This is a genomic window from Chryseobacterium sp. SN22 (genome assembly GCF_008329705.1).
GTDB lineage: Bacteria > Bacteroidota > Bacteroidia > Flavobacteriales > Weeksellaceae > Chryseobacterium.
Genome location: NZ_VTSX01000002.1, coordinates 171,384 through 229,054 on the forward strand (window position 1 = coordinate 171,384; position 57,671 = coordinate 229,054).

Here is a 57,671-nt window from a genome sequence, read left to right on the forward strand (position 1 = left end):
TGCTACCGGTGAATTCTGCGCCTTTCTTGATCCTGATGATGCACTTTTCAGCTATGCTGTAGAATGTCTTCTTGATGAATTCCAGAAGAATAAAAAAATTATAGCAGCATACTCTAAATTGATTTTCTGTGATGAGCATCTTAAGCCAAGAGAAGTTTTTTCTAAAATAAAACAGATTCATAACGATAAATATTTTTTTAATATCCCTATTCAGATCCATGCCTTTTTTGTTTTTAAAAGAGCGGCTTACCTGAAAACCTCCGGAATCAACCCGAACCTGAAAAATGCTGTCGATCAGGATCTTTACCTGAAGCTTCTGGAAACCGGCGATGCAAAATTTGTAGATGAAGTTTTTTACAAATACAGGCTTCATTCCAACGGGATCTCTCAACAAAGCGCCAAACAAAGCGCAAAGGAATCTTTTGCCCGGGTAATCCACGAAACCATGCAGCGGAGAAAAATCACATCCATTAACGGAATTTCCGTGCCTGCCGTCTATACAAATGCTGAGGATATTTACAACCTCTTGAATTACCAGACCAAGATACCTTACCGGCTCATGAATAAAATAAGAACGGCATTACAATATTATTAATTATCTGATAAAAAAATAAAAGTTAAAATTAAAAGCAATTTCAACAATTTAATAAAAAAGGCGGCCTGATTAGGGCCGCCTTTTTTAAAGGTGTATATGGGTTGGAAAAAGTGCTTATCTTGCAGAATCCGTTCCGGTTCCTCCATTCGTCTGGGTACCATTTGTCCCATTGGTTTGATTCGTGGTAGTACTTCTTTGGTTATTCTGAGTGTTTCCCTGATTCATCGCACTGTCACCGGCAGTTCCTGTAGAATCCGCAGACATTGTTCCGGCTGCTGAAGAATCAGACATCGTTCCGGATGTAGCGGCAGAATCCGTCATTGTGGTGTTGTCATTTTGTGTTTCCTGTTTTTTGCAGCTTACTGCAAAAAGGCTGATTCCCAGCATTAATAGCATTACTTTTTTCATAATAATTTTTTGATGTTAATATGAAACCAAAATTATGCGTAAAAAAATAAGAATTCTATGAGCCAAGTCATAATGCAAGAAATATCAAAATAAATAGCCTCCCTTGCAGGAGGCCGTAAAAACACAAATGATGAAAAAAATCTATTCAGAGTGTACTGAACAGAGCTTGTTGCGGCAAATCCGCTATATTTTGGTTCTACAATATTTCTTCCAATGCGGATGATTATTGTAATATAAAAAACCGGATCGGCAGCTTCTTTTCTGAAGCAGATGAGCAAGCCCAAAGATAACCAGCATTGATGAGATGAGCAAAATAGTAAGCATTAAAATCAAAGAAAAATCAAAATTTTCCATAGTAAAGTAGTATTTCAGTTTTTAGCTATCTAAATTTAATACAATTTTGTAAATATGGTTAAGATAAATCTTTAAATATTGATATAATTTTAATTTTCAAGCAATTAAATTTAATTATGAAAATCGATTTCAATTTAAGATATAATCCGGGCAACCATATCATAAAAGATAGGTTTTGCACTCTGTTAAAAGAAATAACAGCTATATGTAATTCTATAGGAAATAACACAGATTCCAATCATTAACATGTAAATAATGATAAAAATCCCGCCATTTACGGCAGGACTTGTTATTTTTCTATTATTATGTTTTATTCTTCCCAGCTAACCGGAATATAGATCGTAACATAACCGTCTGCATCCACCTGAGCGTCCGATACCTCAGCAGTTACAGAACCGTATCCTGCCCATCCCCCTTGTCCCTGCATCGCCGTGAAAGTATAATTTCCGGCAGGAAGATTATCAAAATAAGCAGGCAGCGTCTGGAAACCGCCTCCGTAATAGGTATCATAACTTTGTCCGGTTACCGTATTAGTGGCGATAAAACTTCCTACATCATAACTTCCGGAAAGAGTCTTGCTTCCATTCTGCCCCAGAAGACCGTAACGGATTTTATACGTCTTCGCTTTTGCGGTATCCTTGGAAGGCTTTGCCATTTTCAAGGAATTGTGTTCATAAGTGGAAAAAGAACTTCCGATCATGATCATACCTGCAATAAACAGGATTTTTACAACTGGATTTTTCATATTAATATAATTTAGGTAAAGCAAAAATAATCAATTCATATTAATTCAACAGCCGGGGAAAATTAAGAAAAAGTTACATTTTTAAAATATAGTCAGCATTCAGATAAAAATCCTTTCGGCCAAATTTATGCTTAAGACCTATTCAAGCTGACAGAATATTAATACTTTTTGAATTTTTTTAACATTGCTTAACGAACTTTGGCGTCATAATTGAAAACAGTATAAGATCAAAGTCAGGTTGGCTTAACATCCTTACGTTATAAAATTTGAATTATGAGAAATATAGTGTTGACAGGATTAATGTCGGTTTTTTTACTGACGGCCTGTAAAAAAGATGAACAGATCGCTGAACAACAATCATTGGAACAACAGAAAATGGAGTTCCAGATGAGGCAGTTGGAAATAGAAAAACAGAAACTAGCCATTGAAAAAGAAAAAATGGCTTATGAAGCACAGAAAAAAGCGGATAGTATCGCTGAAATGCAGAAGGCTAAAACAGCTGCTGCAGCCAGTGCCAGACCCCAGGTAATCAGAGAAACACGTACTGTATACAGAGACCGATCAAGTTCAAGCTCGAATAGCGGGACTTATGCCAATAACGGAACCTCTTCCCAGACTACTGCAAAGAAAAAAGGAATGAGTGAAGCGGCTAAAGGTACCATTATCGGGGCTGTAGGCGGGGCTGCATTAGGAGCCATCGTTAACAAGAAAAGCCCTGGAGCCGGTGCTGCAATTGGTGGGGTAATCGGTGGTGCTACCGGTTATACTTTAGGTAGAGCACAGGATAGAAAAAGCGGAAGGGTTCAGCCAAGATAATATTTTTATTATAACATAGAAAGATTGCTTATTTTTAAGCAATCTTTTTTTATGCTGTTAACCCTCCTTTCCACTATTCTTCTGATTCCGGTTTTAATGGGGCTGGGAAATATTGTAAAATACTTTTCCGAAGAATCCATTCACGGGATCTCAGGTAAAATTTTATCGGGAATTTTAGGGACCAGCATACTGTGGATGATCCTATCCTTTTTTATCTCTTTAAATATATATGTTGAAATCCCTACGATCATATTGGGGCTTCTCTATTTTTTCAAGGATAAATCGTACAAAGTGTTTTTCCGGTTTTCAGGAAAAGAAATTTCACTAATTTGTTTTATTTCATTTATCGTTTTATTCTGCGGATCTTTTTATCCTTTTATACTGGATCATTTCGGGTATTATGTTCCCACCATAAAATGGCTAAGAGAATTTGGGCTGGTTAAAGGAATATCCAACTTGGATCTTACATTGGGACAAATGTCACTCTGGCATATTTTTCAGGCCGGGTTTTCTAATTTTTCCGATCCGTATTTCAGGATCAATACGATTTTATTGGTTGTTTATTCATTCTATATCGTAGAGAATAAAAGCTGGATCCAGCTGTGTTTTATTCCTGTCTTATTGTTGTTTTCCCAGTCTCCGAGTCCTGACCTGCCGGTTATTGTTTTTTCATTGATTATTCTAAATGAAATTCTGAAGACTAAAGGAAATACCCTATTTTTATTTACTTTTTCAGTATTTGTTTTTGCTATAAAGCCGACAATGATCTGGCTTCCGACGCTGAGTTTCCTCTACTCTGTCTTCATTATTAAATCCAGATTTACCGCTCTGATTCCAGGCTGCCTGCTGGTGCTGTTGTTTTTTATGAAAAACATCTGGACTTTTGGTTATCCGGTTTTCCCTATTGCTGTCGGCGATCTGAATACAGCCTGGAAACCCCACCAAGAAATCCTGAAAACTTCTTCACAGTTTGCCATTCAGAAAACCTATGATATGCAGTATTCCTATCAGGAGATCCAAAAGTTTTCACCGTTTGATTATATTAAAAACTGGCTTTTTCTGGAAGGTATCAAATCAAAAATAAATATCCTTTTTATTCTGAGCTTACTTGGTTTTATAATTTTCAGTCGGACTAAAAAAAATAAAACCGTCAACTTGATCTGCATTTCAATTTTGGTTAAAAGCATTCTGGTCCTGTTTTTTTCCGCCCAGTACCGGTTTTTTATTGATGTCTTTTTTGTAATCTTTTTTGTGATTTTCATGGATTATTTTAATCGGCGGAAATCCGTTGCCCTGTTTTCTGTTTTAAGTATTATTTTCATCGGGTGCCTTACATTACCGGATATTCTTCAGACATACCTGCCTAGTTTCAGGTCGGGGAATTTTATGGGTAAATTTGAAATAAAACAGCTGTACCGTCCGTCAGCCTATCACTATAAAAGCCATACTTCCCACCAACTGGGGAATCTAAAATTTAATGTTTCCAGAAAATATCCCTACAATTTCGAAACGGAGCTGCCGGCCATTTCTGAAAGCTACATTTTTGATGATGTGAAAGCCGGCATTTTCCCGCAGCTGATTGATCCTCAAAAGACGAGAAAAGGATTTATCTGGAAAAAATTAAATCCGGAAGAAGAAAAATCTGCCTATCACATGATCAATACAATCAAAGATTCCTATAAACAGAACTGAATTTTATAGCACTTTCATCTGAATAAAAAGCCTTAAATTTGTGTCATGTTAAATACTCTAGGTAATCTTCTCAGTCTTACAACATTCGGAGAAAGCCATGGTCTGGCTTACGGTGGCATCATCAATAATTTTCCGGCAGGGCTAACGGTTGATCTTGATAAGATCCAGTATGAACTGGACCGCAGGAAGCCGGGGCAGTCCGCCATTGTTACCCAAAGAAAAGAAAGCGATACGGTAAAATTCCTGTCAGGGATTTTTGACGGAAAAACCACGGGAACCCCGATTGGTTTTATCATTGAAAATGAAAATCAGAAATCGAAGGATTATGATCATATCGCCAATTCATATCGTCCCAGCCATGCCGATTTTACCTACGACCAGAAATTCGGAATCCGGGATTACCGCGGCGGCGGAAAATCTTCTGCCCGGGAAACGATCAACTGGGTGGTAGCCGGCGCTTTGGCTAAACAGCTGCTGTCCGGTATTGAAATCAATGCCTACGTTTCGTCGGTAGGAGATATTTTCTGCGAGAAACCTTATCAGGCTCTGGATTTTTCCAAAACGGAAAGCAATGAAGTACGTTGCCCGGATGCTGAAACGGCTGAAAAAATGATCGGGAGAATCAAAGAGATCAAAAAAGAAGGCAATACCATTGGCGGAACTATTACCTGTGTGATCAAAAATGTTCCGGTGGGAATCGGCGAACCGGTTTTCTCGAAACTTCAGGCGGAACTGGGGAAAGCGATGCTCAACATCAACGCCGCAAAAGGTTTTGAATACGGAAGCGGATTCTGCGGGGCAAAGATGACCGGAAAAGAGCACAACGATCTTTTCAACGAAGATTTCACCACAAAATCCAATCTTTCGGGAGGAATTCAGGGAGGAATCTCCAATGGGATGGATATTTATTTCCGGGTAGCCTTCAAACCTATAGCAACAATTTTAAGACCTCAGGAAAGCATTGACAAAGAAGGGAATCCTGTAATCGTGGAAGGTAAAGGACGTCATGATCCTTGCGTTCTACCCAGAGCAGTTCCGGTAGTGGAAAGTTTAGCCGCTTTTGTGCTGGCCGATTTATTTCTGATCAATAAAACAAGAAACATCAATAATTTTTAAATATAAATATTTTTAGTAATGGAAAATTACTGGGATAAAGCCATCTCTTTCGAAAACTATGTGCAGATCGGAAGACAAAGATTAGAAAATCCTGCCAACCAGCAGGAAATCGATTATAAACCTTATTACGAACTGGGGCTTCAGCGGATCGGCAGGACCCTGAAAAAATATAATGCTGATGAAGAGCAGCTGAAAGAACTCGCCTCTAAGAATTTCGACGGAAAAATCTTAATTATCTCTGAGGTTTGGTGTGGTGATGCAAGCTCCACCGTTCCGGCTTTGGTTAAATTTTTCGAAGGGAAAAATGAAGTGAGAATCTTTCTTAGAGAAAGTGATAAAAGCCTGATTAACCAGTTTCTTACCAACGGTACCGAATCGATTCCGAAAGTGGTGATCCTGAACAACGATTTCAGTATAAAAAATTCATGGGGCCCGCGTCCGCGATATGGAAGAGATCTGCTGGCAAAATTTAAAGCAGATCCTGAAAATTACACAAGAGACCAGTTTTACAATGACCTGCAGCTGTATTATGCTAAAAACAGAGGAAAAGATGCAGTTCAGGAAATCTTGGAATTGCTCTAATTGTAAATTTATTTTAAATTGATCTTCGGAAAGCCGGTACTGATAAACCGCTTTACTTTTAAAAATAATTTTTATCAAGCGTAAAAATGAAGAAAAACATCATTTACCTTATCCTGATTGCCCTGATTGCAGTTGTCGCTTTTGTGCCGGGAGTAAAAGAAAAACTTCAGGATGCCTTCTTCCCGATAGCAGCCATCGAAAATGCCGTTCATATTGATGATGCGGACTATGACATTGAACTGCAGGGAATCAATGTTCCGAGCACCAACCTTAAAACATTTAAGGGGAAAGCGGTATTCCTGAATTTCTGGGGAACCTGGTGCCCGCCGTGCCGTAAGGAATGGCCTTCCATCCAGAAACTGTATGATACCCGGAAAGACCATGTGAGTTTTGTACTGATTGCCATGAATGATCAGGAAGATGCGGTAAGGAAGTTTTTAAAGGAAAACAATTATAACGTTCCTGTCTATATTGCCCAAAGCCCCATCTCCGAAAAGATTCTTCCAAAAGTTTTCCCCACCACTTATCTGCTGGATAAGGACGGCAGGATCCTTATCAAGGAAGATGCTTCAAGAGACTGGAATACAGAATCTACACATCAGTTTATTGATAATATTATTAAATAACTTTAACTAAAATTCACAGTTTGTTGGTACAAAATTTGTGAAATATACAGGGATTAAAAAGTATTTAAAGCCAAACACAGAAATGAAGTATTCTAAATTGAACCTGGCGAAAGAAGCCATCCGCCATAAAGGTTTTGTACAGAAGATCCCTGATATTTTCAGAATGGTGAAGACATGGCGTAGAGGAGAATATCCAATGCGCTCGCTCGATATTATTCTGCCTCTGCTGGGAATGCTGTATGTGATCTCCCCCATTGATCTTCTGCCGGAAGTAGCGGTTCCGGTGATCGGCGTTCTGGATGATCTTGCGGTTTTATCGCTGGCCATCCCGAAACTGATCCGGGAAGTTGATAAATTCCTGCTTTGGGAAGCTGATCGGAAATACAATACGGCCGGTGCGAAAATCATCGACGCCGAAATTATTGAATAAGTAATGAACCATCTTTTAAGGGATGGTTTTTTCGTATACTTAATGAAAAACTTTGTCAAAGTTCCGAACTTTGACAAAGTTAAAATTCATAGAAATTGACTATTCACCTGCGGAGTAAAATTGACCATTGACCTTATTTCCCTTTTCATCTCAAATCCTTAAATTTGCAAACATCTAATAAAAAATAATGGAAAGTAAAAAAGAATTCTTTTTAGAATGCTACAAACTGGGCATCATCAAATTCGGAAGATTCACTTTAAAAAGCGGCATCGAAAGCCCTTTTTACGTAGACTTAAGACCTTTGGCTTCAGATCCCAAGATTTTAAAAAATCTTGCCAATTACCTGCTGGATATGCTTCCGCTGGATAATTTCGACCTGATCTGCGGGGTTCCTTATGCCGCGCTTCCGATGGCTACAGCGATGTCTTTAGAAAGCTACATTCCGTTAATTATTAAAAGAAAAGAAGCTAAAAACTACGGTACTAAAAAACTGATCGAAGGCATTTACCAGAAAGGGCAGAACTGCCTGTTGGTAGAAGACGTCATCACTTCCGGAAAATCTCTTATCGAAACGATTGCTGAGGTTGAGCAGGAGGACATCAAGGTGGCGGATATCATTGTGGTTCTCGACCGGGAACAGGGCGGGAAGGAACTTCTTGAAAGCAGGGGATACCGGGTGCATACCCTTTTCAATATTTCCGAAGTCTGCGAAATCCTAAAGGAAAATGGAGAACTGTCGGATGACGAAATAAAAAGAATCCAGGATTTTCTACAGGGCAATCACATTCAGTTTGAGGAAGAAATCAGGCTTTCTTATCAGGAAAAATTCGAACATGCCCAGCATTCCGTTTCAAAAAAACTTCTGGAAACAGCATTAGCCAAAGAATCCAACCTGATTGCTTCTGCCGATGTTACCACGACCCAGGAACTGCTGGATCTGGCTGAAAAAGTAGGTCCGCATGTGATTGCTTTAAAAACACATATCGATATTATTTCCGATTTTGAATATCAAAAAACAATTACTCCCTTAAAAGCACTGGCGGCAAAACACAATTTCCTTCTGATGGAAGACCGCAAATTTGCAGATATCGGGAATACGCAGGAACTTCAGTTTACCAGTGGCGTTTTTAAAGTTACCGATTGGGCCGATTTCGTTACCTCGCAGGTGATCGGAGGATTTGAATCGCTAGACTGCTTTAAAAATGTAGGAGTTGTTGCCATTATCGGCATGTCGTCCAAAGGCGCATTAACCACCAATGCTTACCGGGAAGAAGCTTTAAAAGTAGCCTCTTCACACCCTAACGTGATCGGAGGGGTTTCCCAGAACCTGCTTCCGGCCGAAATGCTTTTATTTACTCCGGGAGTAAACCTCGCCGATTCCGGGGATGGAAAAGGACAGCAGTACAATACGCCGGAGCATGTTTTCAAAACCCTTCACACCGATTTCATTATCGTCGGAAGAGGGATCTATCAGGCTGAAAACCCGGAAACGGCAGCCATGATTTACAAAAACGAAGGCTGGAACGCTTATTTAAACTCTCTGGAAAAAAAAGCAGTTCAGGATTAAAATCTTTACGGAATTAATGCAAAATAAGTTATATTTGATACTTTATCACAGTAATTGAAAAGAATCAGTATTTGTCTTATTTTGTTTTTGGGTGTTGCAGAAGTTTCTGCACAGAAGGATAGTATTTACATAGAAGCCAAACTGTCTCAGGACAGAAAGATGCTGGATGTGAACGAAGAAATCGTTTATTACAACCATTCTGCAAAAGACCTGGATTCCATTAAGCTTTTAAATTGGGTAGCAGCCTATGACAGGCGAGGTACGGCTTTGGTATACCGCAAACTGGAAGACCGGAATACCGATCTTCACTTTGCCAAACAGAATCAGCTCGGCAAGCTGTTGCAATTACAGGTTAAAAGTTCGGATCAGGATATTCCCGTAAGCAATACTTCTGAAGAAAACCTTTTTCTTCCGTTAAAAGAAATCTTAAAACCCGGAGAAAAGGTAAAACTGCAGCTGCAATACAAAATTCAGCTTCCCGACAGCCGGTTTACAGGCTACGGAGCCTCTGCTGCCAATACCGCCTTAAAATATTTCTTTATTGTTCCGGATCGTTTCGATCCGGACAATATTTCTCCCCGTAAATACCAGGATATCGAAGAATCGGTAAGCTTCAATACGTTCTGGACAGTAAACTTCGATCTTCCGGTTAATTATTTTGTAGAAAGCAATTTAAAGCAGACCCAGATCAACTCATTTAACGGATACCTGGATGCAGATCCGGAATTTCTGATTTCTCCCAACGAATACCCTTCTATTACCGTTAATACCGGAGATATTCATACGGAAGTAAAATTCGGGTATAATTTAACACCCGAGGAAAAACAGAATCTGGAATTCTATCTTCCTCTGCAGTTAAAATTTATAAAAGAAAGAATCGGCACTCTTCCTGAGAGCATTTATATTTCCGAAAAATTCAGGAATAAAGAAGATTTTTTCGGGAATAATGACATTAGTTTCTGGAAATACCGGTTCAGGCTGTTTACTTCTGCTGAAAATACGGATATGGATTATTTCGGGATTGTCTCCAAAAAGGTCCTGGACGAAAGTATTATTACCGATAAGCAGGATTTTCACTGGTTTAAAAACGGTCTGAAGTCTTATCTTGAAATCCAATATCTCAGGAAATTCTATTCTAATACAAAACTGCTGGGGATGCTGAATGACACCAAAATTTTCGGGATTAAACCCCTGAAACTGTTTCATGCTTCGGACGTGAAGCTGACCGAGCGTTACGGCCTGGGGTACCAGTATATCATGTCCCAGAATCTGGATCAGAAAATTGATGAGAAGTTTGCTGCACTGAGCAATTTTAACGATATGGCCATCAGCAGCTTTGAGACGGGAACCCTTTTCAACTATTCCGCGGATAAGATGGGTTACCAGAATTTTGAGAACCTGGTTCAGTACTTTATTGCCCGGAATAAAGATCAGGAAACCGATCCCACGGACTTTCTAAAGGAACTCGCTGAAAAAGACAAAAGAAACTCGTATCTGTCCGGGTTTATCCAGCATAAAAACAGGGTCAATTTTAATCTGAAAAGATTCAGAAAAGAGGGAGATTCGCTGGCCGTTAAAATTGAGAAAAATACATCGGCCAATATTCCGGTAAAACTTCAGACCATATCAAGCGAAGGCCGGATTAAGGAATACTGGGTAGAAACGGGAGAAAATCAAAAAACAAAAACCGTTACCATTCCTGCCGTGGATATTTATAAAATAACCCTGAACGATGAGTATATCTTCCCTGAATCCAACTATCGGGACAATTACCTCTACGCCAAAGGTTTATTTTCCAACACCAAAAAAATTAAGCTTAAACTTATTAAAGATATTCCGAATCCTGAATTCAACGAGATTTACATCAATCCGCGCGTCCGGTTCAGCAATACCTATGATAAATTCCTGATTGGGCTCAACTTTAAAAACCAGTCCTTCTTCGACCAGAAGTTTCTGTATTCCCTCACTCCCACTTATAGTACAGGAACCGGAAAACTGACGGGATCGGGAGCCATCGCCTACTCTTTTCTCCCGGCAGAAAGCCTTATCCGGAGCCTGACATTCGGTGTGTCGGGATCCTATTTCCATTATGATTATGATCTGGCGTACCGGAAGGCTTCCATTTATTCCAATTTGAATTTCATGAAAAATCCACGGAGCACGGTAAGCAGCAGCCTTGGGATTTCATACAATTACTTTGAAAGGGATTTAAGTCCGTTAATGATTGCCAATAACGATTACGACCGATATAATCTGTGGAGTGCAGGTTACGGATACAACGACAGCCAGAGCATTCATGAGAAAAGCCTGGGCGTAAGCACCCAATGGATGGAAGATTTCCACAAAGTAACCGCCGAAGGCTTCTACCGGTGGGAATTTGCACCAAGGCAGAAGCTTAGCGTCCGTTTGTTTGCAGGATATTTCATTAAAAACAATACCCGGAACAATACTTTCAATTACGGCATCTCCAGAGTTTCGGATTACTCTTTTTCCTACAACCTTTTGGGACAAAGTGCTACGGGCGGGATTCTATCGCAGCAATTCATTCTGGCAGACGGAGGTTTTAAATCCTTTATCCCCGGAACTGTTAATAAATGGATTACTTCAGTAAACTTAGATACCAGTGTATGGAAAATTTTCCATGTATATGCAGATGCAGGGGTTTACGACAACAAAAACCAGTCGACGAAATTCATCTGGGACAGCGGAGTAAAAGTAAGGATTATTCCGGATTTCCTTGAAGTTTATCTACCGGTACAATCTTCCCTTGGTTTTGAGCCGGCATTCAAAGATTACGGAAAAAGGATACGGTATACCCTGATTCTTAACCTCAGTTCGATTATCAATGCGGCCCGAAGAGGATGGTACTAAGTTAGATTAAGTCAGGATGATATTTTATTTAAAGTAAATTTGGTATTATTCGATTCATTTCAGCCTGGATACATTTAATCCTTAACGATCTGTTGGGATACCGGAGATTTATTGATCATGCCGGTTACGGTATATTTTCCTTTCGGCAGTTCGATCAGATTCATACTGTAGGACATTCTTGTCGGAGACTGCATGACCACCTGCCCAAATTCATCGTATATTTTTACATTCTCTATTTCGCTGCTGAAAACGACTTCCTTGTTTTCCTTCAGAAAGGGATTGATGATAAAATTGAATTTAGAGGATTCCGGATCTGCCGGTGTAATCGCAATCGCTGCATTTCCTGCAGATGAATTCATCGGATAGGCCGGTGCTGTAACAAACTCTATATTATTGCCTGTATTTTCAAATACTCTTTTAAAAGCAGTGTTTGCCGCAGAAGCAAAGACCGGAACGGCATTTGAGGTCCCGTAAGCTGCAAAGTCAATAATATCTGTGCTTTTATAATCCTGAACCTGCATTCTTCCTTTTACCAAAGCTATTTTTCCGGTTCTGTTATCAAGATCGATTCCTCCGGAAGAGTTCTGTGCCCCGTTGAAATAGAAAACTTTATCCGCAATGAAATCCGGCGCCGGCAAATCTATTCTTCCGGCAACATTCGCTCCTTCCTGAATCAGATAGTTTTGTCCCGGGCTTAAAGTGATATCAGGAAGAATGTGGTATTGGGTAAAGTTTCCGTCAGCAAAACCGTACTGCACCGTTGTTCCATTCAAAGAAGCTGCTTCGGTACCGATGTTTTTAAGCATAATATAATCATGACTTAATGCCATGTTCGGACTTCCGCCACCACCGTATATTTCGCTGATGACAATCTGAGCATGGGTATGGATAAGAGAAATGATTCCGATACATGTAAAAATTTTTTTCATAATGATTTTATTTGTGGTTGCTTGAAAAATTACAAAAACAATACCACCGGAATGAAAATCGCACATTAAAATTTGATTAAATACTTATAAATGAGCAATAAAAAATCTCCGCTTCAGATGAAACGGAGATCATAATTTGTATGGATAACTAATCTCTTAGTCCTTTAAAATTTTCTGGGAAACCGGTTTGTTGTTTACCGTACCTGTTACGATATAGTTTCCTTTTGCCAGTTCGGCAACGCTTACGGACTCGTTTTCTTTTACAGAAGCTGTTTTCACAAGCTGTCCGCTCATTGTATACACTTTTACATCTTTCGCTTCAGCACCGAAAGTAATTTCGTTGTTTTTTACGAAAGAGTTCCTAACGAAGTTTCCGTTGGCTTTGGAAAGATCGGAAACGGCCAGGGTTCCACTAGCATTCGGGGTTACAGAAAAATTATCGATCGCATACATACCGTCAGTTCCAGTTAAGTTATCATCTGAAAATCTAATCCAGAAAGTTGCTCCATTAGCAATATTTAATCCTGTAACATTTCCACTTACCGTTGTACTATTTGCAGGTAATGTTCCATCAACTTGTGCGGCAGCAGTAGAAGAAGTAAGAATTTCGTTTAAATTCAAAGAATTTACAGCAGTCCAGCTTCCATTATTTAAAGCAGTAGCATTGGTACTATATTCAAAAGTAATAACTTCGTCTACATTGCTATTATCAGAAGTTCTCCATTGCTGAGCCAAATAACTTATAGCCAATTGAGTAATAGTAACTCCTGTATTATTTACATATCTTACACCAAATGCAGGTACCGTTGGGTTTGAGGCAAGCGTTCCTAATGAACGATTTGAAGATCCTGTTGTTCCAAGATTATGAATACCCCCTGAGTTTGAGGATCCGTTGTTAACTATAGGTGTTAGAGTCTGCCCTACAGTTCCTGTTCCCGCAGCTCTAATAGCACTCCAATTTGCTGGCAATACAGTTGTTGTTCCCATCGAATCAAAATTTTCCACATTTGCAGTTCCTGAAGCTGTAAGGCTTATTTGTCCAAATGCTAGTGCTGATGTTAAAACAACAGCTAATGAGTAAATCTTCTTCATGATTTAAAAATTTAATTATTAATAATTTACATGGCAAAAATAAGTCAAATTTTCATAATAAGACAATAATAAGGTTAAATTTCTGTTAATAATACTAATGTCTTTTCTGTAAGGTATTTTTAAGTATTTTTACGAATTATTTTCAGAAGCTTGCGAAATTATATCCTGATATTCGTGTTGTTTTTTATAGGCTTATTCTCCGGTAATGCCCAGGTATTCACATGGAAGAACCCGAACCTTCCGCAGGATAGCCTTAAACAGGACAGCATCCGCCAGGACAGTATTCTCGCGGCCCGGTTTGAACAGGATATTTTTGCGAAAGACACGCTGGATTTTGTAAAGACCAACAACCGGATTATTGTTGACGAAGGCGTACTGGCCAGAAATGATAAAAAAAGATTTCTGGGCGAGCTCAATTCAAAAGGATCAATCATCCGGGGGATTACCTTCGGGAACAACCAGGGGCAGTCGGTGCAAAGCTCGATGGACCTTCAGATTTCCGGCAGGCTTTCCAAGGATGTGACGATTCTTGCCAGTATATCCGACCACAATTTGCCGATCCAGGCCGACGGCTACACCCAGACGCTGGAGGAATTCGATAAGATCTACATGCAGCTGAATATCAAGGATAAATCGATCCTGAGGGCAGGACACCTTGATCTGGTGGAAGCAAAAAATTACTTTGCCAAATACCAGCGCCGAAGCATGGGCCTTGAGTTCCAGACCGAATTCGGAAAAGAGAATAAAACATTCGTTGATGTTTCAATGGGGGTAGCCCGGAGTGAATTCCACAGGATCCGTTTCCAGGGGGTTGAAGGGAACCAGGGGCCTTACCGCTTAACAGGAAAGAACGGCGAACAGTTCATCACCCTGATCTCAGGTTCCGAACAGGTTTTCATCGACGGGATCCTGATGAAAAGAGGGGAAAACCAGGATTATATCATTAATTACAATACCGGAGAAGTTACCTTTACCAGTTTCCGGCCGATCTTCCAGCAGAATTTCATTACCATTTCGTACAATTATGCCAACCGGAATTATTCAAGATACCTGTTTACCGGGAAACTGGAACACAAAAGGGAAAAACTAAGGCTGGGACTAAACTGGTTCATGGAAAATGACAATAAAAATGCACCTCTGTCACTGAATCTTTCAGAAGAAGACCAGCAGATCCTGGCAGCAGCAGGAAACGACCCGAATCAAATGTATGCACCTTCCGGTGTCATAGCGGAATATGACGTAAATAAAATCCTGTACCGGCTGGTTCAGGATCCCGCCGGAAACCATTATGAGTTTTCCACCGATGCCACACAAACACTGTATACGGTTTCCTATACGTATTTCGGAGCCAATCTCGGTGATTATAAAATTACCCAGACGACCAATAACGGACGGGTATTCCAATATGTAGGCCCGAATATGGGTGACTACCGGGCGGTAAGGAAACTGCCTTCCCCACAGAAATCGCAGGTCTACTCTTTCAATTCCGAATATTTGTTGAAAGACGGAAAAATAGGCGCCGATATTTCCTTAAGCAATTACGATCTGAATCTGTTCTCATCCAAAGATTCCGAGCAGAACATCGGGTATGCCTGGAGGGTCTTCGGGAATAAGACCTTTACTAAAAACAGCTGGAAAGGAACCCCGAATTTCGAATATCAGTATATCGACCGCCAGTTCCATATCCTCGACCGGATCAATGATGTGGAATTCTCCCGGGATTTCAACCTTGCCCAAGAATTCAGCGGACGGACCCAAAACCGGTTTATCTTCAGCTTTTTAAATAAATGGACCAACAAGTCGACCCTGAACTACAGAATTAACTATCTGGATGAACAGGATACCTATAAAGGGATTAAGAACGACCTGGATTTCGGATGGATTAAAGGGAAATTCTTTACCAAAGGAAATTTATCCTACCTCAGCACCAATGCCGTTCTTCAGGATACCAAATTCATCAGAGGCGGGGTTTCTACAGAATTTAACGGCAAGAAAGGAAGCTGGGCACTGGGAGGAAGCATGGAGCACAATGAGAAAAAGTATAACGATACCGGACTGATGGATGTCACCAGCTTCAGCTGGAAAGAGGTGTTCGTACAGAAGAAAGTCGGTGACAGTTCCAGAACGAAATTATTGGCTAAAGTCTATATGCGGGATAACGATTCGGTACGTGACAATAGGCTGCAGAGCATGAATAATATTTTAGGATTCATGGCCGAAAGCCAGATCATCAAAACCGAAAAAACAACGTTGAATGCCCTGCTCCACTACAGAAAGTTCTTCTATCAGAACCAGGATGTGGATATATCGAGAAATAACGATTTCGTAGTGGGAAATATCCTGTACAACCAGCAGCTTTTCAGAAACGGGATGCGCCTGCAGGCTTTCTATGAACTTGGAAACGGACAGGAAGCCCAGCGGGAGTTCCAATATATCAAGGTAACGGACGGACAGGGGATTTACAAATGGACGGATTATAACGGGGATGGCGTTCAGCAGCTTGATGAATTCGAGATTGCCGAATATTCGGATCTGGCGCAATACATCAGGATTTATACCAATTCCGTACGGTATATCCCTTCCAACAAAAATAAAATCCAGCTGGCTTTATTTGTGAATCCGTCGGTTGTCTTTAATTCTGAAAATAAATTTTTAAAACGCTGGAATTTCAATATTTCCCTGAATTCCCAAAACTCATTCTATAAAAGAGATAAGGTTCTGGTACTGAATCCATTTGAAAAAAATGAGGACCAGATCCTGAAAAACCAGAATATCCTGGCTTCCGTACAGTTCAGCCCGACTGATAAATCCGGATGGAACGGGAATTACCGTTTTATTTCAAATGACAACCTCATCAATGCCAATTTCAGCAATGAAGAACGGGAACAGACGTCTCATTTCCTGAACATCGGATATTGGTTCAACAAAGAATTCAGAATCGACTGGGAAAATTCGGTTCACGACCTTCAGAACTCGTCACAGCTGTTTGCGACGAGGGATTACCGATTAAATAATTTTGAGACGAAGCCGAAAGCGACCTACAAATTCACCGATGCCATCCAGGCTGAGCTTTCTTCCGCATTCCGCCAGAAGCAGCGCGTAGATGGGGAAGAATTCCTGAAAGCCTTCGATGTTACAGGAACAATCCAGTGGGAACGCCGGAAAACGTCCATCAGAGGGAACTTTTCATTCATCAATAACGACTTTACAGGAAACAATTTCAGCATTGTCGGCAACCAGATGCTGGACGGTTTAAAGCCGGGTAAAAATCAGGTCTGGAGCGTGTTTATCCAGCAGGCTATCAATTCATTCCTTCAACTAAACTTAAATTATGAAGGCAGAAATTCAGGTGAAAGGACCATCCATATCGGAAGCATGCAGGTAAAGGCGAGTTTCTGATCTGTACAAAAAATGCAATAAACCCAATAGATAATTTCATTTCAACCTCTTTACAGGGCCTTCTGCACAATCATTATAATTTTGTAAATTTGCACCATGATAAAAATTGGCAACATAGAACTGCCGGAATTTCCGCTTTTGCTGGCACCGATGGAGGATGTAAGCGACCCGCCATTCAGGAGATTATGCAAGATGCACGGCGCAGACCTGATGTATTCTGAATTCATTTCTTCTGAAGGGCTTATTCGTGATGCGATAAAAAGCAGAAAGAAGCTGGATATTTTTGATTATGAAAGACCCGTAGGCATCCAGATTTTCGGAGGGGATGAAGAAGCCATGGCCATGTCGGCAAGGATTGTGGAAACGGTAAATCCTGATCTGGTAGACATCAACTTCGGCTGCCCGGTAAAAAAGGTAGTCTGTAAAGGTGCCGGTGCCGGTGTCCTGAAAGATATCGATTTAATGGTCCGCCTTACCAAAGCGGTGGTACGTTCAACCAGCCTGCCGGTAACCGTAAAAACCCGTCTGGGCTGGGACAGCAATTCCATCAATATCGACGAGGTCGCCGAGCGTCTTCAGGAAACGGGGATCAAGGCACTGACGATCCATGCGAGAACGCGTGCCCAGATGTATAAGGGAGAAGCAGATTGGAACCATATTTCAAGAATTAAACAAAATCCAAATATCGAAATTCCGATTTTCGGAAACGGGGATATCGATTCCCCGGAGAAAGCATTGGAATATAAGCAGAAATACGCCTGCGACGGAATCATGATCGGCCGTGCAGCCATCGGATATCCATGGATTTTCAATGAAATCAAGCATTTTTTTGAAACCGGAGAGCATCTGCCGGCTCCTGCCATCGAAGACCGCCTATTGGCTGTTCGTCAGCATGCAGAATGGAGTGCTGAGTGGAAAGGGGAAAGACTGGGGCTGGTAGAAATGAGACAGCATTACAGCAATTATTTCCGCGGGGTTCCGCATTTTAAGGATTTCAGAAAGAAGTTTTTGGAAGTTTTCACTTTGGAAGAAATGGATGCCCTGATCAAGGAAACGCAGGAGTTTTATACCCAATATCTGGCACAACAGGCCTAAAAGAAAAACCATCAAAATCGTTTGATGGTTTTTTTTATCAATGAGATTGTATATTTCCTAATACCCTTCTTCCGACGACTGATTTTTAATTAAAGCCAGCGCAGACGAAGTTCCGATTCTTTTTACGCCGAGGCTGATCATCTTTTCAGCATCTTCCGGGGTTCTTACCCCTCCTGCTGCTTTTACCGGAAGCTTACCGGCATTGCCGAGCATAATCCCGATGCCTTCGAAAGTAGCCCCGTTTGGTTTACCGTCTTCCGTTTTATAAAAGCCGGTTGATGATTTCACAAAGATTTTGGACAACTGGTTTTCATCAAAATTCTCTTCAGCCCAACCGGAAATATGTTTGGTAATATCAGCAATCTGGTCGTCTGTTAAGGCGGCAATTTCAATAATCCACTTTGTGATTTTATCGTGCTGAAGGCACAAAGCGGTGCATGTAATAAATTCTTCTTTTACCAGATTAAGATCGCCCCTCAGATAAGCATTATAATTAATAACGAAATCCAGTTCATCCGCTCCGTCGGCAATGGCTTTTTCAGCTTCTGTCAGTTTTTCCTGAGTAGAATCAGTTCCTTCATGAAAGCCGATAACCGTTCCGACCACGACCTCTGAATTTTTCTCTCTGATATATTTCTTGATATCGGCCACATAATCCGGGCGGATCATTACAGCAAAAATCCTGTTATCAATGGCTTCCTGAGCCAGTTCTTTATCTTTCTGTAAAGTTTCTTCCTCCGAAAGCCCCGACTGTGCAGGGGTCTTCAGGTAGGTTGAATCCAAATATTGCGCAATGTTCATAATCTGTTATACTTTCAGTTGTCTGTAAATACCCTGTTCCAAAGATATGAAAGTTTCCGTTCTTATCACTCCTTTCAGTTGCTGAAGCTTACTGAGAATTTGCATCAGGTGGTCGTTGTCTTTACAGATCACCTTTAAGAATATTGTATAATTTCCTGTTGTATAATGGGCTTCCACCACTTCGTTGATATCTTTTAAAGATTTTACCATATCCGGATAATGGCTTGGCAGATCCAGAAACACGCCGATGTACGAGATTACTTTATATCCGATCTTTTTAGGATTTAAAAAGGAAATTGATGTTTCAATAACCCCTGCCTGTTCAAGTTTTTTAATTCGTTGATGCACAGCAGTAGTTGAAATCCCGACATTCTTTGAAATATTGGACAAAGAAGATTTTGCATTGTCCATCAGCATATAAATAATTTCTTTGTCGATAGAATCCAGTTGATAGCTGGTGTTTTTTGAATTTTTCATTTTTCTTTATTTATGTTTTTACGTTTATTTATTTATTTTAAATCTTACAAAAACAGGAAAATGATCGCTGTAACCTCCAAGATATCTCGTTCCTGCATAGGTTCTGAAAGGACGGCCCTGCAGCTTTCTGTCGCGGCTTTTTATTTTTTCCGATCTGAATACCTCCGCATTTTCAAAAACCAGCCTGTTGTTTTCGGAAAAGAATGATTCTGATAACATGATCTGATCGAAAAGCAATCCGGATTTATAATGAAAAGTAGAATAGGTTCCTGCAGAAAACAGATGTACAAAAGGATTCTCCATCACTTTTGCCCGTACATCATTATAGAGTATTTTCTGTAAGTTTTCATCATCCGGGTTTTCATTAAAATCACCGCACAAAATGACATTTTCTTCAGCTTTATTTACCATATCCAGAATCCGTGTACGGATCTCATTCAATATAAAGTCTCTCTTGGGTTTGTTTATATCTTTCTCGCGTTTTGAAGGAAGATGGGCAACAAAAACATGCATGATCTTTTCTTTATATTTCATTTTAGAATATAGTACATCTCTAGTTGTATCGTAATCTCCACGGTTTTTATCAGTTATTTCAAAGAAGAATGTAATGGCTTCCGAATCCATTACCTCTACTTTATCTTTATTATATAATAAAGCCACATCCACCTTCCTTTCATCCATAGAATTGTAATGGACGATTCCATACCGGGCATTAAAGGGATCCATCTCTATAAGGTCTTCCAGCACTTTCCTGCCGGACACTTCAGAAAGACCGATCATAAAAGGCAATACGCCGTTTTCTTCCTTCATGAGCTCAAAAACATGGGCTATTTTAAAAAGCTTATTCCTATATTTTCGCTCATTCCAGTTTCTGAGCCCGGATCTGCTAGGATCCAGCTTATGGACCGGTTGGGGATCAGGCAGAAATAAATTTTCAACGTTGTAAAAACTGAACAGCTCCATCAGCACATTTTCTGGAATTTTTCACTGACATTTAATTGAAAGTGTAAATTTATTATTTTATTTAAATATATAATAAATATTTTATTTAAAATATTACACTGTTTCGCCTATAAATATAGGAAATTATATGAATCTTAATGCAAATGAATAATTTTAACCGGAATTATTAAAATTATATTCAGATAAATAGTAAGCAAAGAATAAATACACTTTCCGGAACTGTAAGAAAACTCTACAGAAACCCTGCTGAATTTTCAATAAACATTCCGGAAAAGATGATAAATGGAATTAAGGATTATTCCTGTAAAAGATCGGGGCGTTTTTCTCTGGTGATTCTCACCGCTTCATCATGACGCCATTCTTCAATTTTAGCAAAATTTCCGCTCAGAAGAATCTTCGGAACTTCCAGGCCTTTATACATTTCAGGCCGGGTATAGATTGGAGGCGACAATAAATCATCCTGAAAACTGTCGGTTAAGGCACTCTGCTCATCATTCAATACACCGGGAAGCAGGCGGATCACGGAATCTGCCAGGACGCAGGCCGCCAGCTCACCCCCCGTCAGCACGTAATCGCCGATAGAAATTTCTTTGGTAATATGCAGATCCCTTACCCTCTGGTCGATTCCCTTGTAATGGCCGCACAAAAAAATCAGGTTTTTTCTGATCGATAAGGTATTTGCAATTTTCTGGTTTAGGGTAATACCGTCCGGAGTCAGGTAAATTACCTCATCATAATCCCTTTGGGATTTCAGCTCCGAAATGCACTGATCCAGAGGTTCCACCATCATCACCATTCCGGCTCCGCCGCCGTAAGGCTCATCATCGATCTGGCGGTGCTTGTTAATCGCCCAGTCTCTCAGATGATGAAAATGTACTTCTGCCAGTCCTTTATCCATTGCTCTTCTCAAAATAGAAGTTTTGAACGGACTTTCCATCAACTCGGGAAGTACGCTTATAATATCAATTCTCATTGTAATGTTTCGTTTTTCTTGTTCGGCGAAATGATTAATCTTAAAGAAGAATCTTTGTTAAAATAGCTCCACATCCAGTTAAAAAATACGGCAAGCTTGTTTCTTACACTCAGGATCAGCATCAGGTGTAAGAACATCCAGAAAAACCAGGCCAAGAGCCCTTGGAATTTAATGAATGGCAAATCCACTACCGCCCGGTGTTTCCCAATGGTTGCCAGAGAGCCTTTATCTTCATATTCAAACTCTACCCACTGGCCCGTGTTCTTCCTTAAGAGGTTTTTACCTAGATTCCTGGCCTGATTGATGGCTACATTGGCTACCTGAGGATGTCCCTGAGGATATTTCGGGGTTTCCATATAGGCGATATCGCCGATAGCAAAAATATTATCATAGCCTTTTATTTTGTTGTACCGGTCGGTAATATACCGGTTTCTGATCAGATGTTCTGCCGGGAAACCGCCGATCACATTTCCCGTAACGCCGGCTGCCCAGATCACGTTATTGGAAGGGATAGTTTTCCCGCTTTTCATGTGTACTTTGTCACCATCGTATTCCGTTACATATTCTTGGCTCAGGAATGTAACGCCCAGGTCTTTCAAATACTCCTCAGATTTTTTCTGTGCTTCGGTACTCATGACAGCGAGAGGTTTTTCCGTAGAGCTTACCAGAATAATCTGAAGATGGTCGAAATTCATATAAGGATAATCACGGGGGAGAATGTCTTTTTTCATTTCGGCAAATGCGCCTGCCAGCTCCACACCGGTCGGGCCGCTTCCGACGATTACTATATTCCAGTTTCCATCATCACTCCGGCTTTTCTCCAGGATCAGCTTTTCAAAGGTCATCAGGATGTGGTTCCGGATGCCGATGGCTTCCTGGGTGTTTTTCATTCCGAAAGCTTTGCCTTCGAGGTCTTTGTTTCCGAAAAAATTCGTTTTACAACCCGTAGCAATAACGAGCTTATCATAACTGAACTCCGCTTCATCGGTAATCACTCTGTTGTTGGCGGTATCGATTTCTTTTACTTCCGTCAGGCGGAACTGGGTATTTCTAGAACGCTGGAAAATTTTTCTGAAAGGAAAGGAAATATTGGAAGGTTCGATCCTTCCGCACGCTACCTGATAAAAAAGAGGCTGGAACATGTGATGGTTGACCCGGTCTAAAACCATTACCTTTTTGTTTCTGTTATTCAATGTTTTTGCAAGTTGCAGCCCCGCAAAACCACCTCCGATAATGATGATCTTCTCGCGTGTTTCCATAGTAGACAAATTTACTGATTTTATTTAGCATTTAGAAGTGAAAAAAGTTAGTTTTGCAAGAACTTTATGTCACCAGGAAAGTACAGCAAAAAAACCGCCAAAAAGATTCACAGCAGCAGACGGAGGAATTACTTTTTCCGCCGCAGGCTCCTGTTGGCCATCCTGATTATTGCGCTGCTAGGAACAGGTTTATACCTAAAGCAGTCGGTCAGTTATTATTACGCCCTGTACTTCAATAAATTCACCCACAAAAAACTCCACAACAACGAAGCAGAAACCCTGAGGATTCAGAAAATCCTTTCCGATAATCTGGATAAAACCTACGGATTTGACGTCTCGCATTACCAGAATAAAGAAGACATCAAATGGGACAGCCTTACCATCGGGAACAAAACCATTCCGCTGGAGTTTGTCGTGATGCGGGCGACGATGGGAAACCGGAATGCCGATAAACATTTTGAAGAGTTCTGGGAGCAGGCTAAAAGACAGAAGATGATCCGCGGGGCTTATCATTTCTACAGGGCCGATGAAGATCCGGTAATCCAGGCCAATAATTTCCTCGGGAATGTAAAACTCGAAAGCGGAGACCTGCCGCCGATCCTGGATATTGAAAAAATTCCGAAACGGAAAACCAATAAAAAACTGATCGAAGATTTAAGGGTCTGGTGCAGAATCGTGGAGGAAACGTATGGTGAAAAGCCTATTATTTACACCTACTACCATTATTACAAAGATTTCCTGAAAGGTGAATTTGATGATTATCCGCTCTGGCTGGCCAATTACAATGATGTTCCGGCACCTTCTCCCGAGGGGTATTGGGATTTCTGGCAGTTTACGGAAAACGGAATCGTACACGGAATCAACACGAAAGTGGATCTGGATATTTACAACGGAAGTTTGTGGTCCCTGAAAAGCCTGACGCTTGATTAATCTACTTTTTTATTTGTGAATGAGGGTCTGAACCGATGTTAAATGGATTCCTCCGCACCCATTCCGTTTTGGGAGAAAGGGAGGCAAAAATATTTTTCATAAACGGATTGATCACGGAATAAGTGTGTCTTATCAACCCAAAAATTTCAATCGGTTCGGCGCCGATGGTCGATTTGATTTCCAGTGCTGTCCTCCCGAAAACAACTCTTTTGAACTGATAATCAATAGCGAATCCGGCCATGTCAAGAAGCATATTCAGGTAAATCTGCTTTTCTTTCTGGATTTCTTTGGCATAACCTAAAAAATAGGTATCAATATTATCATTATTCAGAATTAAAGTATAAAAACCAATCAGTTCATGGTCTGAAAAATAGCCGAATACTTTAAAATTATTTCCTAAATGTTCTTTCATGCTTTCAAAATGATTTTCTTCCAGGAAAAAAGTATTAAAAGGTGCATTTTCAGCTACATTCTGATAAAGCTGATTCAGTTTTGTCCGATACCTTCTGATATCTTTAAAACAGAGTTCCCGCTTGTCAGTACCCGTAAGTTTCTTCCTGGCAGTCTTCGCCCGGGTCCTGTATTTGGTGGAGAAATCATTAAGGTAATTTTCAAAGGTCTGCCAGCTTTCCTTTACTTTAAGAACCATTGTCGGCTGGACGGAAAATTTAAAATAATCTTGATGTTTGCCGTCCTGAAAGAAAGGGAAAAATTCAGCTCCGTAATCCTTATAAATAATAAGTGAAGTTTTCCTGATTTCTTTCTGCATTTTATGCACTGCTTCATCCAGCAGCGAAACCATATTTTCTGTACTGATCTTTTTCGGATCGAAATAAAATCCGTTCTGCCCTGTCAGCATATTATTGCCTAAAATCATCACATCCCTGCTGAACTTCCTTGCGGCAAAATTACGGATACTGTACCAGACCTCATCCTTCTGGAAGGTCTTGTGCCGGATAAAATCGAGGTATTGGAACAATGCACCGCCCATTAAATGTTCAGCTTCAAAAAATCCGATGAAATAACAGGTCATATTCTGAGGTTTTGACGTTTCTAGAACACGCAAGTATGCTTCAGAAAGCATGATGTTATGATTTCCGATCACCATATCCCAATTTTTGGGAAGACCAGTAGCCGAAGCGTAAATTTTTAAATGATATGACATAAAAGACTGCACAAAAATAACTTTATCTTTTATACCGTTAAAATTAATTTTTAGCCATGCATTGAAATATCTGCTATTCATTTATTAATCATTCGTCCATTATTAGAAATTAATCCGTTGCAATGATAACCGCCGTTTTCTTATTACATTTTCGTACTTTTGCGGCTCAGTTGAAGTTATAAACCAAACCATCAGTTTCCCATGAATTACGTTTCCGTTGAAAACCTTACCAAATCTTACGGCATCAAAGTTTTGTTTGAAAATATTACCTGCCACATCAATGAAGGTGATAAAATTGCTATTGTTGCCAAAAACGGAAGCGGGAAATCCACCCTGCTGAAAATCCTGATGGGTAAAGAGATTGCTGACAGCGGAACGGTAAACATCAGCAAAGACATCCAGGTTGTGCTGTTTGATCAGGAAATCGATTTTGATCCGAATCTTACCATCGATGAGTTTATGATGACCCTGGATTCGGCGCCGATCACAGCCCTGAAGAATTACCATCAATCCCTTCATTCCACCGATAACGATTTTATTGAAAAAGCATTGCTGGATATGGAAGCCCATAAAGCCTGGGACCTGGAAAACGAAATGAAGCAGATTCTTTCCCAGCTTAAAATTACGGATCTGGAAGCAAAAATGGGGACTCTTTCGGGTGGGCAGATCAAAAGGGTTGCTCTGGCCAAGCTGCTTACGGAAACCCGGGCAGAACACCGCCATACCCTGCTGATTATGGATGAGCCAACCAACCACCTTGATGTGGAAATGGTGGAATGGCTGGAAAATTATTTAAGCAAAGCCAAAATCACCCTGCTGCTGGTTACCCACGACCGGTATTTCCTCGACAGTGTCTGCGATACGATCTGGGAAATGGAAGACGGGAATCTTTATACACACAACGGGTCTTATGCCACCTATCTGGAAAATAAAATGATCCGTGAGGACAACCTCAATGCAACCATTGATAAGGCCAACAACCTCTACCGGAAGGAGCTGGAATGGATTCGCAGACAGCCGAAAGCCAGGACTACAAAATCCAAATCGAGAATCGATGCTTTCTACGATACGGAAAAAGTAGCCAAAACCGATACCCGGAAACAAGGCCTGGAGCTGGATTTTGAAATGAAAAGGCTGGGAAGTAAAATCCTTGAGCTTCACCATATCGATAAAAGTTTCGGAAGCAAGGTTTTGCTGAAAGATTTCAGTTACCAGTTTCAGCGCGGCGAAAAAGTGGGAATTGTCGGGAAAAACGGAGCCGGAAAATCTACGCTGCTAAACATCATCCAGGGACTGGAGAAAGCCGACAAAGGAGAAATCGAAACCGGCGAAACGATTCATTTCGGTTATTTTTCGCAAAAAGGACTTACCTATAAAGAAGATGAAAGAGTCATTGATTTTATTAAAGAGGTTGCAGAATATTATCCCTTGGCCAATGGAAAAAGCCTTTCGGCTTCGCAGTTTCTAAGACTGTTCTTATTTGACGATCAGACACAATACTCTCCTATTTCCAAACTTTCCGGAGGAGAAAAAAGAAGGCTCCATCTCATGTATATTCTTTATCAGAATCCGAACTTTCTGATTTTTGATGAGCCTACGAACGATCTGGACCTTCCCACTTTAACGGTGCTGGAAAATTTCCTGCAGCAGTTCCAGGGTTCACTGATCATTGTTTCCCACGACCGTTATTTTATGGACAGGATTGTAGATCATATCCTGGCTTTTGAGGGCGAAGGAAAGATCCGTGATTTTACCGGCAATTTCTCGGAATACCGAGAGGCAAAAAGCAAGGAAGACGCTTTGGAAAAATCGGCAGCATCAAAACCGGAACCTGTAAAAGAAACGGTTCAGGCTTCAAACACATCCAATACCTCCAAAAAGAAAAGGCTTTCTTTCAAGGAACAGCGGGAACTGGAAACCATCGAAAAAGAAATCCCCGAACTGGAAGAACAGCGGGCAAAAATCCTGGACCAGTTAAATAATGAAAGCGATTACGAAAAAATTTCAAAGCTTTCCGCCGACCTGGAAAATATTTCCGGCAAACTGGAAGACTACGAAATGCGCTGGCTGGAACTTCAGGAAATGCTGGGAGAAGCCTAAGGGGTTGGAGAGTTAGAGGGTTGGAGCCTTGGAGCCTTGGAGAATAAAATATGCATCCTGAATTTTATATTCGGAAAAGCTCATACTCTGTTCCTCCTCAAACTCTATTACCCTCAAACTCTTAAACACTATCCCCCTCTTAGTCTCAACTCCTGCCTTTTACAAATAAACCACTCTCTCATTCGCAGTGCTTTCCAGTGCAGCATCAATGATCTTCATATTCCGGATGATCTCTTCTGCCGGTGAAGGCAAAGCATATCCGAAAACGATAAATTCGTAGATCTGCTGGTAATAATTCATATAATTGCCGGCTTCGCTGGAAGTAAATATTATTTCGGTCTCTTTATTTTCGTTTAAAAAATTCAGGATTCCGTCTGCTTCTTTTAGAGGCTGCATCCAGTTCTCACCATATGCCGGAGTCGCTCCGGCTACCAGTTCGTTTTCCTGATTATCGGATCTTTCCTGTAAAAAACTGCCTTTTTCTCCATGGATCGCATATGCGTAATGCGCCTCTTTTGTAAAAACTGAAGATTTTAACCTTATCCTTAAATCATTCTGATAAAATAAAATAATTTCAAAATAATCGTTGGCAAATTCTTTTCCTTTCATAGAAAACACATCCGCAAAAAGCTTTTCAGGATATCCGAAATACTGTACCGCCTGATCTACCAGATGGGCTCCCAGATCATGGAGCGAACCGGAACCTGCAGCTTCGGGATTTTCCTTATGAGCTTTTCCGCTCGGGTCAGTACGGAATCTGTCAAAACGGATTTCGGCCTCTTTAATGCTGCCAAGTTTTCCTTCACTCATCATTTTCTGGACCTGCAGATAATCACGGTCGAATCTCCGGTTCTGGTATACGCTTAAGAACAGCCCTTTGTCCTCTGCCAGCTGCACCAATTGCTCGGCTTCTGCTACATTTACAGTAAAAGGCTTTTCTACCACTACGTTTTTTCCTGCTTCCAAAGCTTTTTTTACATATTCGAAATGGGTCTGTACCGGCGTGTTCACAATTACCAATTCAATCTCCGAATTCTCCAGCATTTCTTCTACCGAACGGTAAATAATGGCTTCAGGATACTTTTCTTTAGAGTCTTCCCTGCTTCTCTCCACGATAGCCGATAAAGAAAATCCCGGATGCTCTTTCAGGAACGGGGCATGGAAAACTTTTCCGCTCATTCCGAAGGCACAGAGCCCAACTTTTACTAATTGCATATTATTGTTTTTAACAAATATATTTATAAAATTTTTTATTCCCCTGAAATTTACATCCGGCTGGCTGACACCAACTGATAAAAATCATTATTTTTATTTTGAACAAATCTAAATAAAGTATACATTTGCGGCTTATTTAAAACTCTTCTAAATAATAAACTCAACATGAAACAGCAGCTGGTAACTTTAGGATTATTATTCACAGCCGTATCCTTAAGTGCACAAATGAGAAATACCGAAGCGGATACCGTACGAATTCAGACGATCGAAGACGTCAACCTTCACAAAACGGGAAACCCGAATAAAGCAAGACCCATGTCGACCAAGTCCAATCTTACGATGATGGAAACGCCTCAGCCGATCGCGATCGTAACGCACGAGATCATCGAGCAGCAGCAGGCCAAGCAGCTGAGTGACGTTCTGCAGAACGTAAACGGTATTTATGTAACGTCTTCCAGGGGAAATTCCCAAGACAGTTTCGGCGGACGCGGTTTCATTTTGGGAAATGATAATATTTTCAAGAACGGTTCAAGAATTAACAGCGGTGTATTTCCTGAAGTAACGGGGCTGGAAAGGGTTGAGGTTTTAAAAGGGGCAAATGCCATGCTTTATGGAAATACGGCAGCCGGCGGTGTCATCAATATGATCACTAAGAAACCGAAGTTCAATTTCGGGGGAAGCGTAGGAATGAATGCCGGAAGCTGGAATTCTTACAAGCCGGTGGTTGATCTTTACGGTCCGTTATCAAAAAATATAGCATTTAGGGTAAATGGAACGTATGAATATGCAGAGAGTTTCAGAGATGTGGTGCAATCGGAAAAATACTATTTCAATCCTTCCTTTTTATTTAATTTAAGCGACCGGTCACAATTGATCGTTGAAGCCGATTATCTAAAAAATAATTTCACTCCCGATTTCGGGATCGGTTCCATCACCGAAAAAGATCAGAGCTACCGTCTGAATGATACGGTTGCCCGGAATGTTTTCTTCGGAACAAACTGGCAGTATCAGAATGTGGAACAGGCTTCCACCAACGTAACTTTCAATCACCAGTTTGATGAGAAATGGTCATTGAATGCAACGGCTTCCTATCAGAATTACACCAAAGATTATTTTTCTACCGAAAGGGTGCAGTGGGGATATGAGAAATCAACCGACAGGCTTTCCTGGAAAAGACCTTTAAACAGAACCTATAACGAACAGAACTATGCGTCAGCGCAGGTAAATCTTAACGGTGAATTCAATACGGGAAAGATCAGCCACAAAGTGCTGTTCGGAGCGGATGCAGATTACGGAGTGGCAGATTCCTATTCTTATTATAACCCGACCAACCGGCTTCCTTATGGAAATAATTATCTGTACGGAACCAACGGTAACAGCAACGGCCTGCTTTACCTCGATAACCCTGCATCATGGGCCAGCGGCGATGTTCCAAATGCTGAAAAGCTTGAAAAGAACAGAATCAATACCCGGAGAATCGGAGTATATGCCCAGGATTTCATCAGCCTTACCAAAGAATTTAAAGTGATCGCAGGATTACGCTGGTCCTATATTGAAAACATGCCGACCATCAATACAAAATTCAAGACCAGCACAAACGGTTTGGTTAACCTGAATTCCACGATGGGTAAAGGATTGGTCAATAATTCATCATCATCCGATCAGGCCATTTCTCCAAAAGCAGGACTTGTCTATATGCCAAACGATAATTTTTCAGCATTTGCTACTTATACCAATTCATTCGTCGCGAATGTCGGGAAACTGAGAGACGGGGAAGCTTTAACGCCTACCAATATCGATCAGTATGAAATCGGTGCTAAAAAGAACATCTGGAACAATGCTTTGGCCATCAATCTGACGGTATACCAGATCTTATACAGAAATTATTATCAGGCAGCCCTGGATGATAAAGGCAACCCTGTAGATCCGACAGGTCTTACCAAAGATTTTGCAGGAAAAATGAGAAGCCGGGGCGTTGAGTTGGATATTACGGGAAATCCTAATGAAAGCATATCGATTATCGGAGGGTTTTCTTACAACAATTCCGTATATCTGGATACACCGGATATGTTCGGATATGTTGAAAATCAAAGAATTGTCAGAACTCCTGCTACTACTGCCAATGCATCGGTATTCTATAAGTTCACCCGATTGGTTCCTGGATTGAAAATCGGAGCCGGAGTGTATTACATCGGTGACAGACTGGCCGGATGGAACGATACGAAAACAGGATCGAACAGCCTTCAGCAGAGAAACGGCATCAGCAGAATCTTCGAGCTCAAAGATTATACGACCGTTTCTTTATCGGCAGGATATGAGTGGAAAAAATTCATGATCCAGGCAAGAGTCGGAAACCTTTTCGATGTGATTAACTACAATGTCCACGAGAACTATTCCGTAAATCCGATTACTCCGAGAAATTACTATTTTACCCTGACATATAAACTCTAAAACAGAATAAGAATAATTTCTTCAATCAGAGTGGGAATTGCATTTTTGCAGTTTCCACTTTTGAAATTTCAAAACAAACAATTAGATATGGATAAGATTAAAGATACAAGAAGCTTCATGAGGGTTACCCACCGTTATCTGGGGTATTTCCTGGCCGGGATTATGGCCGTGTATGCAGTAAGCGGGGTTTTACTGGTGTACCGGGACACGGATTTCCTGAAAAAAGAAAAGAAATACGATAAAGTGATCGAAAAAAACCTGGATGAAAAGGCGCTAGGTAAAGAATTAAAAATCAAGAACCTGGAAGTAGAGAAAACAGAAGGCGGTGTTTTAAAATTCAAGCAGGGAACCTATGACCAGGCAACCGGACACGCAAAATATTCCAAAAAAGAGCTGCCGTTCATTCTGGATAAGATGACCAGGCTTCACAAATCACAGTCGAAGGAGACGCTTTCACCGCTCAATACGTTTTTCGGGATTTCATTATTCTTCTTTGTGATTTCCAGTTTCTGGATGTTCAACCCCAAAACAAAAGCGTTCAAGAGGGGAATGATTTTTACGGTGGCCGGACTGGCTGTTGCCATTATTCTGCTGCTTGTCTGAATGCCCATCGCCAGACAGAATGTATTATGTGATGTGGTATCCTCTAAATTGATTTTAATTATGTTCAATTCACTACATAAGGATGAGTATGGCACATTTATTGTTTTTCTGAAAGCACAATAATAAGCATTTAAATATTAAAATAATAAATTATGAAAAAGTTAATTTTATCAGGAATATTAGCAGTTGCTGGTTTAGCTACTACTGCGAATGCACAGATCCAAAGAGGAAACTGGATGGTAGGAAGCAGCCTTTTGACCAGTAATTTCGGATTAAACACAGGAGGTGGTTATAATATTGCTATTCAACCTAAAGCGGCTTATTTTATTGAAGATAATGTAGCTGTCGGTGGTTATGTAAATCTAGGAGTAAGCAAAGTAACCAACGGAAGCCCTACAAGATTTGATTATGCAGTAGGAGGTTTAGGACGTTATTATCTGTCTCCGGGAGAAAAAGGAGTGGATAACTTATTAAACCACGGTCGTTGGTTCTTCGAAGGAAATTTAGGGGTTGGAGGATCTTCTGTTGAAAACGGAATTTCTACCAGCGGTCTTGATTTCGGTGTTGGTCCTGGATATTCTTACTTCATTACACCGAACATCGGAGTAGAAGGATTGGTAAAATACCAGGGGCAGGCAGGATTCGGAAGCGAAGGTCTTAACTCAAATATCACATTCAACGTTGGTTTCAGCATCTTCATCCCAACTTCAAAAGGGAGAGACGTTGTAAACGATGTAAAATAAAAAGAAGCAATCACTTCACACTCACATATACTTAACAATGAAATCGTCCCGGGAAGAAATTTCCGGGACGATTTTCGTACAAATTAAAACTAAACTATAAAAAATCAAATAAATCATGTATTGGGTTGGGGCGTATATCTCAGATACGGCTTTATTTCAGTCACTCCCTTCGGAAAGATTTTTCTTGCTTCTTCCGTAGATACCGAAGGTGGAACGATGACATCATCACCATCCTGCCAGTTTACCGGCGTAGCAATTTTATAAGAGTCAACCAATTGCAGGGAATCCAGAACCCTTATAATTTCATTAAAATTTCTGCCTGTTGAAGCAGGATAAGTAATAATCAGCCTCGCTTTCTTTTCAGGATCGATAATTAGCAGAGAACGGACCGTTGCCGTTGCTGAAGCATTCGGATGAATAAAATCATAAAGTTCAGAAATTTTCCTGTCCTTATCCGCGATAATCGGGAACTGTACATCCGTTTCCTGGGTTTCATTAATATCTTTGATCCAGTTCTGATGATCTTCTACTCCATCTACGCTTAAGGCAATAACTTTCGTATCCCTTTTATCGAATTCCTCTTTTAATCTGGAAGTGTAACCCAGCTCTGTGGTGCAGACCGGAGTGTAATCTGCTGGATGTGAAAATAAAATTCCCCACGAATTTCCCAGATAATCATAAAAATTAAGATTTCCAGCAGAAGTTTCTGCCTGAAAATCCGGTGCGGTATCTCCTAGTTTAATTGACATAATATTTTGCTCTTGTTAGTCTACAAATTTAGTAGAGTTTTTCAAACTGGCAAAATTTTTGTTGAAAAATTGTATCTTTAATTAAAATATTTTTTGAAATGGAGAAAGGCACTCTTGGGTATATTGATGTAGTATACCGGGTTTTGGAAAACTGGTATTTGAAATTTGCGGAGCTTACACCCAAACTTGTGGTCGGTATCGTGGTATTTTCTTTATTTCTTATTACCAGTAAATATCTGAGTAAGGCTGCCGTAAAGCTTTTCCATAAATTTTTTCCAAAGAGTAAAAGAGAAAGTTCTCTGGTTACCACAATCAGTATTTTCCGATTCCTGATCATGATCATGGGGACCTTTATTGCGCTTGAGATCATGGGATTCAGCGGATTTCTCTGGAAGTTTATCGGAAGTTTGGGGGTAGCCGGGGTTATTGCCGGGGTTGCGCTGAAGGATCTTGTTTCCAGTATATTTTCAGGAATGCTGATCGGAATCGACAAAGCCTTTAAAATCGGGGATTACATCAGTATCGGAAATAATTCAGGAACCGTTATGGAAATTGGCTTTCTGACTACGAAAATCATCAGTGACGACGGGAAGAAAGTCTACATACCGAATCAGGTGATTTTCAATGCTCCTTTTTCCAACATCAGTGCATCGCCACAAAGGAAAATCATTCTTAATTTTGAAATTCCGGCAGACCAGGATATCAACAAAGCCCGAGTAATTGCTTCTGAAATTCTTCAGGAACTTACTGACATTGACCGTCCGGAAGCATCCGAAGTTATTTTTACCGATCTTAAACAGGGTATTTTTACATTACAGGTTAAATTCTGGATGACGGTCGGAGCGAATATGGGTATTCTGAAAAGCAAAGCATTCCTTAAGATCAAAGAAAAGCTGGACCAAAGCGGTATTCAATTAGTAACCCCTACGAGCATCAGCATTACCGCCGGAGATCCGGGAAGTCTTACCGGAAATTCCGATAAATAAAAAGAGTTAAAAAGCTCGGAGAGGGAGGCTCGATGCCGGAAGTTTCCCAGCCGGAATCACAGCTGACAGTTTTAACATCATTGGTATTCTCTGTTCTACCAATAACGGATTATATTCAAAATTGGTAATCATCTTAATAATTTCACATAAAAAAGCAGCCGGATCCGGCTGCTTTCATTTTATATATGCTGGATTTATTTTGTAATGATTAATTTTTCAGTGATTTTCTCTCCGTTTTCCAGGATAACCGTAATCAGGTAATTTCCATTAACCAGATCATTCACCCTTACTTTGGTTTCCCCTTTGAAACTTCCTCCTCTTACGAGTCTGCCGGCAGTATCAAACAATTGATAATCTGCTTTCTGTGAAGTATTTTTCAGCAGGATTGTAACGACATCATGAGAAGGATTCGGATACAGCGAAAAACTCTTTACCGAAGTTTCCAAAGTCGACAATGCATTCTGTGTAATGGAAAAGGCCGATGTGTTAAGGGCATAGTAAATATTATTCACCGCTTTTATCATAATCCTTGCCGAAGCAACATTCTCGTTCGGCAGCGTTACATTGGCTGATCCGTTGTTGGGAACACTGGCCGCCAATACCGTATTGAAAGTCTGTCCGCCGTCTTTGGATAAAATAATGCTGACGTTCTGTGTATTGATGGATCCCGTATTCGTTCCTGCGACGTTCCAAGTTACCGGAATGCTGGTGTTTCCGGTGTAATTGGTTCCTGATGTTCCCTGTGAAGTCACGGTGAACGGCCCTTCACCGATTACCGTTACCACCATCGCATCTCTTGCGGCCTGATTTCCGCTGGCTTTGTTGTCATTAACAAGCAACGAAAAATTAAGGGTTCGGGCTACACTTGGTGTTACTTCCCATTTTGGAACAAGGTTGTTTGCAACCACAGCGCTCAGCACGGGAAAATACCTCGAAGGTGAAGTTATCGGAATCCTTGATCGGTACACCGGGCCTACCGTAGCATTAGATACCGGAGGCTGGGTATTGTTGGTATTGTCATATTGTTCCCATAGATAGGTCAGCGGATCTCCGTCAGGATCGGTCCCTGTTGCCGTGAGCACAAAGGCTGTCCCGTTTGGAATAATGTAATCTGCGCCTGCATCCGCAATCGGAACGCTGTTGCCGTTAGAGGTCTTAACAGAACAATCGGTGGACCTCCTTATAACGTTATACATCTCCGTAATGCTGGCTGCATGGAAATAGGCATCGCTGTTATTCTGGACATTATTATTAAGCCCGCAGATTCCTGCATACGCCATAATGGTGCTTCCGCTACCCGGCTCGTAAGCCGTGCTGTTGTTGAAATTTCCTGCACACGAGCTTGTTGCCGCCCTGAATGTATGGTTGGCACCAAATTGGTGCCCGATTTCATGCGCCACATAATCAATATCAAAAGGGTCGCCTACCGGAGCTCCGGATCCCGTTACCCCTCTTGCCTTATTATTAGCTACACAAACTACCCCCAGACCGGCAAGACCGCCGCTGTTGGTCCCGAATACATGCCCGATGTCATAGTTCGCAGATCCTATAATGTTATTTGTATTGGTTTGGTTTTCACTGATCATGGCACTGGGGTTACCGTTCGTAAAAGGATCAGTAGAAGCATTCGTGTATATAAGCTGGCTGTTATTGGCCACCATGACCATTGTTGTAGAGATTGTTTTTTCATAAATCCCGTTTACCCTGTTCATGGTAGTCACCATGGCCGCCATAGCCTGCGAAACGGTTCCGCCATGAAACGTAGTATATTCTCCGGTAGCCGACAGGGCAAGTCTATATGTTCTGAACTGTCCGTCCGAAACCAGCGGTGCTTTATCTGTTAAACCGTTGTTTTTTAGCTGGTCCAGCTCACTTTCCACATGGCATTCAAACAGGCGGTCGTTTTTCGGCAAATCTTTTCTTTTGTAAATAATAAATGAGGAAAGATCTTTGGTGTAACTGTCCAGATAGCTCACTTCCCAGTTATCGAAATACATGACGCTGATTCCCGTAGAAGGTGTCACACTGAAACGGATGGTATTTTCAGGATGGCCTTTCTGCCATCCGGTGTAAGCCCGCATATCCGGAAATTCTGCCTGCAGTTTAGGCTCCATCACAGAAGCTTCCTGCACGATATAATCCCTGATATTTCCGTCGGCATCGGGAAATTTGATGACTAAATTTTCATCAGCGGAAAAACGCTGGGGCGCTTTTTTAAGATCGCCTTTCATTTTTTCAAGATCCAGGTGATATAGAGTAAAGGTATTCGGATTGGTCCATCGCGGGCTTAGGTCTTCCCTGCTCACTTTGATTTCCTGTATTTTGGTCCAGTAATTCTGCTGGCCAAAACCCTGCATAGCTATCAGCAGGCACGAGAGAATAAATGTTTTGGTTTTCATGTGATTTGATGTATATATTGTTATTTAACAGTGACTTTTTTAAAGGTGACCCTGCCCGTCAATTTCAGCAGAATATTTGGTGACAAACGGCTTTCCGGCCTGAAATCCGGATTTTCAAAGGCTTTTACTTTTATGTAGAGTATATCTTTATCCAGTATAATCGATTCCACAGAAACGTCATTGGTGTTTTTTAATACCGGCTTTATAATAACATAGGTTGCATTTTCCACCATGGCAGGAATGGGTGAAAATCTTTTTCCCTGGGTATGCTGATGAATAATTCTGAATACCTCATCCATTTTTTCCTGAGAATCGACAACAAGAAAATCTTTTGAGGTTAAAGAGAAAAGATAATGGTTTTTGTCTTCAAAAGAAATCTGTTTCCTTCGGACGCCGGATTATTGCCGGCAATCCGGGATTGACAATTCAGAAATAAAAAGGGAAAAAAGTACAGATATAATCTCATTTAATGTGCTTTATTGTAAATATAATCATTTTACAATGGATAAATTATAGTTAACAAGAAAACTAAACGCATAAATTACTTACCCGCTGTCTTTTTTACAGAAATACGGTCCTGTACATCAGTTTTAGCAGCAAAATCTTTTTATGGCAAAGGCAGCGATTTCCATTGTTTTTTACATAGAGTTTCAGTTACTCAAAGGTTCTCCGTCCGATAATACGCGTTGAATTCTTCCACTGCTTTGATATTTAATTAAAAATAAAAAAACCGTTTCAAGAAATGAAACGGTTTAGGTATATCTGAAAGTTTCAGGCTTATGCCAGAACTTCTTTTACTTTGTTGGCAGCTTCTTCCAAAGTAATCGCTGAATGTACAGGAAGCCCTGATTCATCGATTAATTTTTTAGCTTCAACCGCGTTGGTTCCCTGAAGTCTTACGATCAACGGAACCGGAAGGCTACCCATTGCTTTGTAAGCATCTACAACCCCTTGTGCTACTCTGTCGCATCTTACGATACCACCGAAGATATTGATCAGGATTGCTTTTACGTTCGGATCTCTTAAAATGATTCCAAAAGCCGTCTGTACTCTTTGTGCATCGGCAGCTCCGCCCACATCAAGGAAGTTAGCTGGGTTACCTCCTGATAATTTGATGATGTCCATTGTTGCCATTGCAAGACCTGCTCCGTTTACCATACAAGCAACGTTACCATCAAGTTTCACGAAGTTAAGACCTGCTTCACCTGCTTCTACGTCCATCGGATCTTCTTCTCTCGTATCTCTAAGTTCAGCTAAATCTTTGTGACGGAACAATGAGTTGTCGTCCAGAGTTACTTTAGCATCTACGGCGATAATTTTGTTATCGGAGGTCTTCAGTACCGGGTTGATCTCGAAAAGAGAAGCATCGATTCCTGTGTAAGCGTTATATAAAGATGTAATGAATTTCGTAAATTCTTTGAAAGCATTTCCTTCAAGACCCAGGTTGAAAGCAATTTTTCTTGCCTGGAATCCCTGAAGTCCTAAAGTAGGATCGATGATTTCCTTGTGGATCAGGTGTGGCGTTACTTCTGCAACGTGCTCGATATCCATCCCTCCTTCGGTAGAATATACTACGGTGTTTTTATTTTCAGCTCTGTCCAGCAGGATAGAAACATAAAATTCTTTCGTTTCAGTTTCTCCCGGGTAATATACATCCTCTGCAACCAAAACAGAATTTACTTTTTTACCTTCAGCAGAAGTCTGCGGCGTGATCAGCTGCATTCCGATGATGTTCTGAGCGTTTTCTTTAAGTTTATCCATATTCGGAGAAAACTTTACACCGCCTCCTTTACCACGGCCACCTGCATGGATCTGAGCTTTTACAACCCATCCCTGAGCGCCTGTTTCAGCCGTTAGTTTTTCAGCAGCCGCTACAGCCTCGTCTACGTTGTTTGCAACGAAACCGCGTTGGATAGCTACTCCGTACTTTGATAAAATCTCTTTTGATTGATACTCGTGAAGATTCATATTATTTTTATTATTTTATTTTAATAGTTAAAGGTTGACAAATTTAATAAAAATGAATAAGGCGGGAAAGAATTTTATCTATCTTTTAATAGTCTCTGTATAAACATCTGTTATCATTCTTTACCAATAATAACAATACGATATTTTAAGCGGAACCTAAATGATAGTATTACTATCTTTTATTATAATCAATATATTCCCGGTATACATTTTGCTATTGCAAAGTACAGCTATTTATACACATGGAATATCAGGTAAAATTTAAGGTCAATGATTATTTGTATCTGCGGGACCCGGAATCGAGCGAAATTGGAAAATCTATTGTTAAAAACTCCATCGATCTGATTCACGAAACCGGCTTTGAACAGTTTACGTTTAAGAAGCTTTCCCAAAAGATCCATTCTACGGAAGCTACGGTCTACCGGTACTTTTCGTCCAAACATAAATTGCTGACCTACATCCTGAACTGGTATTGGTCTTACATCGAATTTAATGCAAAATTAAGGCTTATGGAAATTAAAGACCCTATGCAAAAAATGGAAAAAATCCTGGAGATCATTACCCATAATGATCAGACGGATAATACGATCGGAGATTACAATCTGGCAAGACTGCACGCCATCGTGATCTCAGAAAGCAGCAAATCGTATCATGTGAAAGAAGTAGATGAGATCAACAAGGAAATGGTGTTTAACCCTTTGAAAAGCCTGTGCGGATTTATTTCAGGGATCATTTCTGAAGTGAAACCCGGATTTCCTTATCCGCGTTCTTTTGCAAGCACGTTACTGGAAACCGCACATGACCAGCAGTTTTTCAGCGAGCATCTTCCCAAGCTTACGGATAACGGCGCAAAAAACAGACATCAGCAGTACGTCCTGGATTACCTCAGGCATATTACATTTAATCTCTTATAATTTTTTATATGGAAGCAACACCTAAGGAACAGGGGTACAAACTTTTTAAATATATTACCAAGGAAAAAAAGGATGTTACCAATATTTATTTTTACGCCATCCTCAATGGCCTTGTGCAGTTAAGCGTACCGCTAGGGATACAGTCTATCGTAAGTTTCGTAATGGGGGCTACCATGGCTACGTCCATCTACATCCTGATTATTTTTGTCGTCCTGGGGACCTGGCTGGTAGGATATTTCCGGTTGAAGGTCATGCAGATTATTGAGAAAATCCAGCAGAAGATCTTTGTGGAATTCTCTATCGCCTTTGCAGAAAAGCTGCCAAAAGTTAATCTGTCCGGTACCCGGAAATATTACCTTCCGGAATTGGTCAACCGTTTTTTCGATACGCAGAACCTTCAGAAGGGAATCTCAAAGATCCTGCTCGAAATTCCGGCAGCCATTATACAGATCGTTTTCGGTATTGTCCTTCTTTCTTTTTATCATCCTTGGTTCCTGTCGTTCGGGGCACTGGTCATTCTTTGCGTGGTGATTATTTTTAATTTCACATTGGAAAGCGGTATTAAATCCAGCATTGAAGAAAGCGACAAAAAATATGAAACCGCCTCATGGATTGAGGATATTGCCGCATCGGTAAAAACTTTTAAAATAAATTCCGAAAGCGAAACCCATCTGAAAGGGGCCGACGAACGTGTGGTCGGATATCTGAATCATCGGACTTCCCACTTCCGGGTATTGGTCATCCAGTACAAAACCATTATTGCTTTTAAAGTCATCATTACCCTGGCAATGCTTGTGATCGGAACTTATCTCCTCGTCAACCAAAAGCTTAACATCGGTGCATTCATTGCAACAGAGATCGTTGTTTTAAGCATTATGTCGGCAGTTGAAAAACTGATTGTCAGCTTAGAAAGCTATTACGACGTTATTGCTTCCCTGGCAAAACTGACCAAAGTAACGGAACTGGAAGAAGAAAAAAACGGCGAGATTGTCCCGGCTCAGAAAGAAGAAGGCATGGAGATCGAGTTTAAGAATGTAGATTTCAATTTCAACACCCACATCCATATCCTCCAGGATATTAATTTCACCATCAGGGAAAATACGCTTACCGTTATTACCGGTGAACTGGGATCCGGCAAGTCCCTCCTGCTGAATATGATGGCCGGATTTTATCCTCCGACGGCAGGAAGCATCCTCATCAATAAAATTCCGCTGAAAAATATTGATAAGGATAAACTCAGAATGGAAATGGGAGTTTATCTGGAAGACATGAGGATTATTCAGGGGACGGTTCAGGACAATATTCTTTTGGGCAACGAAAACGTAAATACCGAAGACGTGCTGGCACTTTCGGGGAAAATTGGGGCAGAAAATATTTCAAGCCTGTTTACCAACGGGTTCTTTACCGAAATAAGCGAGACGGATCCCGAGATTTCATTCAGCTCCAAGAAAAAAATTCTGTTACTGCGGGCCCTGACCGGTAATAAGAAGCTGTTGCTCCTTGAAGATCCTATTGACGGAATGAATGACACCTTTAAGTATAAAATGCTGCAGTATCTGGAGGAAATCAAGCATAAAACGACGATCGTTGTCGTTTCCCAGAATTCCGAAATCCTGCATTATGCAGACCAGCACATTCATGTAGAGAACGGAAGTATTAAATATTTATCTTAAAAAATACAGGTATGAAAATTCAGTCATTCGATAAAATATACAACATCCATAAAAAGTCACGGGTAAAAAGATGGTTCTTTTTTATCCTTATGGCGGCGGTTATCGTTCTGTTTCTTCCCTGGACGCAGAACATCAAGGTTATGGGGAATGTGACCTCGCTATACCAGGAGCAGCGCCCGCAGCAGCTGAACTCCCCTATCCCCGGAAAGATCATCAAATGGTATGTAAAGAACGGGGATTATATAAAAAAGGGAGATACGATCCTGCAGCTTTCCGAAGTAAAAGACGATTATTTCGATCCGCTCTTGGTACAAAGGACCCAGCAGCAGGTGGAAGCCAAAAAAGGCGTGCGCGATTATTACGAAGCGAAGGTGGGAACTACCAACAATCAGCTTCAGGCTCTTACAACGGCGAAAGATCTTAAACTGAATCAGCTTCAGATTAAAATCAGCCAGCTGAGAAACAAGCTTACCGGGGAAGAAGCCGAGCTGGCAGCAGCGATCAACGAACTGAAACTTTCCGAAGACCAGTACGCCCGTCAGAAAAAAATGTATGATGAAGGGTTGGTCTCCCTCACCCAGTTTCAGCAGCGCAGTATTTCTTATCAGAATGCCATAGCCAAAAAAACCTCAACCGAAAATAAAGTCGCCCAGACCCGGCAGGAAATCATGAATACCGGGATTGAGCAAAATGCCGTGATCCAGGATTACACTGAGAAACTCAGCAAAACTCAAGGAGAAAGGTTTCAGAGCATGGGGCAGATCGAAGGCAGTGAAGGAGATATTGCCAAACTTGAAAACCAGGTAGCTAATTATAAATTCCGGCAGGGGTTATATTATATTGTAGCTTCCCAGGACGGACAGATTGTTCAGCTGAATAAAGCCGGAATCGGGGAAATTCTGAAAGAAACCGAAAGCATCGGAACCATCGTACCTAAAACTACGGATTATGCCGTAGAGATTTACATCAAACCGGTGGATCTTCCACTTATCAAAGAAGGCCAGCGGGTGATGTGTATTTTCGACGGTTTCCCGGCAATTGTATTCTCCGGATGGCCGGATTCGAGCTACGGGATCTTTGCCGGGAAAGTGATTGCCGTGGAAAGCAACATCAGTGCAAACGGGCTTTTCAAAGCATTGGTGGTTGAGGATAAAACCGAAAAAAGATGGCCGCCTAAAATTAAAATGGGCACCGGGGTTCAGGGGATTGCTATCCTGAATGACGTGCCGGTATGGTATGAGCTGTGGAGGAACATCAATGGGTTCCCGCCGGATTATTACGAAGTAAAAACTGAAAAATCCGCTCAGAATGAAAAGAAGAAGTAAACTTATATGGCTTTTTGCTTTGCTGTTCTTCCAGCTATTTTCAGCGCAGGATTCGCTTAAAATTTCTGCAAAGGAATTTATTTCCGTTGTAAAGGCCTATCATCCTTTAGCCGTAAAATATCAGCTTCAGAATAAAATTGCCGCTTCAGAGATTACACGGGCACGGGGAAATTTTGATCCGGTACTCAGCGGGAAGCTCGGCGAAAAAGACATTGACGGTGTACAGTATTACCGACAGAAGAACCTGGAATTGGGTATTCCGACTTGGTACGGAATCGATATTACGGGAAGCTACAATGACCTTGAAGGTGAAAAGCTCAACAACAGCGATACCAAGGGCGGACTGTATCAGTTCGGGGTAACGGTTCCGTTAGCCAAAAATCTTTTGTATGACAAAAGAAGAGCCATGCTCGAACAGGCTCGGTATGCCCTTAAAATGACCGAAGCGGAACAGGCCGTTCTTACCAACGACCTGCTTCTTGAAGCCGAAAACACCTACTGGGAATGGGTGAAAAATTTTGAGCTTTACCAGCTTCAGCGTAAGGCCGTAGCCATTAATAAAAACAGGCTTGAACTTACCAAAAAGACCTACCAATTCGGAGAAAGGCCTGCTATAGACACGGTAGAGGCGGCTTCACAGCTGCAAAGCTTCCAGCTTCAGGAAAGGGATGCCTTTCTTAATTTTGTAAAAAGCACCCAGGAGCTTCAGCTGTTCTTATGGAAAGACAATCAGGAACTTTATGATCTCACCGCCATGATTTACCCTGCCGACTCCACCGGCAGCAGCGAGGCTTTCAGCGATTTTGAAATGCTGGTTCAGAATGTAGAGGCCCAAAACCTCGATCAGCATTTTTCACTGCTGTATTATTTTCAGAAAGAAAATATCCTGGAAAGTGAACGGAGGCTTAAATGGCAGAATTTCCTTCCAAAACTGGATTTTACCTATAATCTTTTCAATAAGGAAAATTACCGGGCCGATTATCTCCCGCTGTTCGACAATAATTTCCAGTACGGGCTGAAACTGGAAATTCCCATTTTTCAAAGGGAAGCCCGAGCCAATTATGAGATTGCCAAGCTTAAGCTGGCACAGAATTCCCTGGATACCCAGGTTAAAAGACGGGAGCTTAAAACCAAAATACAGACTTATAAAAATGAAATTTTAAACTACCATTCGCAGATCGATATCTCCCGGGAAAACCTTACGAATTACCAGCGGCTGCTCCAGGCAGAAGATATCCGTTATAGCAACGGAGAAAGTTCTTTGTTCCTGATCAATTCCAGGGAAAATAAACTGATCGACGCCCAAGAAAAATTTATTCTGCTGAACAATAAATTCCTGAAAAGCTTCAATAAGCTGAAATGGATGCGGGAGAATTTCCTTTACAATAACGCAAACCCGAGGTAGAAATCAGGTAATAAGCCGGAAGAGAGATGCTGGAGGCTGGAAGTTTTTTTGTGAAAAATTACGGTCAAATTTACATTATAAAAAAGTTTAGGAAAAACCTGAACTTTTTTATGTTTTATTCTTCTGATAACTGATGAGCCTGCGAACCGATAAACGGAATTTTCGGAGCGAGGAAATAGCCGGTTAAACTCGCAAAAAGAATTGGCACGAAATAGGTGAACCCCGTTAAGGTCCCGAGAATAATCGTTGTGCTCATCGGCGTCCTGGTAACACAGGCATTGATGGCGGCCATACAGCTTACAATGGCCAGCGTCGTATCTACCGTTGGAAACAGCTGATGGATAATCAGCCCTAAGGTTGTTCCTACAAAGAACAGCGGAATGATGAAACCGCCTCTCCATCCTGAAGTTACCGTAACAGCTATCGCAATAATTTTAAAGATCAGGACAATAATCAGAAAATTCAGCGCATAATCCCCGTTGATCAGCTGGTTGATTTCATTGTGTCCGAAATACCGGGTAATGGGAAAGTAAAAAGCAATAATGCCCAAAACAATGCCGCCTGTTAAGGTTTTGATGTAAATCGGGAACTTTCTGTATTCAAAAATTTTCTTGAAAAATTTAACCACAAAAATAAAGATCCATCCGAATAAAGTTCCTGTGATGCCGAATAAGGAAGCATATAAGAAATCATACACGCCGGTATAGTGGTAGGCTTTCAGATCCCACGTGGCACCGATTCCCAGATGGATAATCAGTGCAAACATCAGGTAACTGAAACAGCTTGCTACCAACGCCGGGATAATGGCTTTGTAATATTCCACTGCGTGCTTGTGGTGCAGGATTTCCAGCGAGAAAAGGCTTCCTCCGAGCGGTGCACCGAATAATGCGGTAAATCCGGAAGCCATTCCGGCAATGCTCAGAGAACGCAGCTCCTCCCCTTTCAACCTGAAAATTTTCCCCAGCCAGGTTCCTGTAGAGCCGGTGACCTGTACCAAAGGCGCTTCCGGCCCCAGACTTCCGCCGGATGCCACGCAGAAAAGCGACGACAAGATCATGGAAGGGTTATTTTTTGGCTCCAGCTTTCCTTTATTGAACCGGATATTGTTAACGATCAGGTGAATCTCTCCCGGATCTCCGATAAAATGGATGACCAGCCCGGCCAGCAGTCCGCTGATCGCCATGACGGGAATCACCATCCATCCCTGGAACTCCGCTAAAAATTCAGTAAAGTGCTCGAGAACAATCCAGTAACCACCGGCAATGATTCCGCCAACAAGCCCTGTGACGGCCCACATAAAAAAAGTACGGCTGAATACGAACGGGTTAAACCGGATTGGCTGATCCAGCAAATTTAAAGTTCTGATAATCCGCCGTCTTCTGTTGATCTTCATTTTAATTTAATTTTTAAAATTACAGTCATCATTTGTTTCTAATGGGTACCTCATTATAAAAGTTACAAAAACTTTTACATATGAAAACATGAGATTTAGCCTCCTGCTTTGTGTATATTTTAGAGCACAGAAGAAGAAAATCAAAGATTTCATAGATTGTACAATTGCTCCGGTGGCTGAGCGGAGCCGAAGCCACACTATCATCCGTGAAAATCGGTGCGAAATTAATCTACCCGCTCCAATGCTAACTAAATTCTGTTTTTGGCAAAGTAAAAGATCAGCATCAGCCAGCTTACGATCATCAGCAATCCTCCAAGCGGAGTAACCGGTCCTAAAAACTTCAGGTTCATTCCCAGGTAATCCTGCATGCTCAGGGCATAGATGCTGAATGAAAACAGCATGGTTCCTGCAATCATCAGGATGGAAATCCATTTTTGGGAAGAGGTATCAAATTTTAAAATGTAGCCGACAATCAGTAAGAAAAAGGCAGCATACATCTGATATCTCACACCCGTTTCAAAGCTTTCCAGCCTTTCTACCGATAACATTTTCTTTAAAGCGTGCGCGCCGAATGCACCCAGAATTACGGAAAGCATTCCGTAAGCGGCACCAAAAATCAAGGTAATTGTTTTCATATTATAATTCTTCTAATTCCAGTTTTAAATTTTTTCCTGTCTTCTCATCCTGCCAGGTTCCTGTAATCTTATTCCCATGAAGATCTGCTTCTATCAGAGCAGTCACTATCCATTGCCCGGCTTCTTTGCTGTATTCACCGCTTTCTACAAGTGAAATATGACTGCCTTTTATTTTCCCGTGCCATTCAATCAGTTGTTTGTTTTTATCATACCAGTATTTTGCTGAAAAAGAACCATCTGTATTGATATTCCCTATGACAACGGTCACCGGATATTTTCCGTCAATTTTTCCGTGATACATTTTATTGCTGAAGCCCGTCTGATTTACCTGCTGAGCACCGGACAATAAATTTTCTGCATAAGGGCTCCAGTATTTTTCCAGTTCTTTATAGCTAAAATCAACTTCATGGGTATCCAGGTCGTCCAGTGCTCTCATGGCATGATTGGAACATCGTTCGGCAATGAATTTTATTTTATCCTTTGTAAAATAGTATTGAATGCTTCCCAAGGTATAATCCGTAAAACATTCCTCATACATGGCAATCTGATCCTGCATCTCTCCGGAAGCGTTTTTCTGCGATTTTAAATCCGTGAGAAAATCATCAATTTCCTTCCGCACCTTCTTGCGGATGATCCCTTCGATGGTTTTAACAGCATTTGGCTGGAAAAGATCTTTGGCATTGATCAGGTTTCCGGTCCGGAGATCAAAATTTTTCCACGTTTTGAAGTCTTCGGGATAAGCTCCTGAAGCTTCACCGTTCAAAACAATACTTAAAATATTTTCAGGCGCCGGCAACTTCTCCCAGCTGTAAAAATACACATAGTTGGAATAAGAAGTTTTACCTGAAGATACCAGTGCAGACGGTTCTCCCTCCGCGCCAGGAATGTATTCCAGCTGATTCACCTGCAGATAAGTATTGATCTTGTCCGCAATTTTTGAATCATGCGGGTAAGATACTACCGGAAAAACAAAATTTTCTGTTTTCGGCAGCAGATCGGTAATCGTTATATTGTTCTGCTGGCCGAAGCTCAGTCCGGAAATCAGTAAAAACAATAGAATTTTCTTTAAAGCATGCGAGCCGAATGCCTCCGAAATTACGGACAGTATCCCGTAATTAGCACTGAAGATTAAAATAATGGCTTTCATTTAATCAAAATTAATTGCTATTGGTAATCGATATGATTTTAGCATATAATATCCGTTAGATTCGCTGGGCGTGAGCTTTTTGCCTAAAGAATATACTGTGATTATTGCGACATAATTGAATTCTTCATTAGAACCTGTAGCAGTAATATTTTTTAATGATCCATCTGAATCTACAATTATACGAAGATCCGTTTCTACCGTTTTGTTAAGATCAAAATAGTCACTACGGAAGTTGTTAATAAAAGCTTTTCTTAATTCGTCGGTTTCCTTATTGGGCATCCGGCCAAAATCAGGAATTTCTTTATACGGCTCTTTTGAAATTGTACCTGAAGAATCAGATATTTTTTTCTTTCCTATAAGAGGATTTTCAGTTTCAATTTTTTTAATAAGAATTTTAAGCTCTTTAATTTTTTGCGCTTGCAATTTTTCCGCTTCCGGTAAGTAAAAATCGTAATCCTTTTGGTATTCTTTATTTAAAGCTTGTTTCTCTTTATCAGTAGTCGCTTTTAAAAATTTTGGCTCATATTTATTTTTGAGTTTATCATTAATAACAGTAATTTCCCTCATGTAATTTTCATAAATTCTATTAAGACTTTCTGTTATAGCCTTTTTACTCATTTGAGCATTTAAATTAATACTAAAAATGACAATTAAAACAATTAAATATTTTTTCATAATTACTTATTCCTCAATCTATTAAACTCATGGATCACCTCATGATGGCTCACCGTTTTATCTTTGAAATAGGTTACAAAATGCTGTTTTTCCTCTTCAGTAGCACCCATTTGGTTTAAGATATTCAGCAAATGCATTTTCATGTGTCCTTTCTGGATTCCGGTGGTGACCAGAGAACGCAATGCCCCGAAATTCTGGGCCAGCCCCGAAACGGCCAGAATGCTCATCAGCTCCTGCGCAGAAGGTTTTCCTAAAAGGGCGAGCGAGAATTTAACCAAGGGATGAAGATTCGTTAAGCCTCCCACAACCCCCACGGAAATCGGAAGGTCGATCCAGAATCTGAAAATCCCGTTATCGGTGGTACAGTGGGTTAAAGAAGAATATTTCCCGTTTCTGGCAGCATAAGCATGTGCACAGGCTTCGGTAGCCCTGAAGTCGTTCCCGGTAGCGATCACCACGGCATCCACTCCGTTCATGATTCCCTTGTTGTGGGTCGTTGCACGGAAAGGCTCTATTTCAGCAATGGTCACCGCCTGCTTGAATTTCCGGGCAAATTCTTCATTGGAAATTCCGCTGTCGTCTTTAAGATCCTCAATTTTACAGGAAACCTCAGCCCTTACCAGGCAATCCGGTGTAAAGTTGGAAAGAATATTCATCACGATCTGTAAAGAATGCTTTTCCTCCTGGCTGAAATCTTCACTTACGGCCACTTCCTGCTTTAGGGTTTTACCAAATTGTTCCAGACATGAATTGATAAAGTTGGCCCCCATGGAATCCACCGTATCGAAACTTGCTTTCAACTGGTAATAATTTGGCATTTCAGCTGTTTTATCGACCAGTTTAATATCTAAAATTCCGCCGCCGCGTTTTCTCATATTGGCGGTAATGTCTTCCGTGGCTTCAAGTAATTTTTTCTTTAGATTAAAATTAAAGAAATGAAGCAGTTTATGGGATTCAACATTGAAAATAAAATGGGTATGCCCCAGCTTTTCATTGTTGATGATGGTGGTTTTGAAACCGCCTTTATCCAGCCAGAATTTAGCTGCCTTTGAAGCCGCAGCCACCACCGAACTTTCTTCTACCGCCATCGGAAGGGCAAATAATTTCCCGTCGATCAGGAAATTCGGAGCAATACCGTACGGCATGTAGAAATTGGAAATCGTATTTTCGGAAAACTCGTCGTGGAGCTTCTGCAGATCGGGGTTATCATTCCAATACTGCTGTAATATATTCTGGTATTCTTCTTTTCCTTCAAGATATTCGTTAACAAGCCAATCGATTTTTCCTTCTTTTGTTAATTTGGAAAAACCTTCAACGGGTGTATGGTTCATAAGTGATGTGTTTATTTCTCTGTATCAGTGGTTAAATCAGATCCTGCTGATTTGTGTATTATTTGATGAGCGTAAATATACTAATTTTGTCACTTTAAACTGTTGATAACATCAATGAAAAAAGATTGATTTTTATCAATTTTGGAACTATCTTTGGGAAGTAAATAAGATCTAAAATAATTATTTTCAATACGATATATGAATTTTGACCGCCTGAAAGAAAAGCTTGAAATACTGGCCGATGCCGCCAAGTATGATGTGTCGTGCTCATCCAGCGGAGGATCACGGAAAAATAAAAAAGGCGCTTTGGGAGACAGCTCCGCAAGCGGAATCTGCCACACATATACCGAAGACGGGCGATGCGTTTCCCTTCTTAAAATTCTTCTCACCAACCACTGCATTTACGACTGTGCTTACTGCGTTTCCCGAAGCTCGAATGATATTAAAAGAGCCGCTTTCACCGTAGAGGAAGTCGTAGACTTAACCATCAATTTTTACCGCAGAAACTATATTGAAGGCTTGTTTTTAAGCTCAGGGATTTTTAAAAACGCGGACACCACCATGGAACGTCTGGTGCGCGTAGCCAGAAAGCTGCGTCTGGAAGAAAATTTCAACGGGTACATCCATTTGAAATCGATTCCCGGGGCGAGCGATGAACTGATGCAGGAAGCCGCTTTGTACGCCGACCGGTTGTCCATCAATCTTGAAATCCCTACGGAAAGCGGATTGAAACTGCTGGCTCCTGAAAAAAACCGGCAGGATATGCTGAATCCGATGAAATACATCCAGAACGGAATTGCCCAGTATAAAGACGAAAAGAAACTTTTCAGGAAAACGCCTAAGTTTGCGCCAGCCGGCCAGTCTACTCAGATGATCGTGGGCGCTACGAATGAAAACGACTTGCAGATCATTAAAGTGGCCGATCATTTCTATAAAAATTTCAACCTGAAAAGGGTATATTACTCCGGCTATGTTCCGGTATTGGAAGACAAGCGGCTGCCCTCCTTAACGACGGAAGTTCCCATGCTTCGCGAGAACCGTCTGTACCAGTCGGATTGGCTGATGCGGTTTTACGGTTTCAAGGCTGAAGAAATCCTGGATCCGAATATGCCGTTTCTCGATCTGGAAGTAGATCCAAAGCTGAGCTGGGCTTTGCGGCACCTTGAGCAGTTCCCGGTGAATTTACAGACCGCAGATTATCAGATGATCCTTAGAATTCCCGGAATCGGCGTAAAAACGGCAAAGAAAATTGTAAGTGCAAGGCGTTTTCAGGTCTTGAATATCGACCATCTTAAAAAACTTGGGGCTGCCGTCAACCGGGCTAAGTATTTCATTGATTTTAATGCAGGCAATGCATTCCTGAAATATTTAACCGATAATAACTTAAAGAAACTGCTGATCGGCGGAAGTTCTTCCAAGTTTCACAACCAGTTTTCCCAGCAGCTGACTTTGTTTTAATAAATTTAATTTAGCAATTAATACCTTAATTTGTCATTCCGCAGGAATCCAGGCTTACAATCTTTTCATTAGTTTTCTGATACTATGTTAAGATCTTATGGAAATCGAAGATTCTACCTAGTCAATGACAATTAGAACATTTAAAAAATCATTTTTCGAATTGTTACATTCATCTATGACCACCCTACTCTACGACGGCAGTTTTGACGGACTTTTAACAGCAATATTCGAAGTTTTCGAGTATAAATACAAAGACGTGGAAATGGCAAGCCGGGAAAGGTTTCATCAGGAAAATATCTTTGCAGAGATCCACGAGGTCATTACGCAGACCGAAAAATCGGAAAGGGTATTACATAAGCTGGAATCGAGTCTCGGAAAACAGGGAATTAATGAGTTGTTGAAAGTGTATCTTTCGGAAGATCCGGAAATGGAACAGCTGATTTTATCGGCCATCAGGCAATCCATAAAGCATCCGGACGAAAATATCCTTCAGAATTATGCCGATGATGCTATTTTAAAAATTTCCAAAATCTGCAAATCGGTAAACCGGGAAAGGCACCGGATGACAGCTTTTGTCCGTTTTGAAAAAATGCAGGACGGCGTTTTCTTTGCTAAGGTTGATCCTGATTTCAATGTACTTCCGCTGATCCGGAAACATTTTAAGGACCGCTACCAGGATCAGAAATGGATGATCTATGACCTGCGGAGACATTACGGGATTCTGTACGACCTGGAAACCTGCGATTTTTTTTATCCTGATGAAAGAATAGACCTCAACCAGTACCATCAGAAGTTCCATGATGAAGAAAAGAGATACCAGGCCCTTTGGCAGCGGTATTTTACAAAAACCAATATTGTGGAAAGGAAAAACCTGAAACTGCATATCCAGCATGTACCGAGGAGATACTGGAAATACTTAACGGAAAAATGGTAAGGTTTCTATTTATTCCTGAATATTGAAAATTTTATACCTGTTCTGTTAATACCACAAAAGCCTGCAGTATTTTTTTAAAATCACAAATTTTAGAAGTTTTTAATTCTTTATATTCAAATCTCTTATTAAGTTACTGCCATTATCTGAACTTGTTTTTGTAAATTTGTGTTCGAAATTTTTTACCAGATGAAAGAAAGTGCTGTAAAAAAAATTGCAGTTTTAACCTCAGGAGGTGATTCTCCGGGGATGAATGCAGCGTTAAGGGCGGTCGTAAGAACCGCAAATTATTACAACATAGAATGTTACGGAGTAAGAGAAGGCTATAACGGTCTGATTAACAATGATTTCCTTAAAATGGGACCTCGTTCCGTAAAAAATATAATCAACCAGGGCGGAACTATTCTGAAATCTGCCAGATCCCAGGAATTTAGAACGCCGGAAGGCCGCCAGAAAGCCTACGACAATTGCGTAAAACACGGCATTGAAGGATTGGTATGCATCGGCGGAGACGGAACATTTACCGGGGCGAAAATCTTTAACGAGGAATTCGGGATCCGGGTGATCGGCATTCCGGGTACTATTGATAACGATATTTTCGGGACCGACAATACCATCGGCTATGATACTGCGCTTAATACAGCGATGGATGCCATTGACAAAATCCGTGATACAGCCACTTCCCACAACCGCGTTTTCTTTGTAGAAGTGATGGGCCGTGATGCCGGCTTTATTGCACTGAACAGCGGACTGGCTACGGGTGCCCTCGATATTCTGATTCCTGAAACCAAAGACAGCATCGATGAGCTTTTCAACAATTTCAGAAATGCGGAGAAGACCGGTAAAGCATCGAGTATCGTTGTAGTAGCAGAAGGCGAAAAGTTAGCCAATGTTTATGAACTGGCTGAAAAAACCAAGCAGGAATTCCCGGATTATGACATTCGTGTGGCAGTCCTGGGACATATGCAGCGGGGCGGTTCCCCAAGCTGTGCCGACAGGGTTTTAGCAAGCCGGCTGGGCTATGGTGCGGTAACCGGACTGATGGATGGACAGACCAACGTCATGGCGGGGATGCGTTCCAATGAACTGGTCTACACACCGATTGAGGAAGCCATCAAAAAGCACAATGAAATCAATCAGGATCTCTTATTGATTTCGGAAATTTTAGCAATCTAATATTTTTATATAATTTAAAACAAACTATTATGTCAACAATTAAAGTAGGTATCAACGGGTTTGGTAGAATCGGACGTCTTGTTTTCAGAGCAATGACTGAAAGAGATAACATCGAAGTAGTAGGTATCAATGACCTGATCAATGCAGAATACATGGCTTATATGCTTAAATACGATTCTGTACACGGTGTTTTCCCGGGTGAAGTTTCCGTAGAAGGAAATGACCTTGTGGTAAACGGAAAAAAAATCAGGGTAACCGCTGAGAAAGATCCGAACAACCTGAAGTGGAACGAAATCGGAGCTGACTATATCGTTGAATCTACAGGTTTATTCTTAGATAAAGACAATGCTGCAAAGCACATCAATGCAGGGGCTAAGAAAGTAATCCTTTCCGCACCTTCTAAAGATGATACGCCGATGTTCGTAATGGGGGTAAACCACAATGAACTTACAGACGATATCAAAATCTTATCAAACGCTTCTTGTACAACTAACTGTTTAGCGCCTTTGGCTAAAGTAATCCATGATAACTTCGGGATCGTAGAAGGTCTGATGACGACAGTACACGCTACCACTGCAACCCAGAAAACGGTTGACGGTCCTTCAATGAAAGACTGGAGAGGAGGCAGAGCTGCCCTGAACAACATTATCCCTTCTTCTACCGGTGCTGCAAAAGCAGTAGGTAAAGTAATCCCTTCCCTGAACGGAAAACTGACAGGGATGTCTTTCAGAGTACCGACTGTTGACGTTTCCGTAGTGGATTTAACGGTAAGAATTGAAAAATCAGCTTCTTACGAAGAAATCTGTGCCGTAATCAAAGCGGCTTCCGAAGGTGAATTGAAAGGTATTTTAGGATATACGGAAGATGCAGTGGTTTCTCAGGACTTCGTAGGAGATAAGAGAACTTCGATCTTTGATAAAGATGCAGGAATCATGCTTTCCCCGAACTTCGTAAAACTTGTTTCTTGGTATGACAACGAGATGGGTTATTCCAACAAGTTAGTGGATATGCTTGTACATGCTGCTTCTTTGTAATTGATAATAAGTAATCAGCAATAAATAACAGGACCTTCCTTCGGGAAGGTCTTTTTATTTCTTTTACAAAGGAAACAGATTAATAAAAATTTAACTTTTTTATCAACTAAAATTATTTATATTCGTCCCGACTAAATACATAACCTGAACACTAACAATTTAAATATAGTTTCAACCATGAAGAAAACAATCAGTATTTTTCTTTTTTTACTGGCTCTTATAGGCTGCCAGAATGATATTCTTCAAGAAAAAGATGAATCATTGTCGTCACAAAACAATCTTTTATCTGCAAAAGCTTCAAATGAAAACAACAAACCGGATGTCCACACCCAGATTGTACTGGAATAGTAACCGAATTCTATGTAAGTAACTCTTATTACAGCAGTAGCATTATAAGAAGCAATGCAGGCTTATCGCGACAGCATATGAGTAATGTAAAACGGCATATTGGAAGGATTCAGTATAATCGACAGACCGATGAATGCAACCAGAACTGATGAATGGAGCTGGCTTTCTCATGGATTGATTGTTGACATTTTAGACACCGGAAGGAATAACGGCACAGCTGATCAGTCTGTCCATAGAAATGTTTTAAATACTGTTCTTGACGAGGTAAGTATACAGAGTGGAAGTATTTATAATCTAGGCCCGGTATTCAGCAGGCTTACATCATCAGTAAATAGTGCAGCCGACTTAAAGAATCCTTTAATGTCTGCCTATCCTGCACAATCATCTAAAATTAGCACCCTTTTCCAAAATTATGGATACTAAATATTTTAAAATCTTCTTTGCAGTACTGATTTTATCAATACTGCAAAGTTGTCCGGATATAGGCGACGAAGTCTGTGATGGCACAGAAGGTTCCGCAACTATTCCCGATCTCATTACAATAACCCCGCTAAAACAGGTATACAATCAAGGGGAAGAAATTAGTTATAGATTACTCATTCCTTCGGAAAACAATTATTTCGGCAATCCGATAAATCTACATCAAAAAACTGGTGTCACCCAAGCATGGCTTATTGGAAACTCTGCATTATTTAATCAGAATAGTGTTACATATATTAAAGGTAGTAAAAGGGATGGAGCTGATAATTGGTTCAACCTAGTATATAACGCTTCGAATGGATTATATGAACTTGAAATTAAAGTAAAACTGAATACGGTAGGAAACTACTCTTTTATTACAGCTGAAAGAATAGACTTTTTAGGATCAGACAAATGTAACAGGTACTTTATTTACACCAATGTCAAAGGTAAATACAGAAAATAAAATAGAATTTAAAGTACAATAAAGCGGCATTCGCAGGAAACAGTAAGCTTCAAATAACGAATCCTCTACATTTTGTAGAGGATTCCTAGTTTATCCTTTTCAAACAGCTAACAGAAAATTCTAAACTTTTTCGACATACAGTTCTATGCCTATATAAAAGTTGTATTTCATAACGGATGAACCAGTTCAGAATGAGATATAATTCAGAGTGAGCTTTCATGGTTATTGACGTACACAAATTTTAGCATTTTATCTCTACAAAAAAATCGCCCTTTTATGGTATTTTTTAAGAAAATCTTAACTATATTTCGTTATGATAATTTTTTATGGATAATCCTGAGAAAAAGCATGCTTTAAGTGATATTTGGAATTCTTATTCGGAGAACAGAAAAGAAAACCGGCATATTGCCAATATTCCTCCTATTGAACGGATCATCGGGGAAATGTTCGCCGTCGGTGAATTTTACTATTATGTACTGAATCTTACAAACAGTACCATCTCCAACCACCACCCTAACCTTTTAAAGCTTCACGGATTAAAGGATTATCCTGAAAACTTAAAGGATATCATTGATCTCACCCATCCTGATGACATCCCGTTTATCATGAAAGCGGAAGAACAGGTAGTACACAAAATCATTGAGATTGGCAGGGAAAGCCAGCTCTATCTGAAATCCAGCTATTGTTTCAGGATGAAAACTGCCAGCGGAGATTACGAGCTGTTCCATCATCAGGCAATCCTTACAATGGAAGATGAAGACAAAAATCTCATTCAATCCGTTAACATCCATACCAACATTCAACATATCACCAAAAAGAATCCCCATACGGTCCTGATCACGGGCATCGGCCCACGGAATGATTTCCATCAGATAAAGATTGAAGATCCTGTAAAGCCTGCTTCCGAAATCAGTTTAACCAAAAGGGAAAATGAAATCCTGGCATTGATCGCCAAAGGATATTCAGGGCCGGAAATCTCAAAAATGCTCATTATTTCGGAACACACTGTACGCACCCACCGCAAGAATATTTTAGCCAAAACCAATTCCAGGAACAGCAAGGAACTGTTGAGAAAAGCTTTTGAATGCGGGCTGATCTAGGGAGGTAATGGTGAATCTGCTTCGCAGTGAATCGTGAATTTAATTAAAATTCTGTTTTTTACAAACAATAACCGTCACAGAAATATTTCAGCCAAAAACACAGACTGACTTTAAAGGTTAATAGTGAATTTGCTCCGCAGTGAATGGTAAATTGATGTCTTTCTGTTTGTTATTGTTAAAAATTGACAATTCCCTATTCACCATTTGTCGTTGCGGCGTAAAACTTGTAAATTTATTCCAATGGAAAGCAATATTTTACAGCCGCGTTTTAAGGATTCGGTACATTTCAAAAATTTCTGGACCACAGGGAATGGAAAAATGCTGCTGGATTTTTCAGGAGCAGAGGTGAGCTTTGATCATTTTGAACAGTTTTCTCCTTACTTCTACCATGTGGATGAAGTTGGGGATCAGGTTGTAAAAGATATTTATTTCAAAAAGAATTTTCATGAAGCGTCAAAAGAAATGGAAGGCTATATCCGCAGCGGCGTTTCCGACCGGGACGATGTGCCCGAAAGTATAAAGCAGCTTTTCAGTCAGACCCAGAGCATTCCCGGCTGGCTGGATTACGAGCTTATTAAAAAAGGCGCTGAACTCTGTATGAGAAGCAATCTCGATGCACTGATTTCCCTCCGGGATTACTGCCTGATGGGAGGTTATGACTATGCTTACCTCAACAAGCCGCTTATTGCGACCGAGGCCCTCAAAAAAGGCGCGGTGAAACGTCTTTCCGAAACCCTGGATTTCTGGGTAAATGTAACCCGATATGATGCACTGGAGATTCACCGGAAAGGATACGAATTTGCCATTAAAACCCGGCTTATCCATTCGTACGCCAGGCTTTCCATTAAAAAACACTATAAAGACTGGGATACCGAAAACTGGGGTGAGCCGATCAACTCATGGGATATGATGGCCACTTACATCGGCTTCAGCCTGGTTTTCATGCACAGCCTGCATAAATTGGGTGCCAACATTTCCGGAGAAGAGGAAAAAGGCATGTTTCATCTTTGGAAATATGTTGGCTATCTGCTTGGCATTCCTGAACATCTTTTACCTAATAATAAACAGGAGGCAACCCAATACTTTTACCTGTGGACTTCCAATCAGCCTCCTGCGGACGATGATTCTGTTTTGCTGGCCCATTCCCTTCTCAACGAATCCCTGATTAACCCTGCATTAAAATACCAGTTCCAGAGAAAAAACCTCCGCTATCTTCACATTTGTTGCACATGGTTTTTGCTCGACGATGAAGTCTGCAAAAGACTACAGATTCCTGAAGTAGCTAACCGAAAAGCATTTCCGCTGGTAAAACGGACTATTACAAAGATATATGAAAGAGCCGTAAGTCGGGAAGTGAGAATCAGGAAAGGAAACCAGTCGCAGATGAAGGTGCTGAGTGATTACCATCACATTATGCAGGATTCCAATTTTCATTGATTGCAGTCTCTAAATTCTTATTATAATCTATTCATCAGATTTCTATTTTACATTTATAACTTATTATTTAAATCGGACCCTGAAAATTTCTTATTGATCTAATCAATCAGTTATACCAAACCCTGCTTTTATCGCAGTATAAGAGAGATTAGGAAGATCAGACACAGCGTTCCGATCAACAGTTTCTCAATACAATTTTTTCAAAATCTACCCGAAGTGGCGTTCATCAGAACTATGTATAAGGCCTCTTACAGAAATGACAACATTTGCCATTAAATTTCGGCAATCGCAACCAATAAAAGTGTACCCATACCTTCGTTATCATTTACCCGTCAATGCCCTAGCCGGGATTGCAGCGGAAATCCTTTTTTGAAGAAAAAGATTGCAGCGGAAAGCGCGAAAAAGCTCCTTAAAAAAGCAATCCGGAATACCGTTGAGAGATCACAGAATTTTATATTTTTTTTAACTATAAAAACAGGTCCGCGTGGTAGATATTATTAGTTTTTAATGTTAAATTTTCGTATTTTTGATTAATTATTTAAACAACAGATGAGTAATATAGACGACAAGAAAAAAGCACTGGCTTTGGTGCTGGACAAACTAGATAAAACATACGGAAAAGGAACGGTAATGACATTGGGTGACAGTGTTATCGACACGAACAT

The 57,671-nt window shown here is 40.7% G+C and carries 51 protein-coding genes (2 of these 51 cut by a window edge); 31 read left to right on the forward strand and 20 right to left on the reverse strand.

From position 1 onward, the window contains the following. On the forward strand, positions 1–595 hold the 3' portion of the coding sequence (locus tag FY557_RS01920; protein ID WP_228451668.1) for a glycosyltransferase family 2 protein. The gene continues 257 nt to the left of window position 1, outside the view; 595 of the gene's 852 nt are visible here — the last part of the coding sequence; its start codon lies beyond the left edge, outside the window; it ends in the stop codon at positions 593–595. A gap of 114 nt (positions 596–709) precedes the next feature. Here FY557_RS01920 and FY557_RS01925 read toward each other — a convergent pair whose 3' ends face one another. Continuing rightward, positions 710–1,003: a hypothetical protein gene (locus FY557_RS01925; RefSeq protein WP_149245598.1), complete on the reverse strand. Its 294-nt coding sequence runs from the start codon at positions 1,001–1,003 to the stop codon at positions 710–712. A 664-nt stretch (positions 1,004–1,667) separates the two neighbouring features. Continuing rightward, on the reverse strand, positions 1,668–2,102 hold the full coding sequence (locus FY557_RS01930) for a hypothetical protein (RefSeq protein ID WP_149245599.1): 435 nt from the start codon (positions 2,100–2,102) through the stop codon (positions 1,668–1,670). Positions 2,103–2,375: 273 nt separating this feature from the next. On the opposite strand from FY557_RS01930, the gene FY557_RS01935 reads away from it, so the two are divergent. The 8 genes from FY557_RS01935 (at position 2,376) to FY557_RS01970 (ending at position 11,802) form a co-directional block, all read left to right on the forward strand. Continuing rightward, a complete protein-coding gene (locus FY557_RS01935; protein WP_149245600.1) occupies positions 2,376–2,918 on the forward strand; it encodes a YMGG-like glycine zipper-containing protein in 543 nt (180 codons plus the stop codon). A gap of 51 nt (positions 2,919–2,969) precedes the next feature. Further along, complete coding sequence (locus tag FY557_RS01940; protein ID WP_149245601.1) at positions 2,970–4,610, forward strand: LIC_10190 family membrane protein; 1,641 nt, start codon at positions 2,970–2,972, stop codon at positions 4,608–4,610. A 45-nt stretch (positions 4,611–4,655) separates the two neighbouring features. Next, a complete protein-coding gene (gene aroC / locus FY557_RS01945; protein WP_149245602.1) occupies positions 4,656–5,726 on the forward strand; it encodes a chorismate synthase in 1,071 nt (356 codons plus the stop codon). Between the two features lie 18 nt (positions 5,727–5,744). Next, entirely contained in the window at positions 5,745–6,308 is a 564-nt protein-coding gene (locus FY557_RS01950; RefSeq protein ID WP_149245603.1) for a thioredoxin family protein, read from the forward strand. An 86-nt stretch (positions 6,309–6,394) separates the two neighbouring features. Next, on the forward strand, positions 6,395–6,934 hold the full coding sequence (locus FY557_RS01955) for a TlpA family protein disulfide reductase (RefSeq protein ID WP_149245604.1): 540 nt from the start codon (positions 6,395–6,397) through the stop codon (positions 6,932–6,934). An 82-nt stretch (positions 6,935–7,016) separates the two neighbouring features. Beyond that, complete coding sequence (locus FY557_RS01960; RefSeq protein ID WP_149245605.1) at positions 7,017–7,364, forward strand: YkvA family protein; 348 nt, start codon at positions 7,017–7,019, stop codon at positions 7,362–7,364. Between the two features lie 187 nt (positions 7,365–7,551). Next, positions 7,552–8,931, forward strand: a complete 1,380-nt coding sequence (gene pyrF, locus FY557_RS01965; RefSeq protein WP_149245606.1) for an orotidine-5'-phosphate decarboxylase — start codon at positions 7,552–7,554, stop codon at positions 8,929–8,931. A 54-nt stretch (positions 8,932–8,985) separates the two neighbouring features. Continuing rightward, on the forward strand, positions 8,986–11,802 hold the full coding sequence (locus tag FY557_RS01970; RefSeq protein ID WP_228451669.1) for an aminopeptidase: 2,817 nt from the start codon (positions 8,986–8,988) through the stop codon (positions 11,800–11,802). Positions 11,803–11,876: 74 nt separating this feature from the next. On the opposite strand, the gene FY557_RS01975 is transcribed toward FY557_RS01970, so the two are convergent. Both FY557_RS01975 and FY557_RS01980 read right to left on the reverse strand, forming a co-directional pair. Further along, positions 11,877–12,731 (reverse strand): lamin tail domain-containing protein, encoded by an 855-nt coding sequence (locus tag FY557_RS01975; protein WP_185151628.1) that lies wholly within the window; start codon positions 12,729–12,731, stop codon positions 11,877–11,879. Positions 12,732–12,887: 156 nt separating this feature from the next. Continuing rightward, positions 12,888–13,823 (reverse strand): T9SS type A sorting domain-containing protein, encoded by a 936-nt coding sequence (locus FY557_RS01980; protein ID WP_149245608.1) that lies wholly within the window; start codon positions 13,821–13,823, stop codon positions 12,888–12,890. 174 nt (positions 13,824–13,997) lie between these two features. Here FY557_RS01980 and FY557_RS01985 point away from each other — a divergent pair, with 174 nt between their 5' ends. Beyond that, positions 13,998–17,222: a hypothetical protein gene (locus FY557_RS01985; protein WP_228451670.1), complete on the forward strand. Its 3,225-nt coding sequence runs from the start codon at positions 13,998–14,000 to the stop codon at positions 17,220–17,222. 96 nt (positions 17,223–17,318) lie between these two features. Beyond that, positions 17,319–18,317: a tRNA dihydrouridine synthase DusB gene (dusB, locus tag FY557_RS01990; RefSeq protein WP_149245609.1), complete on the forward strand. Its 999-nt coding sequence runs from the start codon at positions 17,319–17,321 to the stop codon at positions 18,315–18,317. Between the two features lie 57 nt (positions 18,318–18,374). On the opposite strand, the gene deoC is transcribed toward dusB, so the two are convergent. From deoC to FY557_RS02015, 5 genes are all read right to left on the reverse strand, one after another. Then, complete coding sequence (gene deoC / locus FY557_RS01995; RefSeq protein WP_149245610.1) at positions 18,375–19,121, reverse strand: deoxyribose-phosphate aldolase; 747 nt, start codon at positions 19,119–19,121, stop codon at positions 18,375–18,377. Between the two features lie 3 nt (positions 19,122–19,124). After that, positions 19,125–19,595 carry an Lrp/AsnC ligand binding domain-containing protein gene (locus tag FY557_RS02000; RefSeq protein ID WP_149245611.1) on the reverse strand — a complete coding sequence of 157 codons (471 nt, stop codon included), beginning with the start codon at positions 19,593–19,595 and terminating at the stop codon, positions 19,125–19,127. Between the two features lie 24 nt (positions 19,596–19,619). Continuing rightward, positions 19,620–20,558: an endonuclease/exonuclease/phosphatase family protein gene (locus FY557_RS02005; protein WP_149245612.1), complete on the reverse strand. Its 939-nt coding sequence runs from the start codon at positions 20,556–20,558 to the stop codon at positions 19,620–19,622. Between the two features lie 295 nt (positions 20,559–20,853). Continuing rightward, positions 20,854–21,531: a tRNA (guanosine(37)-N1)-methyltransferase TrmD gene (gene trmD / locus FY557_RS02010; protein WP_149245613.1), complete on the reverse strand. Its 678-nt coding sequence runs from the start codon at positions 21,529–21,531 to the stop codon at positions 20,854–20,856. Continuing rightward, the gene (locus FY557_RS02015) at positions 21,528–22,790 is read right to left on the reverse strand and encodes an NAD(P)/FAD-dependent oxidoreductase (protein ID WP_149245614.1); all 1,263 of its coding nucleotides are present in this window, start codon (positions 22,788–22,790) and stop codon (positions 21,528–21,530) included. Before FY557_RS02015 ends, trmD begins: the two co-directional genes overlap by 4 nt. A 66-nt stretch (positions 22,791–22,856) precedes the next feature. Here FY557_RS02015 and FY557_RS02020 point away from each other — a divergent pair, with 66 nt between their 5' ends. After that, on the forward strand, positions 22,857–23,720 hold the full coding sequence (locus FY557_RS02020; RefSeq protein ID WP_149245615.1) for a glycoside hydrolase family 25 protein: 864 nt from the start codon (positions 22,857–22,859) through the stop codon (positions 23,718–23,720). Between the two features lies 1 nt (position 23,721). Here the strand turns inward: FY557_RS02020 and FY557_RS02025 are convergent, their stop codons facing one another. Beyond that, positions 23,722–24,885 (reverse strand): 8-amino-7-oxononanoate synthase, encoded by a 1,164-nt coding sequence (locus FY557_RS02025; protein WP_149245616.1) that lies wholly within the window; start codon positions 24,883–24,885, stop codon positions 23,722–23,724. A 201-nt stretch (positions 24,886–25,086) separates the two neighbouring features. Between FY557_RS02025 and FY557_RS02030 the strand changes: the two genes are divergently transcribed. Beyond that, entirely contained in the window at positions 25,087–26,985 is a 1,899-nt protein-coding gene (locus FY557_RS02030; RefSeq protein ID WP_149245617.1) for an ABC-F family ATP-binding cassette domain-containing protein, read from the forward strand. Between the two features lie 159 nt (positions 26,986–27,144). On the opposite strand, the gene FY557_RS02035 is transcribed toward FY557_RS02030, so the two are convergent. Beyond that, on the reverse strand, positions 27,145–28,200 hold the full coding sequence (locus FY557_RS02035) for a Gfo/Idh/MocA family oxidoreductase (protein ID WP_149245618.1): 1,056 nt from the start codon (positions 28,198–28,200) through the stop codon (positions 27,145–27,147). A gap of 165 nt (positions 28,201–28,365) precedes the next feature. Between FY557_RS02035 and FY557_RS02040 the strand changes: the two genes are divergently transcribed. The 3 genes from FY557_RS02040 to FY557_RS02050 all read left to right on the forward strand — a co-directional run bounded on the left by FY557_RS02040 (position 28,366) and on the right by FY557_RS02050 (position 31,997). Then, positions 28,366–30,651 carry a TonB-dependent siderophore receptor gene (locus FY557_RS02040; protein WP_149245619.1) on the forward strand — a complete coding sequence of 762 codons (2,286 nt, stop codon included), beginning with the start codon at positions 28,366–28,368 and terminating at the stop codon, positions 30,649–30,651. Between the two features lie 87 nt (positions 30,652–30,738). Continuing rightward, a complete protein-coding gene (locus FY557_RS02045; protein WP_149245620.1) occupies positions 30,739–31,254 on the forward strand; it encodes a hypothetical protein in 516 nt (171 codons plus the stop codon). A 152-nt stretch (positions 31,255–31,406) separates the two neighbouring features. Next, positions 31,407–31,997: a porin family protein gene (locus FY557_RS02050; protein WP_149245621.1), complete on the forward strand. Its 591-nt coding sequence runs from the start codon at positions 31,407–31,409 to the stop codon at positions 31,995–31,997. A gap of 113 nt (positions 31,998–32,110) precedes the next feature. On the opposite strand, the gene FY557_RS02055 is transcribed toward FY557_RS02050, so the two are convergent. Then, positions 32,111–32,746 (reverse strand): peroxiredoxin, encoded by a 636-nt coding sequence (locus FY557_RS02055; RefSeq protein ID WP_149245622.1) that lies wholly within the window; start codon positions 32,744–32,746, stop codon positions 32,111–32,113. A 98-nt stretch (positions 32,747–32,844) separates the two neighbouring features. Here FY557_RS02055 and FY557_RS02060 point away from each other — a divergent pair, with 98 nt between their 5' ends. Continuing rightward, positions 32,845–33,732, forward strand: a complete 888-nt coding sequence (locus FY557_RS02060) for a mechanosensitive ion channel family protein (RefSeq protein ID WP_149245623.1) — start codon at positions 32,845–32,847, stop codon at positions 33,730–33,732. 194 nt (positions 33,733–33,926) lie between these two features. Here the strand turns inward: FY557_RS02060 and FY557_RS02065 are convergent, their stop codons facing one another. The 3 genes from FY557_RS02065 to sucC form a co-directional block, all read right to left on the reverse strand. After that, positions 33,927–36,131, reverse strand: a complete 2,205-nt coding sequence (locus FY557_RS02065) for a reprolysin-like metallopeptidase (protein WP_149245624.1) — start codon at positions 36,129–36,131, stop codon at positions 33,927–33,929. A 20-nt stretch (positions 36,132–36,151) separates the two neighbouring features. Next, the gene (locus tag FY557_RS02070) at positions 36,152–36,430 is read right to left on the reverse strand and encodes a hypothetical protein (protein ID WP_149245625.1); all 279 of its coding nucleotides are present in this window, start codon (positions 36,428–36,430) and stop codon (positions 36,152–36,154) included. 478 nt (positions 36,431–36,908) lie between these two features. Further along, on the reverse strand, positions 36,909–38,099 hold the full coding sequence (gene sucC, locus FY557_RS02075) for an ADP-forming succinate--CoA ligase subunit beta (protein WP_149245626.1): 1,191 nt from the start codon (positions 38,097–38,099) through the stop codon (positions 36,909–36,911). Between the two features lie 242 nt (positions 38,100–38,341). On the opposite strand from sucC, the gene FY557_RS02080 reads away from it, so the two are divergent. From FY557_RS02080 to FY557_RS02095, 4 genes are read left to right on the forward strand one after another with little or no spacing between them, the layout of a single operon-like run. Beyond that, on the forward strand, positions 38,342–39,013 hold the full coding sequence (locus tag FY557_RS02080; protein WP_149245627.1) for a TetR/AcrR family transcriptional regulator: 672 nt from the start codon (positions 38,342–38,344) through the stop codon (positions 39,011–39,013). Positions 39,014–39,021: 8 nt separating this feature from the next. Continuing rightward, positions 39,022–40,686 (forward strand): peptidase domain-containing ABC transporter, encoded by a 1,665-nt coding sequence (locus tag FY557_RS02085; RefSeq protein WP_149245628.1) that lies wholly within the window; start codon positions 39,022–39,024, stop codon positions 40,684–40,686. 11 nt (positions 40,687–40,697) lie between these two features. Then, on the forward strand, positions 40,698–42,011 hold the full coding sequence (locus tag FY557_RS02090; protein WP_149245629.1) for an HlyD family secretion protein: 1,314 nt from the start codon (positions 40,698–40,700) through the stop codon (positions 42,009–42,011). Then, on the forward strand, positions 41,995–43,416 hold the full coding sequence (locus FY557_RS02095) for a TolC family protein (RefSeq protein WP_149245630.1): 1,422 nt from the start codon (positions 41,995–41,997) through the stop codon (positions 43,414–43,416). The genes FY557_RS02090 and FY557_RS02095 overlap by 17 nt, the downstream gene beginning before the upstream one ends. A gap of 115 nt (positions 43,417–43,531) precedes the next feature. Here the strand turns inward: FY557_RS02095 and FY557_RS02100 are convergent, their stop codons facing one another. The 5 genes from FY557_RS02100 to FY557_RS02120 form a co-directional block, all read right to left on the reverse strand. Then, positions 43,532–44,809 carry a chloride channel protein gene (locus FY557_RS02100; protein WP_149245631.1) on the reverse strand — a complete coding sequence of 426 codons (1,278 nt, stop codon included), beginning with the start codon at positions 44,807–44,809 and terminating at the stop codon, positions 43,532–43,534. Between the two features lie 248 nt (positions 44,810–45,057). Then, positions 45,058–45,444: a DUF423 domain-containing protein gene (locus FY557_RS02105; protein ID WP_149245632.1), complete on the reverse strand. Its 387-nt coding sequence runs from the start codon at positions 45,442–45,444 to the stop codon at positions 45,058–45,060. A gap of 1 nt (position 45,445) precedes the next feature. Further along, positions 45,446–46,591 (reverse strand): DUF4163 domain-containing protein, encoded by a 1,146-nt coding sequence (locus FY557_RS02110; protein WP_228451671.1) that lies wholly within the window; start codon positions 46,589–46,591, stop codon positions 45,446–45,448. Beyond that, on the reverse strand, positions 46,592–47,266 hold the full coding sequence (locus FY557_RS02115) for a hypothetical protein (RefSeq protein WP_149245633.1): 675 nt from the start codon (positions 47,264–47,266) through the stop codon (positions 46,592–46,594). It lies immediately after the preceding gene. A 2-nt stretch (positions 47,267–47,268) separates the two neighbouring features. After that, entirely contained in the window at positions 47,269–48,597 is a 1,329-nt protein-coding gene (locus FY557_RS02120; RefSeq protein ID WP_149245634.1) for a hydroxymethylglutaryl-CoA reductase, degradative, read from the reverse strand. Positions 48,598–48,795: 198 nt separating this feature from the next. Here FY557_RS02120 and FY557_RS02125 point away from each other — a divergent pair, with 198 nt between their 5' ends. From FY557_RS02125 to recA, 10 genes are all read left to right on the forward strand, one after another. Continuing rightward, positions 48,796–50,055 carry a putative DNA modification/repair radical SAM protein gene (locus FY557_RS02125; RefSeq protein WP_149245635.1) on the forward strand — a complete coding sequence of 420 codons (1,260 nt, stop codon included), beginning with the start codon at positions 48,796–48,798 and terminating at the stop codon, positions 50,053–50,055. Positions 50,056–50,230: 175 nt separating this feature from the next. Next, the gene (locus tag FY557_RS02130) at positions 50,231–50,989 is read left to right on the forward strand and encodes a TIGR03915 family putative DNA repair protein (protein WP_149245636.1); all 759 of its coding nucleotides are present in this window, start codon (positions 50,231–50,233) and stop codon (positions 50,987–50,989) included. Positions 50,990–51,175: 186 nt separating this feature from the next. Further along, complete coding sequence (gene pfkA, locus FY557_RS02135) at positions 51,176–52,162, forward strand: 6-phosphofructokinase (RefSeq protein WP_149245637.1); 987 nt, start codon at positions 51,176–51,178, stop codon at positions 52,160–52,162. A gap of 29 nt (positions 52,163–52,191) precedes the next feature. Then, complete coding sequence (gene gap / locus FY557_RS02140) at positions 52,192–53,196, forward strand: type I glyceraldehyde-3-phosphate dehydrogenase (protein WP_149245638.1); 1,005 nt, start codon at positions 52,192–52,194, stop codon at positions 53,194–53,196. Positions 53,197–53,373: 177 nt separating this feature from the next. Then, positions 53,374–53,544, forward strand: a complete 171-nt coding sequence (locus tag FY557_RS20000) for a hypothetical protein (RefSeq protein WP_185151630.1) — start codon at positions 53,374–53,376, stop codon at positions 53,542–53,544. A gap of 129 nt (positions 53,545–53,673) precedes the next feature. Next, positions 53,674–53,967: a hypothetical protein gene (locus FY557_RS02145; protein WP_149245639.1), complete on the forward strand. Its 294-nt coding sequence runs from the start codon at positions 53,674–53,676 to the stop codon at positions 53,965–53,967. Further along, the gene (locus FY557_RS02150) at positions 53,957–54,469 is read left to right on the forward strand and encodes a hypothetical protein (protein ID WP_149245640.1); all 513 of its coding nucleotides are present in this window, start codon (positions 53,957–53,959) and stop codon (positions 54,467–54,469) included. Before FY557_RS02145 ends, FY557_RS02150 begins: the two co-directional genes overlap by 11 nt. 326 nt (positions 54,470–54,795) lie before the next feature. Then, complete coding sequence (locus tag FY557_RS02155; RefSeq protein ID WP_149245641.1) at positions 54,796–55,569, forward strand: helix-turn-helix transcriptional regulator; 774 nt, start codon at positions 54,796–54,798, stop codon at positions 55,567–55,569. A 240-nt stretch (positions 55,570–55,809) separates the two neighbouring features. Then, positions 55,810–57,006 (forward strand): oxygenase MpaB family protein, encoded by a 1,197-nt coding sequence (locus tag FY557_RS02160; protein ID WP_149245642.1) that lies wholly within the window; start codon positions 55,810–55,812, stop codon positions 57,004–57,006. Between the two features lie 549 nt (positions 57,007–57,555). Further along, positions 57,556–57,671, forward strand: partial view of a recombinase RecA gene (gene recA / locus FY557_RS02165; protein ID WP_146940905.1) — the start only. The gene runs 892 nt beyond the window's last position; only the first 116 of its 1,008 coding nucleotides appear in the window; it begins with the start codon at positions 57,556–57,558; the stop codon falls past the right edge of the window.

Bases quoted from the DNA above. Each gene is read 5' to 3' on its own strand.
- FY557_RS01925 (WP_149245598.1), bottom strand. From the start codon at position 1,003: ATGAAAAAAGTAATGCTATTAATGCTGGGAATCAGCCTTTTTGCAGTA.
- FY557_RS01930 (WP_149245599.1), bottom strand. From the start codon at position 2,102: ATGAAAAATCCAGTTGTAAAAATCCTGTTTATTGCAGGTATGATCATG.
- FY557_RS01935 (WP_149245600.1), top strand. From the start codon at position 2,376: ATGAGAAATATAGTGTTGACAGGATTAATGTCGGTTTTTTTACTGACG.
- FY557_RS01940 (WP_149245601.1), top strand. From the start codon at position 2,970: ATGCTGTTAACCCTCCTTTCCACTATTCTTCTGATTCCGGTTTTAATG.
- aroC (WP_149245602.1), top strand. From the start codon at position 4,656: ATGTTAAATACTCTAGGTAATCTTCTCAGTCTTACAACATTCGGAGAA.
- FY557_RS01950 (WP_149245603.1), top strand. From the start codon at position 5,745: ATGGAAAATTACTGGGATAAAGCCATCTCTTTCGAAAACTATGTGCAG.
- FY557_RS01955 (WP_149245604.1), top strand. From the start codon at position 6,395: ATGAAGAAAAACATCATTTACCTTATCCTGATTGCCCTGATTGCAGTT.
- FY557_RS01960 (WP_149245605.1), top strand. From the start codon at position 7,017: ATGAAGTATTCTAAATTGAACCTGGCGAAAGAAGCCATCCGCCATAAA.
- pyrF (WP_149245606.1), top strand. From the start codon at position 7,552: ATGGAAAGTAAAAAAGAATTCTTTTTAGAATGCTACAAACTGGGCATC.
- FY557_RS01975 (WP_185151628.1), bottom strand. From the start codon at position 12,731: ATGAAAAAAATTTTTACATGTATCGGAATCATTTCTCTTATCCATACC.
- FY557_RS01980 (WP_149245608.1), bottom strand. From the start codon at position 13,823: ATGAAGAAGATTTACTCATTAGCTGTTGTTTTAACATCAGCACTAGCA.
- dusB (WP_149245609.1), top strand. From the start codon at position 17,319: ATGATAAAAATTGGCAACATAGAACTGCCGGAATTTCCGCTTTTGCTG.
- FY557_RS02000 (WP_149245611.1), bottom strand. From the start codon at position 19,595: ATGAAAAATTCAAAAAACACCAGCTATCAACTGGATTCTATCGACAAA.
- FY557_RS02005 (WP_149245612.1), bottom strand. From the start codon at position 20,558: ATGGAGCTGTTCAGTTTTTACAACGTTGAAAATTTATTTCTGCCTGAT.
- trmD (WP_149245613.1), bottom strand. From the start codon at position 21,531: ATGAGAATTGATATTATAAGCGTACTTCCCGAGTTGATGGAAAGTCCG.
- FY557_RS02015 (WP_149245614.1), bottom strand. From the start codon at position 22,790: ATGGAAACACGCGAGAAGATCATCATTATCGGAGGTGGTTTTGCGGGG.
- FY557_RS02020 (WP_149245615.1), top strand. From the start codon at position 22,857: ATGTCACCAGGAAAGTACAGCAAAAAAACCGCCAAAAAGATTCACAGC.
- FY557_RS02025 (WP_149245616.1), bottom strand. From the start codon at position 24,885: ATGTCATATCATTTAAAAATTTACGCTTCGGCTACTGGTCTTCCCAAA.
- FY557_RS02030 (WP_149245617.1), top strand. From the start codon at position 25,087: ATGAATTACGTTTCCGTTGAAAACCTTACCAAATCTTACGGCATCAAA.
- FY557_RS02035 (WP_149245618.1), bottom strand. From the start codon at position 28,200: ATGCAATTAGTAAAAGTTGGGCTCTGTGCCTTCGGAATGAGCGGAAAA.
- FY557_RS02040 (WP_149245619.1), top strand. From the start codon at position 28,366: ATGAAACAGCAGCTGGTAACTTTAGGATTATTATTCACAGCCGTATCC.
- FY557_RS02045 (WP_149245620.1), top strand. From the start codon at position 30,739: ATGGATAAGATTAAAGATACAAGAAGCTTCATGAGGGTTACCCACCGT.
- FY557_RS02050 (WP_149245621.1), top strand. From the start codon at position 31,407: ATGAAAAAGTTAATTTTATCAGGAATATTAGCAGTTGCTGGTTTAGCT.
- FY557_RS02055 (WP_149245622.1), bottom strand. From the start codon at position 32,746: ATGTCAATTAAACTAGGAGATACCGCACCGGATTTTCAGGCAGAAACT.
- FY557_RS02060 (WP_149245623.1), top strand. From the start codon at position 32,845: ATGGAGAAAGGCACTCTTGGGTATATTGATGTAGTATACCGGGTTTTG.
- FY557_RS02065 (WP_149245624.1), bottom strand. From the start codon at position 36,131: ATGAAAACCAAAACATTTATTCTCTCGTGCCTGCTGATAGCTATGCAG.
- FY557_RS02070 (WP_149245625.1), bottom strand. From the start codon at position 36,430: ATGGATGAGGTATTCAGAATTATTCATCAGCATACCCAGGGAAAAAGA.
- sucC (WP_149245626.1), bottom strand. From the start codon at position 38,099: ATGAATCTTCACGAGTATCAATCAAAAGAGATTTTATCAAAGTACGGA.
- FY557_RS02080 (WP_149245627.1), top strand. From the start codon at position 38,342: ATGGAATATCAGGTAAAATTTAAGGTCAATGATTATTTGTATCTGCGG.
- FY557_RS02085 (WP_149245628.1), top strand. From the start codon at position 39,022: ATGGAAGCAACACCTAAGGAACAGGGGTACAAACTTTTTAAATATATT.
- FY557_RS02090 (WP_149245629.1), top strand. From the start codon at position 40,698: ATGAAAATTCAGTCATTCGATAAAATATACAACATCCATAAAAAGTCA.
- FY557_RS02095 (WP_149245630.1), top strand. From the start codon at position 41,995: ATGAAAAGAAGAAGTAAACTTATATGGCTTTTTGCTTTGCTGTTCTTC.
- FY557_RS02100 (WP_149245631.1), bottom strand. From the start codon at position 44,809: ATGAAGATCAACAGAAGACGGCGGATTATCAGAACTTTAAATTTGCTG.
- FY557_RS02105 (WP_149245632.1), bottom strand. From the start codon at position 45,444: ATGAAAACAATTACCTTGATTTTTGGTGCCGCTTACGGAATGCTTTCC.
- FY557_RS02110 (WP_228451671.1), bottom strand. From the start codon at position 46,591: ATGAAAGCCATTATTTTAATCTTCAGTGCTAATTACGGGATACTGTCC.
- FY557_RS02115 (WP_149245633.1), bottom strand. From the start codon at position 47,266: ATGAAAAAATATTTAATTGTTTTAATTGTCATTTTTAGTATTAATTTA.
- FY557_RS02120 (WP_149245634.1), bottom strand. From the start codon at position 48,597: ATGAACCATACACCCGTTGAAGGTTTTTCCAAATTAACAAAAGAAGGA.
- FY557_RS02125 (WP_149245635.1), top strand. From the start codon at position 48,796: ATGAATTTTGACCGCCTGAAAGAAAAGCTTGAAATACTGGCCGATGCC.
- FY557_RS02130 (WP_149245636.1), top strand. From the start codon at position 50,231: ATGACCACCCTACTCTACGACGGCAGTTTTGACGGACTTTTAACAGCA.
- pfkA (WP_149245637.1), top strand. From the start codon at position 51,176: ATGAAAGAAAGTGCTGTAAAAAAAATTGCAGTTTTAACCTCAGGAGGT.
- gap (WP_149245638.1), top strand. From the start codon at position 52,192: ATGTCAACAATTAAAGTAGGTATCAACGGGTTTGGTAGAATCGGACGT.
- FY557_RS20000 (WP_185151630.1), top strand. From the start codon at position 53,374: ATGAAGAAAACAATCAGTATTTTTCTTTTTTTACTGGCTCTTATAGGC.
- FY557_RS02145 (WP_149245639.1), top strand. From the start codon at position 53,674: ATGAATGCAACCAGAACTGATGAATGGAGCTGGCTTTCTCATGGATTG.
- FY557_RS02150 (WP_149245640.1), top strand. From the start codon at position 53,957: ATGGATACTAAATATTTTAAAATCTTCTTTGCAGTACTGATTTTATCA.
- FY557_RS02155 (WP_149245641.1), top strand. From the start codon at position 54,796: ATGGATAATCCTGAGAAAAAGCATGCTTTAAGTGATATTTGGAATTCT.
- FY557_RS02160 (WP_149245642.1), top strand. From the start codon at position 55,810: ATGGAAAGCAATATTTTACAGCCGCGTTTTAAGGATTCGGTACATTTC.